This is a genomic window from Streptomyces sp. NPDC020490, from assembly GCF_044335305.1.
Classification (GTDB): domain Bacteria; phylum Actinomycetota; class Actinomycetes; order Streptomycetales; family Streptomycetaceae; genus Streptomyces.
Genome location: NZ_JBIRUY010000017.1, coordinates 113,587 through 162,655 on the forward strand (window position 1 = coordinate 113,587; position 49,069 = coordinate 162,655).

Genomic DNA, 49,069 nt, shown 5'->3' on the forward strand with positions numbered 1-49,069 from the left:
TCGAGCACCGCGAGGCCCTCGGCGGTCGCCACCACCTGGGTCTCCACGGGTACCGGCCGGCCCGGCGCGGTGGGCGCCACCCGGCCGGCGGTGACGAGGAACGGCCGTACGGCGGGGGCGGGGCCGACCGGCTCCGGGCCCGGGTGCGGGGAGCCGTCCGCCATGGATTGTCTTCCTCCTCGGCCGGGCCCGGCCCGGTCAGCGCATCGACGCGGAGCCGACGCTGTTCTTCAGCTCGAGCACCAGCTGGGGGCTGAGCGCGCTGCCCGCCCGGTTGGCGAAGAGCGTCATCTCGTAGGCGATGTTGCCCAGCTTGGCCTCCTTGTCGGTGACCACGCCGAGGACGGCGCCGCCGCCGATCGCGGAGACCAGCACATGGCCGTCCTCGAGGTCGATGATGACCTTGTTGAGGCCGCCCAGGCCGTAGTTGCCGGAGGCGCCGGCGGCCAGGCTGGTGATGCCGGAGACGATCGCCGCCAGCCGCTCGGAGTCGGCGTGCTCGCGCAGCGCCGACACGGCGATGAGCAGCCCGTCGGAGGACACCGCGATGGCGTCGACGACGCCCGCGGTCTCGGTGGCGAACCGGTTGAGCAGCCACGTGAAGTCGGCTGCGGCGGCCTGCAGGTCGGTCGGCGTGGTGCCTCCCGCCGGGGTGTCACCTGACGGTGTGCTCACTGCTCAGCTCCTTCCGGGAGGTCCTTCTGGTGGTGCCGGCCAGAGGTGGTCGGGTCGGTGGCGCTGTCGCGGTTCGCGCGTTCCACGGCCGCCTCGAACTCGTCGAGCGCGGCGCGGACCGCTTCCGGGTCGGCGGGCCGGGGGGCCTGCCGTGCCGCCTGCCGGTCGGCGTCGGCGGTGGTCCGGAGGGTGGCACCGCGCACGCGGCGGCGCAGGGGACGGGCGGTGCCGTCGCCGGACGGAGCGGGGGACCGCGTCGTCTCCGGGGAAGTCGTCCCGGTACGGGCCCTGGGGATGAACCGAACCCCACCCGACGGGGTTCCGGCGGCTCCGGCGGCTCCGGTCGCGTCGACAGCGTCGCCCGGTCCTGCCGTCCCGGCCGGTGCCGCCGTCCCGGCCGCGTCGGCCGGCTCGCGCCGGGGCAGGCGGCGTGGGAGCGGTTCGGGTTGCCCGGCGTCCGCGGTGTCCGCCGCCGCGGCGGCCGGCCGGACGCTCTCGACGGCGGCGGGCCGGGGCTCGGACGCCTCCGCCGACGGGGTGTGTCGCGTGCCGGAGGTTTCCGCCGACGGGGTGTGTCGCGTGCCGGAGGTTTCCCCCGACGGGGCGTGCCGCGGCCCGGACGTCTCCGCCGACGGGGCGGGCCGTGTCCCGGTCGGCGGCAGTGCCGGTCCGGTGCGGTCGCCGGAGGCGCCCGCCGCCGGCGGGCTCATCGTCAGCAGCAGCGACGAGGGGACCGTGACCTCGGCCGTGACGCCGCCGCCCGGCGTGCGGGACAACAGCACCCCGACGCCCCAGCGGCGGGCCAGCGTGCCGACCACGAACAGGCCGAGCACCTTCGTCGGCATCACGTCCAGGCGTTCGCGGCGGACGAGCCGGGCGTTCTCCTCGGCGAGCCGCTCGGTGCTCATGCCGAGGCCGTGGTCGGAGATCACGATCGACGCGCCGGCCGGGTCCTCGCCGGAGGAATCCCGCACGAACACCTCCACCGGGCTGCCGGCGGGCGAGAACGACACGGCGTTCTCAAGGAGTTCGGCCAGCATCAGCGTCAGGTCGCCGACGAGGTCGGGCTCCACCATGGCCTCGGTCCGGGCCCGCAGCCGCACCCGCTGGAAGCCCTCGATCTGGCCGAGCGAGGCCCGCACCAAGTTGGTGAGTTCGGTGGGCCCGGAGTCCAGGACCGTCTCGCGGATGCCGGCGAGCAGCATCAGACTGTCGGCGTTGCGGCGCAGACGCACGGCGATGTGGTCGATGGAATAGAGGCGTTCGAGCAGGGCGGGGTCGGTCTCGCCGCGCTCCACCGCGTCGATCAAAGCCAGCTGACGGGTAGTCAGGTTGCTCACCCGGCGCCCGACGTTGCCGAACATCTCGGCGACGTTGCGGCGGCTGAGCACCTGACGCTCCAGCAGCGCGACGGCGGTGGTCTGCACGCGGTTGAACACCTCGGCCAGCTCGCCGATCTCGTCGCGAGCGGTGACCGGCATCTCGCGCAGCTTCGGCGGGCCCGCGTCCTCGGCGTCGTCGTCGGCCACCCGGGCCAGTTCGCGCCCGGCCACGTCGGCGACCTCCCGGGCGGCGCCGGTCAGCGCCAGCACCGGCCGGACCACCGAGCGGCGCACCAGGACGGAGAAGGCGATCCAGACGGTGAAGCCGAGGAAACCGAGGTTCAGCAGCAGGCCCGCGCGCCACGAGGCGTCGTCGGAGGTGTCCTCCGCGCGGTCGGCGATCTGGTCGATCAGGGAGGCGGTGATCTTCAGCCGGGTCCGGGACTGCTCGTGGTAGACGGGGTAGTCGGCGAGCGCCGCGCTGAACGCCCGGCGTACCTGCGCGGGCGTCGTCGCCTGCAGGCCGCCCGGGTCCAGCTGCAGTTCCGCGTAGTGCTGGATGATCGACGCCTGGGCGGTGTTGTGCTCGACCCGGCCCAGCTCGTCGGCCTGCGCCTCGGTGGCGAACCGGGCGAAGCGGTCGGCCTGGGCGGTGTACAGGGCGTAGGAGGCGACCGCGCTGTTGTACTCGATGAGCGCGTTGGTGTCCCCGGTACGGGCGGAGAGCACGCTCGTCTCGAAGGCGCTGTGGGCGCCCGCGGCGCGCAGCAGCGAGTCGAGCAGGTTGCCGGTGAAGGTGGCCGCCAGCGCCTCGTTGCGGTCCAGCCCGAGGCCGTCGATCAGCCCCTTGGCGGCGTTGGTGTACGCCGGGTCGATGTTGTTGGCGGGCAGGTAGCCCTGCTCGACGGTGGTCCGCAGGCTGCCCAGGCCCAGGACCTCCCTCAGGACCTGCGCCTCGGTCTCCGGCAGCCGGTCGCCGAAGGTGGCGGACACCTTCTCGACCTGGGCGTCGACGGCCTTCTGCGCCGCGCGGTAGCCGGCCGTGGACGGCGTACGGCCCGCGCCGGTGGCCTCGAAGCGCACGGAGAGCAGGATGGCCTGCTGGTGCTCGGCCTCCACCCGGTCGACCAGCTCGGCCACCTGCGCGCTGTCCCGCACCAGCCGGGCGGCGTCCGCCGCGTCCTGCGACGTGTCCACCTGTTCGGCGAAGAGATGGGCGAGCAGCGCGGCGACCATGGCGAGCGGAATCCCGACCAAGAGGTTGAGCTTGCGCCGGAACGGCCACCGGTCGGCGAACCTCCGTGCGCCACCGGTGCGCGGTAACGGGGCGGGCCGGGCGGTCGCGTCCACCTCGTTCGTGGACACCGGGCCTCCTTCAGGGAAGAACTCACTCGCGCGACGACGGCGCATGACCGATTCTGATGGTGCGAATGGTGCGTGAAGGCACGGAAGCGGCCCACGTGAACCACCGTGACCGACGCCGACGGCGGTGAGACTACTCTCTTCGGACGATCACGGGCGTCGCACTACGTCAAAAATCAGTTACAACGCGCCTCCGCTTCCGCGCGAGCCCGTTCACCCGGCCTTCACAACCGCTCACTCATCGAAGCCCATTGGTGACCTTGCGGCACTTGACTGGGGGAGAACGGGCTGGATTGGATCAGCACCACAGCTCCTCTTTCCCACCCAACCCCCAAGTCCGGAACGGGAATCGTGACTTCCAACGCCCACCGCAGCAGGTCCTTCAGGATGCATCCCGCGACCGCCGTCGCACTCGCCGCCACCACGGTCCTGCTGGCTGGATGTTCCTCGTCCTCCGAAGACAAGTCCGACCCGCTGAAGGAAGGCGCCTCGGACGGCAAGACCGTCGTCGTCGGCTCCAACAACTTCGCCGAGAGCATCCTGATCGCCGACATCTACGGCGAAGCCCTGAAGGCCAAGGGCATCAAGGTCACCTACAAGGCCAACATCGGCAGCCGCGAGACGACGTACGGCCTGCTCAAGAACGGCTCCGTCACCGTGCTGCCGGAGTACAACGGCGCCCTGCTCGCCTACCTCGACCCCAAGGCCGCCCCGAAGACCGTCGAGGCCACCACCGCCGCCATCGAGGCCGAGCTCGACTCCAAGCTGACGCTGCTGGAGCCGGCGTCCGCCCAGGACAAGGACTCGGTCACCCTCAACAAGGCCACCGCGGACAAGTACAAGCTGACCTCCGAGTCCAGCATCGCGGACCTCAAGGACGTCGCGAAGGACCTGACCCTCGGCGGCTCGCCCGAGTTCCAGACCCGCCAGCAGGGCCTGGTCGGCCTGAAGTCGGTCTACGGCCTGGAGTTCAAGTCCTTCAAGGCGCTGGACGCGGGCGGCCCGCTGACGCAGGCGGCGCTGAAGAAGAACACCGTGCAGGCGGCGGACGTGTTCACCACGGACCCGACCATCCAGAAGGAGAAGTTCGTGGTCCTCCAGGACCCGGAGAACCTCTTCGGGTTCGAGAACGTGCAGCCGCTCGTCTACAAGAGCGGGCTCCCCCAGAAGGGCGTCGACGCGCTCAACGCGGTCTCGGCCAAGCTCGACACCAAGGCCCTGCTGGACCTCGACTCCCAGGTCCAGCTCGACAACAAGGACCCGCTGGACGTCGCCAAGGCCTGGCTGAAGTCGGCCGGCCTGGACTGACGCCGTTGGAGACGCCCCCCGACGGACCGACGCGGGTGCCCCCTCGCCAGGGCGGCACCCGCGTCGGCCTGGACGGCACCGCCCTCGACGTCGACGGGGTGGTCGCGCTCGCCGACGCTGCGGCCGTGCCCGTCGTGCCGCCCGAGGCGCTCCAGCGGGCCCGCCGCTCCTGGCACGCCGCCCAGCGCCTCGCCGCCGCCGGACTCCTCTACGGCCGCGGCACCGGCGTCGGCGCCCACCGCTCGGTGACCGTCGACACCGGCGACCAGGCCGGCCACGGGCTGCGCCTGCTGCGCAGTCACGCGGGCGGCGCCGGTGCGCCGCTGCCGGCCCGTCAGGTGCGCGCCATGCTCGCCGTGCGCACCAACCAGCTGCTCGCCGGCGGCTCCGGCATCCAGCCCGCCGTCGTCGACGCCCTCACCGAGGCCCTGCGGCTCGGCGTCCACCCCGCGGTCAGCGAGTACGGCGGTCTGGGCACCGGCGACCTGACCGCCCTGGCCCAGACCGGCCTCACCCTCATCGGCGAACGCCCCTGGCTGGGCGACCCCTCCCACGGCCTGCCGTCCCCCGTCGTCCTCCAGCCGGGCGACGCCCTCGCGCTGCTCAGCAGCAACGCCCTGGTCCTCGGCCAGGCCGCCCTGGCCTGCCACGACCTCGGCGTCCTGCTGCGCGCCACGCACGCCGTCGCCGCCCTGTCCCTCGCCGCCGTCTCCGGCTCCCCGGAGGCCTACGCGGCCGAGGTGCACGCGCGGCGCCCCTACCCGGGCGCCGCGCACGCGGCGGCGGAGACCCGCCGGCTGCTGGGCACCCCGCTCCGGCCGGGCCGTCGTATACAGGACCCCTACGGCTTCCGGGCCTTCCCGCAGGTGCACGGCTGCGCCCTGGACGCGGCCGGCGCGCTGCGGCGGATCCTGGACGTCGAGGTCAACTGCCCCTCCGAGAACCCGCTGATCTCCCCCGACGGCACCGCGGCCCACCACCACGGCGGCTTCTTCGCCGCCCCGCTGGGCCTCGCCCTGGACGGCCTGAACCTGGCCCTGCTGCAGACCGCCCAGCTCTCCGCGGCCCGCCTCACCGCCCTCGGCCGGACCGACCTGACCGGCCTGCCCGCCTACCTCGCCTCCGGCCCGGCCGGCAGCTCCGGCACGATGATCCTGGAGTACACCGCCAACTCGGCGCTGGCGGAGCTGCGTTCCTGCGCCATGCCCGCCTCGGCGGGGCACGCCGTGCTGTCGCACGGGCTGGAGGAGGCCGCGAGCTTCGCCTCCCAGGCCGCCCGCCAGGCGCTGCGCGCGGTGGACGCCTACGCCACCGTCCTGGCCTGCGAACTCGTCGTCGCCGTAAGGGCGTTGCGGATGCACCCCGCTCCGCCGCCGGCCGACGCCTTCACCGTGGCGGCCCGGGCCCTGCCGCCCGGCACCGACGATCGCCCCCTCACCGCGGACGTGACGACGGCGACGGCCCTCCTCCCGGCCCTCGCCCGCCTCTGAGTCCAGCGCACCGCGACCGCGCGGCGACCGCACCGCGACCGCACCGCGACCGCGCGGCGGACTCGTGCGGGCGTTCGGGCGTTCGGGCGGTGAGCCGGCCGCGCGGGTGACCGGCGCGCCCGCTGCCCGCTCCGGGCGGAACCGGCCGGGCTGCCGGGTCAGCCCACCGGGTGGGCGAGCCGTCCGTCGCCGTCCGGGCCGGCCGCCGCGGCGATCAGCTGGTCGAGCAGGGCGATCAGGACGTCCCGGCTCGACGCCCGGTCGCGGGCGTCGCACAGCACCACCTGGACGTGGCCCGGCAGCGCCAGGGCCTCGCGGATCTCCTCGGGCGGGTAGGGGTGGTCGCCGTAGAAGCCGTTGACGCCCACGACGAAGGGGATGCCCCGGCGTTCGAAGAAGTCCAGCGCGGCGAAGCTCGTCTCCGGGCGGCGCACGTCGATCAGGACGACGCCGCCGAGGGCGCCCACGGCGAGGTCGTTCCACATGAACCAGAACCGCTGCTGGCCGGGCGTCCCGAACAGGTACAGCACGAGGTCGTCGCCGATGGTGATCCGGCCGAAGTCCAGGGCCACCGTGGTGGCCCGCTTCCGCTCGATGCCGTCGAGGTCGTCGACGCCCAGACCGGCCGCGGTCAGCGGTTCCTCGGTGCGCAGCGGGGCGATCTCGCTGACCGACCCGACCATGGTGGTCTTGCCGACGCCGAAGCCCCCGGCGATGAGGATCTTGACCGTGTCGGGTGCCGCCCGGGTGACGGTGTCAGAGTCGGCCAAGGCCCTCCCTCACTTTCTGCAACAGGTCCAGGTCCGGTGGTGTACGGGTGACGGAACGCGGCGGGCGGACGGTGATCCAGCCCGCCTCCAGCAGATCGTCGAGCATGATGACGATCACGCTCACCGGGAGGTCCAGCAGGGCGGCGATCTCCGCTACGGCGACCGGCTCGGCGCACAGGCGCAGGATGCGCTGGTGCTCGGGCTGCGGCCGGGTGGCCCAGGTCGGCGGCGGGTCCACCGCGGTCACCGTCGTGATGAGCGTGAAGTCGGCGCGGCTGGGCCGGGTCCGTCCGCCCGTCAGGGCGAACGGCCGTACGAGCCGGCCCGCCGTATCGCCTCCGCCCACCTCACGCGCCGGAGCCGGCGGCGGGGCCGATACCGGCCCGCGGCGCGGCACTGAGGTGCTCGCCGATCTTCTTCACCAGCATGTTCATCTGGTACGCCACCACGCCGACGTCCGCGCCCGCGCTGGTGAGCACGACGAGGTGGGCGCCCGGCCCGGCGGAGGTCAGGATCAGGTAGCTGTTGGCCATCTCGATCAGCGCCTGGCGCACCGGTCCGCCGCGGAAGTCCATGCTGACGCCCTTGCTGAGGCTCATCAGACCGGACGCCGTCGCCGCCAGGCGTTCGGCGTCGTCCCGCAGGAACCCGGTCGACTTGCTGACGACCAGGCCGTCCTCGGAGAGCACGACGGCGTGGTTCACCTCGGCGACCCGGTCCACGAGTCCGGTCAGCAGCTGGTCGAGCTGGGTGTGGGTGGCGGGCGTGGGGCGTGTCATGGCGATGTCCTTCGTCAGCTGTCGGCGGGCGGGGTCGAGAGCTCGGGGGCGGCGGGGGAGCCGTCGGCGGCAGGGGAGGCGGTGCTCGGCTCCGGGTCGCTCGGCGGCTCGGCGCCGTCGTCGCGGGCCCGCAGCGTGCCGCGCTGGAACCCGGCGAGCGAGGAGGCGGCACGTTCCGCGGTGAACTCGTCCTCGTCGTCGTCGACCTCCGGGGAGGGCACGACGTCCTCGCGGAGCTCGGCGGCGAGGCTGGTCTGCGGAATGCGGCGGGGCAGCGGGGCCGGACGGCCGCGCCTGCGGTCACGTCCCGGACGGCCGGCGTCCCCCGGCTGCGGGTGTCCGGCGTCCGCGGGTTCGGTGTGACCGGCCCGGCCCCCGCGTTCGTTCTCCTTCGCGCGGGAGTGCTCGCCGTCGTCGGCGGAGTCCCGCGGCCGGGCCGCGAGCGCCGGCCGCGGCCGGGCCTCCACGGCCGCGGCCGCGTCCCGGTCGGCCGGGGCAGGTCCGGCGGGCCGCGCCGCCTCCTCCGGCCCGGCGGAACCCACGGCATCCGCGGAACCCACGGCATCCGCGGCATCCATGACACCCGTGGCATCCATGACACCCGTGGCATCCATGACACCCGCGGCAGCCGTGGCATCCGCCGACTCCGCGTCCCGAGTGGTCTCCCGTACGACGATGTCGTGCGGCAGCAGCACGATCGCCGTCGTCCCGCCGTACGGCGACGGGCGCAGCGTGACGGCGATGCCGTGCCGGGTGGCCAGCCGCGCGATCACGAACATGCCGAGTCTGAGGTCGTCGGCCAGCGCGACCACGTCGAACTGCGGCTCCACACCCAACTGGGCGTTGAGCGCGACGTATTCCTCCTGCGACATGCCGAGCCCGCGGTCCTCGATCTCCACGGCCAGACCCTTGGCCACCATCGCGGCCCGCACCCCGACCGGGCTCGGCGCGGGCGAGTAGAGGGTCGCGTTCTCGATCAGTTCCGCCAGCAGGTGGATCACGTCGGCCACCGCGGGCGGCGCCAGGTACACGTCCTCGTCGGTGTGCACCTCCACCCGCCGGTACTCGGCGACCTCGCCGACGGCGCTGCGCAGGATGTCGATCAGCGCGACCGGCTCCCGCCAGCTGCGGCGCGGCTGCTCGCCGCTGATGATGACCAGGTTCTCCTCGTACCGGCGCAACTGGCTGGCGGTGGAGTCGAGTTCGTACAGGCCCCTGAGGACGTCCGGGTCGGTGTGCTCGCGCTCCAGCGCGTCCAGCTTGGTGAGCTGCAGGTTGACCAGGTTCTGGCTCTGCCGGGCGATGCCCAGGATCACCTTCTGGAACCCGCGCCGGATGTCGGCGAGTTCCACGGCGGTGTGCACAGCCGTACGCTGCGCGGTGTTGAACGCCTTTGCCACCTGGCCGAGTTCGTCGCGGCCGTAGTCCAGCGGCGGGGCCGCGAGATCGACATCGACCTTCTCGCCCCGGTCGAGGCGGGCGACCACGTCCGGCAGCCGCTGTTCGGCGAGGCTCAGGGTGGCCTCCCGCAGGCCCCGCAGCCGCCGGGACAGGGAACGGGTGATCCGCCAGGACATGCCGACGCACAGCAGCAGGGCGAGCAGCCCGCCCGCGCTCAGCGAGGCGGCGGTCAGCAGCAGGCTGTGTGCCTTGTCGGTGCTGCGGTCGAGCAGGCCGGACGTCATGGACCGGATCATCCGCGCGTACGCGTCGCCCACCTTCGTCAGGGCGGTGGCCCACTGCCGTCGCGCGTCCGGCAGCGCGACCTTGCCGCCGTCGGCCTGGGGTCCGGCCGCGAGCACCTGGTCCTCGATGTCCTGGAGCGTCTGCCACTCGGGGCTCCGCAGGATCCGCTCGGTCTGGGTCTTCGCGCTGCCGCGCAGCTGGGGGACGATCTGGTCCTTCACGAGCCAGCGGCGTGTGCTGACCAGCTCGGAGAAGTCGCTCCAGGCCTTCTCGTCGAGGTACCCGGACGGCCAGGCCAGGGTGAGTTGGGCGTTCTCCCGCGAGACGAGTTCCGCCGCGTGTTCGAGGGCGACCAGCGGTCCGGCCTGGGAGGTGAGGTCGCCGTCGTCGACCTGGGAGAGCTCCTGGTAGGCGTGGATCTGGTCATCGATGATCGAGCCGTAGTGGTCCAGCGTCTGCTGGGCGGTGATGTCGGTCGGGTCGTCCACCTGGCCCCGGTAGTACTCGAGGCTGCCGACCGAGCCGACGATCGAGTACAGCCGGTCGGAGATGCGTGCGGGGGCCCGGTTGATGGCATCGGACTGGCGGACCAGCTTGGCGACCGCCCGGTCCGTCTCCGCGCGCTGCGCGTCCAGGGCGGCCCGCGAACCGTGCGGCGAGGCCAGCCACGCGGCGGACAGGGTGCGTTCCCGCTGCAGCGCGAGCGTCGCGTCGGTGCCCATGATGCCGGTCGAGCTGCTCAGCTCGGTCTGCCCGCGCAGCCGCAGCCCCTCGGCGAACATCCGCGTCGTCGTCACGCCCCACACGGCGGCGAGCGTGACGCTGGGCACCAGCGCCAACAGGATCAGCGAGAGGCGTATGGAGCCGAGACGGCGCCGGGCACCTGTCCGTGGAGACATCGTCGTCCTAGGCGATCAGCAGGAGGTGAGCGGGAGGGAAACGCGGACGGATCGGGGAGTGGAGGGGAGGCGGCGGGGAGGCAGCGGGGACGGATCGGATACGGAACGGGGAGGGGACGAGCGCGGGGTGGCCGCGTGTCCGGTACGGCACAAGGGGTGTGCAGGATGCTATCCGCACAATTGACCGGACGTGGCGCGCGTCACCGAAATCTTCGGCGGCATCCGGGCATCCGGGGACGAAGCGTCCGTCAGCGGGTCCCGCCCGCGGCGAACCTCGCGACGGAGGCCACGTTCGCCTTCGTCACGAACGCCGGCCCGGTGAGCACGGGGGCGACCCCGCCGCCGCTGACGTTGCCGTTGGTCCGGTACAGCCACAGCGCGTCCACGGCGAGGTAGCCCTGCAAGTAGGGCTGTTGGTCCACGGCGAACTGCACGTCACCGTCCTGGACGGCCTTCACCAGGTCCTTGTTCAGGTCGAAGGTGGCGACGCGGGCCCTGCTGCCCGCCTGCTCCACCGACTTGACCGCGGTCAGCGCGAACTGCGCGCCATTGGCCACCACTTCGTCGATGGTCGGGTCCTGCCGCAGCCGGGTCGTGATCGCGGCGGCGACCGCCTTGTGGTCGTCGCCCTCGACGTAGAGCATCTCGGTCTGCCCGCCGAAGGTCTTCTTCACCCCGGCGCAGCGCGCCTCGAGGGCCACGTTGCCCCGCTCGTGGATGACGCACAGGGCGTGCCGGGCCTTCAGGTCGTCCAGTTTGTCGCCGACGGCGCGGCCCGCCACGCTCTCGTCCTGCCCGAAGTACTCCAGCAACCCCTCCGACTGCCAGGCGTCGATGCCGGAGTTGAGGCCGACCACGGGGATGCCGGCGCTCCTGGCCCGGGCGACCGGGTCCTTCATCGCCTGCGGCCTGGCGAGGGTCACGGCGATGCCGTCGGCCTTGTCGCGGACGGCGTCCCGCACCAGTTCGGCCTGTCCCGCCGTGTCCGGGTCGTTGGCGTACGTCAGCTCGATGCCGTCCTTGGCGGCCGCCGCCTCGGCGCCCTTGCGCACCAGGTCCCAGAACGTGTCGCCGTCGGTCGCGTGCGTGATCAGGGTGACCTTGAGGCGGGTGCCGGCCCGGCCGGCCGCGTCCGTGCCGGAGTCCGACCGCCCGCCCGACGCGGAGCAGCCGGCCACCAGGAGGACGGCCGCGGCCAGGGCCACGACGCGGACGGTTCTGCGGGAGGCGGGCGGGGGAGCAGTGTTCATGAGGGTGCGGCACCTCGCTGTGCGGCCGAGCAAGAGGAACGGCGAGACGGCAGACCCCCCGGACGGCATGCGAACGCCGTACGCCGACCGGGTGATTCTCGCTGGCCCGGAGCCAATCGTGTGTGGCCGCCGGTAGTCAAGTGAACGGCCACGTGGAGTGAGTCGATGCTGCCGCATTGTGATCAACTCCCCGTGTGGCGGCCCACGACGGCCGCCCCACGGCCTCCGTCTCCGTCTCCGTCTCTGTCAGGGCTCTGCTACGGCCCCGGTACGGCGCACCGGCCGGCCCCCGGTACGGCGCACCGGCCGACCCCCGTCACGGGGACCGGCCGGTGCGCCGATGGGATGCCGCCGAGGGGTCACACCCGGACGGCCTTCGCGGCCCGGGCCTCCCTCCGGCGCTGCCGGCGGACGCGGCGCGGCTCCTGGTCAGGCAGCCAGCCGAAGGCCAGGCAACTGCCGACGAGCCCGAGCAGCAGGCCGATGAAGAAGCCGCCCAGGTTCGAGGTGACCCAGGTGCCCAGCGAGGAGAGGACACCGACGATCGAGTAGAACAGGCGCTGCGCGGGGCTGAAGAGGGTCAGCAGACCGCACAGCAGCATCACGGCCGGCAGCAGGTAGCCGGCCAGCCCCTGCATGCCGATGTGCATGACGACCTTCAGCGAGGCCTTCTCGGTGAGCAGGATCTCCGCCCCGCCCAGGGCGAGCAGCAGCCCGCCCCAGAACGGCCGGCCGGCCCGCCAGCGCCCGAAGGCAGCCCGCACGCCCGGCCGCGCCCCGGCGCCGGACACCGGTCCGGCGTCCTGCTCGCGCCGGACACCCGGTTCCGGTCCGGCGGCCGCCGATCCGGGATCCGCGGCCGGCTCGGGTCCGGCGGCCGGCTCCAGGCGCGCGGTCGGCTCCGGCCCGGCGGCCGACTCCGCTCGCGCGGCCGACTCCGGTCCGGTGTCCGGCTTCGCGGGGGCACGCCGCTCCGGGCCGAAGGCCGCCTCCAGGTCGGCGGCCGTCGTCCCCGGGCCGATGCCTTCGTCCGAGCCCGCCGACATCAGCAACCCGTGTCGCTGAAGCGCAGTTTCAGGCCCGGAAGCTTGAACACGCCTGCGGTGGTCGCGTAGTTGGTCTGCCGCAGGTTCGCGATGCGCACGGTGTCGGCCTGCTGGCTGAAGACGCCCTTCGGGCCCTTCACCCCGGCCTTGGTGAGCGTGCTGGCGTCGTTGCCGATCTCGATGTTGTTGAAGGCGGCGTCGCCGGACAGCTCGGTCGAGTCGGTGGTGAGGTCGCTCGCCTGCACCTTCGACGCCCCGCTGCCCGCGGTGATGAGGAGGTTGGTGCCGCCGAGATCGACGCTCTGGCACAGCTTCGTCAGCGTCGCGTTCTTGATCGCGGAGGTGACGACCAGCACCTGGCCGCCGGTGTCGCCCGCGTTGGGGCTGTCCTCGGCCATTTCGTCGAGCGCGCCGAACTGCTCGAAGCCGGTGCCGTCGAGCTCGGTGGCGGTGACCGTGAAGGGCATCCCGGAGATGGAGAACTGCACGCCGAGCGCTCCCTCGGCGGTGAGGATCGCCATTCCGGCGACGGCCGCGACGGCAGGCACCGCCATCACCGCGGCGCGGCGCAGGCGGACCCGCCCGCGTCTCGCGGAATCGGGCAGGGAACTCTCGGGGGTCCCTGGGGTGTGCTCGGCGGACGAGGTGACGTCCGAGGACGAGGCCATTTCTGCTCCCGTGTGCATAGTCAGTGCGAGTAGGGCATCAGCGGCGCGTTGTCCTGGCGCGGACAGCGGGCTGCGACGTACCGCTCCTCCACCTCCCGGCGGATGGAAGGGCTTTCACGTACTCCGCAGTAGCCTCCGAGGAAGTTACCCGCGGTTACATTCGAGGGTCAAGGGAGTTGTAAAAAAAGGGTGTCGGTTGTGTGTCACCTGGACGTTCCCCGCCCGCCGCGCCTGTCGGGCGACCCCTCGAAGACACCCTAAGAGAAGGTCAACTCCGGTTCCAGCTATTGACGTTGACTGAGCATCAGGTCTACAACTGCCCCTGGCTTCCCCTGGATCCGTGGCGCCGGATCCCGCCACGCGGCATCGTCCGCGTCTCCCGGACCCCACCCGTCCAGCACGGGCAGTCTCGTCCGATCCCCATCACGGTTCAGCACGGGCGCACTTTCCCCTGGTCCCGTGCCGGCCGGTTCTCCCGCCCGGCCCGTCCGGAGGCCCTTTCCAGGCCCCCGGCCGGTCACCGGCCGGTAGCCGTTCCCGGCCCGTCACGTACGGAGAAGGCGTCACGGGCCGGCAACGGCGGGCGCCGATCCGCGTCCCGCACCCTCTCGCGCATCACACCGGAAGCCTGCACCCCCAACTCGCAGCCCCCACCGGAAAGAGGTACTGACCCATGCGCACTCGCACCCTCCTCACCCTCGTCGGAGCCGTCGCGGCCCTCTCCCTCCCGGCGGCCGTGCCCGCCTCGGCGGCCGGCTCCGTCCTGACCACGGGCTCCGCCGGCGGCTCTGCCGCCGCGGTCGGCGACGTGCTGACGGCGCCGCTGGCGAGCGGCACCTCCGCCACGCTCTACTCCAGCGCCACCGGCACGAGCGGCGTGACCTGCACGACGTCGCAGTTCACCGCGACCGTGACCGACAACCCGGCCGCGCCGGGCACGGCCACCGAGAAGGTCACCGCGCACACCTTCGACAGCAGCAGCTGCACCAGCAACGTCACCGGTGTGGTCGGGGTCAGCAGCATCACGGTCGACAACCTGCCCTACAACGCCACCGTGACCTCCGCCGGAGTCGTCACGGTCAGCCCGGCGAGCGGCTCCACCATCCAGACCACGGTCAAGCTGCGGACCCTGCTGGGCACCATCACCTGCGTCTACCAGGCGCCGAGCCTCACCGGCACCGCGAGCAACACCGACAACAGCATCTCCTTCACCAACCAGCAGTTCACCAAGACGTCCGGCTCGTCGCTCTGCTTCAGCAGCGGCTACTTCACCGCCAAGTACGCCCCGGTGACGGACAACGGCGCGGCGGTCTTCGTCAACTAGTCCAGCCGGCTCAACCAGCTCAACCACCAGCTCAACCAGCCCAACCGGTCGACGGCGCACGGCACTTCAGCGTCGACGCAGACGCAGCGCCAGGGCGGCGCCGCCGGTGAGCACCAGCACCGCGGCGGCGCCGCCCGCCATCATCGGCGCGGACGGGCCCGAGCCGGCGGCGGTGGCGGTGGAGGCGACGGGAACGCTGTCGGGATCCGACGGCGTCACCGCCGCCTCCGCCGTCGTCCGTGCCGGTTCCGCCTGCGCGCGGCGCCCGTCCGCGGACGGCGTCGGCGTGCCGCTCGCGGCTGCCCGCCGCCTCGTCGCGGAGGGCGACGAGCCGCCGCCGGCCGTACCCGCCGCCCGGAACACCACGTCCGAGCACGAGTAGTACGTGTCCGCCGTGCTGCTGTTCTGCCAGATCGTGTACAGCACATGGCGCCCCGTCCGGTCGGACGGCAGCGTCGCGCCGATGCGGTACGCCCCGTTCGTCAGGGCCGGGTCCGTCACCTCGGCGAACGGCTTATCGGGCAGATCCGACCAGGTCAGCGGCTTGCTCGGGTCGTATCCAGGCTTGGTGAGGTACAGCTTGAAGGTGCCGGTGTGCGGGATCGTGGACGCGTACGTCATGGTCAGCCTCCCGCCGGGTGTCAGGCTCGTCGCCGGCCAGTCGGAGCGGGCCAGGTCGAGGCCCTTGTAGGCGGCCAGGCCGCCGCTGCACAGATGGCCGTCCGGGATGACCTGCCGGTCCCGGCCGCCGACCTCCGCCACGCGCAGGTTGTCCCAGAGGGTGAAAGGCGCGCCGTTCGCGGCGACGGCGGCCCGGCAGGCCGCCGAGCGGGAATCGGCGCCGCCGTCGGGGGAGCAGGCGTACGCCCGGCTGACCGGGTCGGTCGGCGCGCCGTGCGCCCGCGCGGGGCCGGCCGCCCACAGGGGCAGGGCGAACGGGAGCAGGAGGGCGGCTGCCAGGGCGGTGCGGTGGGCGGTCATCCGGGGCATCCGGAACGTCTCCTCGGCGGCGCGGGAACGGGCTGCTCCCGTCAGGTACGGGCAACCGGCCGGGCGCGTTCAACCCTCGACGGGCGTCCCGGCAGGCACGGGAGCGGTCGTACGCAGCGGTGGACCACCTGCGTCTCATTGAAAACCAACCGGTCGGCTCGTATTCTGGCGCTGCGGACGCCGGGCCCCGGCCGTCCGGCCTGTCATGCCTTGCGGAGAGCCGAGGGAGGGACATGCCCCACGTGCGGCAGCGCGCCGGCGACCCGAACCCGGCGAGCCTCCCGAAGTCCGGTGAACTCCTGGGTCAGGCAGGGTCGTTGACGACGACCGTGCCGTGCCGGCTGGTTCACCGCGCCGCCGTCGCGGAGACCCTGATCACCGGCTGGCGGCGCACCGGCGCCGACCGGTTCACCCTGTCCGCCCAGTGGCCCCGAATCCACCCGGTGTACGCCTCCCCCGACCGGACCGCGTACGAACCGCTGCTCGTCGCCGAGACCGTCCGCCAGTGCGGGGCGCTGCTCGCCCACGCCGAGTACGGCGTCCCGCTCGACGACCGCTTCGTGCTGCACGGCCTGAGGGTCGCCGTCCCCCGCCCCGACCGCCTGGCCGTCGAGGCGGCACCCGCCGCGCCCGCCGCACCCGTCGTCGGTGTCGCCGTCACCCCGCGCCGGCACCGCGGCGGCCGTCCCACCGCTCTCACCTGCGTCGCGGACGTGCGACTGGGCGACGAGCGCGTCGCGACCGTGCACCTGGACGTCAGCTGGACCCGCGAGTCCGTCTACCGCAGGCTGCGCGGCGGCCGTACCCCCGGCGCCGTGCCCGCGGCGTCCCTGCCGCCCGCCCTGCCGCCGGCCGCGGTGGGCCGCGCCCTGGCGGCGGACGTCGTCCTCGCCCCGCCCGGCCCCGCCCGGCGGCTGCGGCTCCGCGTAGATACCGCCCACCCTGTTTTTTTCGACCACCCCCTCGATCACATTCCCGGCATGCTGCTCCTGGAGGCCGCCGGCCAGGCCGCGCGGGTGGGCACCGCGGGCCGCCGGTCGCCCGTGTCGTTCCACGCCTTCTTCCGTCGCTACGCTGAACTGGACCGTCCCGTATGGGTGGAGGTGCGTGACGACGACCGGACGGTCCTTCAGGTCCGCGCGGTGCAGGGGGAGTCGACGGTCTTCGAGTGCGCCGTCGAACTCGCCGAACCGTGAGATATCGTGTACGGCGAGTAAGAAACAAACGGCACGACCCGTTCTTTCCCGTCCAGGAGTGTTCAGTTCCGTCCCAGGAGTGTTCAGTCGATGGCGAGGCAGTTACGCGCCGAGCAGACCCGCGCGACGATCATCACGGCCGCCGCCGACCTGTTCGACCGTCACGGTTACGAATCGACCAGTCTGAGCGAAATCGTCGAGCACGCCCAAGTCACCAAGGGGGCGCTGTACTTCCACTTCGCTGCGAAGGAAGACCTGGCCGACGCCATCATGGAGCTGCAGTCCAGGGCCTGGCGTGAGGTGGTCGCCGAGACGGACGGCCGTGGACACTCCTCGCTCGAGGCGCTGATCCGCATCACCTTCGGCATCGCGCGCCTGTCCGTCGAGGACCCGGTCCCGCGGGCGGGCCTCCGGCTCGCCGCCGGACAGGTCGAGGTGCGCCCTCCGCTGACCCATCCCTTCACCGAGTGGCGGGAGATCGCCACCCGCAAGCTCAACGGCGCCGCCAGGGAGGGCGATGTCCACCAGGACATCGACGTCGAGGCCGCCGCCCACGCGCTCGTCAGCTGGTTCGTCGGGGCGCGCGTGGTCGGCCGGTCCCTCGAACCGGTCGCCCGCCAGCCGCGCCGGGTGGCCGAGATGTGGCACGTCATGATCCGTGGCCTGGTCCCGGTGCCGCGGCGGCCCCGGTACCTCACCCTCGCCACCCGGCTGGAGCGGGAGATCAGGCCGGTGTGAGCGGCGCGGTACGGTGAGCCGCATGCCCGACACCCCGTCCGCGCCCGTGATCCTCGGCGACGAGCCGGGCTCGTTCCCGCACAGCGTGCTCGCCGAACGGCACCCCGCGATCATCCGGCAGGTACGGGACGCCTCTCCGTACGGCCCCGCGCAACTGCGCGCGCTCGACGCGCTCCTCGCGAGCTGCACCGAGGGCGTGCTCGAACCGCTCCCCGCCGACGCCCACGACCGGGACCTGTGGACGGCCTGGGGCGCGGACGAGTACACCGGCCGGTCCTGGTTCAAGATCCCCTGGCTCTGGTCGGAGAGCTACTTCTACCGTCAACTCCTCGAAGCCGTCGGCTACTTCGGCCCGGGTCCCGGGCAGGGCGTCGACCCCTTCGGGCCGCTGAAGCGGGCCGAGCTCGACTCCCCGCGCACCGACGAGGAACTGGCCGCCCTGGACGACCTGGCCGGCCGGTCCGCCGAGGAGCAGGAGGCGGCCCTGCTGCACGGCTCCCTCTGGGGCAACCGCGCCGACCTCGGCTTCCGCCTCTCCGCGCACGACGGCACCGCGGAGCCCGTGCCCGGTCTGGTCGCCGACGACAGCGAGTCGCTGCGGCCGCTGCTGCGCGGCACGCTGTGCCTGATCGCCGACAACGCCGGCCGCGAACTCGTCCCCGACCTGCTCCTGATCGCCCACCTCCTGCGGCAGGGGCGCATCGAGCGTGCCGTCCTGCACGTCAAGCCGTACCCGTACTACGTCTCCGACGCCACGGCCGCCGACGTGGTGGACGCCCTGCGCCGGCTGACCGCGGCGACCGGCCGGGCCGCCGCCTACGGGCGCACCCTGTGGTCGGCGATGGGAGACGGCCGCCTCACGGTCCGCGCGCACCCCTTCTCCGCCGCGCCCCTGCCCTTCGCCGACCTGCCCGCCGACCTGCGCGCGGAACTCGCCGGCGCCGACCTCACCGTCGTCAAGGGCGACCTCAACTACCGCCGCCTGGTGGGCGACCGCCGGTGGCCGCCGACCACGCCCTTCCGTGACGTCACCGCCGGGTTCCCGGGCCCGGTGGCCGCCCTGCGCACCCTGAAGTCCGACGTGATCACCGGCCTCGACGCCGCCACGGAGGCCGCGCTGGTGGAAGCCGAGGGACAACGCTGGCGCACCGGCGGCACGCACGCCCTCATCCAGGTACGCGCCTGACCCCGACCTCGTCCCCGACTCTGACCTCGACGCATCGCGTCCCCCGCGCAACCCCCCGCGTCGCCCGGGCGTCCGCGCGTTCCGCCGCGGTTCCGGCGCCGGTTCACGCGATGGTGTGGTCGTTCCCCCGCCCGCGGATGTTGCCGGAGGGCCACGGGTAGAGCCCCGGCCATGACGCAGCAGCCCTTCGAACTCCCGCACTTCTACATGCCGTATCCCGCGCGGCTGAACCCGCACGTCGACGAGGCCCGCGCCCACTCGACCGCGTGGGCGCGCGAGATGGGCATGCTGGAGGGTTCCGGGATCTGGGAGCAGTCCGACCTCGACGCCCACGACTACGGCCTGCTCTGCGCCTGCACCCACCCCGACTGCGACGGCCCCGCCCTGTCCCTGATCACCGACTGGTACGTGTGGGTCTTCTTCTTCGACGACCACTTCCTCGAGACCTTCAAACGCACCCAGGACCGCGCCGGCGGCAAGGCCTACCTGGACCGCCTGCCGCTGTTCATGCCGCTGGACCTGTCCGCCCCCGTTCCCGAACCGCTGAACCCGGTCGAGGCGGGCCTCGCCGACCTGTGGGCCCGTACCGTCCCGGCGATGTCCGAGAACTGGCGCCGGCGCTTCGCCCTCGCCACCGAACACCTCCTCAACGAGTCGCTGTGGGAGCTGTCCAACATCAACGAGGGGCGGATCGCCAACCCCGTCGAGTACATCGAGATGCGCCGCAAGGTCGGCGGCGCCCCCTGGTCGGCGGGGCTCGTGGAGTACGCGACCGCCGAGGTGCCCGCGTCGGCGGCCGGCACCCGGCCGCTGAGGGTGCTGATGGAGACGTTCGCCGACGCCGTGCACCTGCGCAACGACCTGTTCTCCTACCAGCGGGAGGTCGAGGACGAGGGCGAGAACAGCAACGGCGTGCTCGTCCTGGAGACCTTCTTCGGCTGCACCACCCAGCAGGCCGCCGACATCGTCAACGACATCCTCACCTCCCGCATGCAGCAGTTCGAGCACACGGCCCTGACCGAAGTGCCCGCGCTGGCCCTGGACCGGGGCCTGACCCCCGACGAGATCGCCGCCGTCGCCGCGTACACGCGCGGACTGCAGGACTGGCAGTCCGGCGGCCACGAATGGCACCTGCGCTCCAGCCGCTACATGAACGCCCGCGCGCGTGCCGCCCGCCCGTGGCAGACCCCCACCGGCCCCGGCACCTCCGCCGCCGATGTCCGCGGCCTGCTCGCGGCGGCCGGCGTCGAACGGCTGCGCGCCTGGACGTACGTGCCGTTCCAGAAGGTCGGCCCGTCCCTGCTGCCCGACTTCCCGATGCCCTTCCGGTGCGAGCTCAGCCCGCACCTGGCCGCCGCCCGCCCCCGCCTCACGGAGTGGACGCGCCGCATGGGCATTCTCCAGGAAGGCGTCTGGGACGAGGACAAGCTCGCCGCCTACGACCTGGCGCTGTGCTCGGCCGGCCTCGACCCGGACGCCACACCGCAGGCCCTCGACCTCAGCGCGCAGTGGCTCGCCTGGGGAACCTACGGCGACGACTACTACCCCCTCGTCTTCGGCCACCGCCGCGACCTGGCCGCCGCCCGGCTGACCACCCGGCGCCTGTCGGCGTGCATGCCCGTCGACGGCGAGGCGGCCGTCGTCCCCGTCAACGCCATGGAGCGCGGCCTCCTCGACCTGTGGGCCCGCACCACGGACCGGATGGACCCGGACGCACGGCGCTCCCTGAAGGACGCCATCGACACGATGACCGAGAGCTGGGTGTGGGAGCTGTCCAACCAGCTCCAGAACCGCATCCCCGACCCCGTCGACTACCTGGAGATGCGCCGCGCCACCTTCGGCGCCGACCTGACCCTCGGCCTGTGCCGGGCCGGGCACGGGCCCGCGGTGGCGCCGGAGGTCTACCGCAGCGGGCCGGTGCGCTCCCTGGAGAACGCCGCCGTCGACTACGCGTGCCTGCTCAACGACGTCTTCTCGTACCAGAAGGAGATCGAGTACGAGGGCGAGATCCACAACGCGATCCTCGTCGTGCAGAACTTCTTCGGCATCGACTACCCCACCGCGCTCGGCGTCGTGCACGACCTGATGACCCGGCGGATGCAGCAGTTCCAGCACGTCGTCGAGCACGAACTGCCGGTCGTCTACGACGACTTCGCGCTGTCGAAGGAGGGGCGCGAGGCGATCGAGGGCTATGTGGCCGATCTGCGGAACTGGATGGCGGGCATCCTCAACTGGCACCGCTCCGTCGACCGTTACAAGCCCGGCTTCCTGGCCCGCCGGGCCCACGCCTTCCTGCCGGACCGCCCGCCCGCGCCACCCGCCGTCCGAGGTCACCGGCCGGCCCCCGGCCATCAGCCCGGCGACCCGCTCCACCTGTCCGAAGCGGCCCGCTGACGACCCACGGCATCGGGCGGAGCCCCGAGCACGCGTACCGCCGCCCGACCCACCCCCACCGGCCCGGCGCCCCGACGATCCCACCGACGCCCGCCGGTCGGACGCGCCGGAGCGCCGGCCGCGGGCCTGCCGTCGGCCCGAGAGCCGGCCCGACAGCCCGCGCGAGAGTCGGCCCGACTGCGGGCCGCGCTCGGCGGTCCCCGCTTCGCTTCTCGACGTGCCATGGGGGCGCCGAGGTCCGTACCCTCACCGCGCCCGCCCCCCGACCCAGCACCCCGGACGGCACCCCGACGGCCCCACCGACGCCCGCGGGCCGGATGCGCCGGAGCGCCGTCCGCGGCCCTGCCGTCGGCCCGACAGCCCGCGCGAGAGTCGGCCCGACTGAGGGCCGCGCTCGGCGGTCCCCGCTTCGCCTCTCGACGCGCCATGGGGGCGCCGAGGTCCGTACCCTCATCGCGCCCGCCATGGCCGACCCGGCCGGCCACGGCCTGCCCCTGCCTGCCCCTGCCTGCCCTGCGTGCCCTGCCTGCCCCGGCCAGCGGCCATGGGCGTCCTCCGGCGCGGTCGCGGGTGCGCTCGCTCTCCCGTCCCGGGCCGTGGCGGGCGTGACGGTTCGTGCGGGACGGTCTTCCCGGTTCCGCACCCTGGGCAGTCTCACTCGTTCGTGGCTCGTCGCGCGAGGGTCCGCCGGGTAGGGCACCCGGCGCACCGATCCACGTCAGCCGGAGGCCTTCGATGGAACAGACCGCGTTGCGTCCCAAGCCGCTGCCCGGCCGGCCGCCCGGCGACGGCTCGGCGGCCGTGCCGGCCCCCGCCCGGCGTCCGCACGCCACCCGGCGGCGGCTCCGGCGGCTCAGGGCCGTGCTCTCCGGGCTGATCGCCGGGACGGTCCTGCTGCTGTCCGGGGTCGGCCTCGGCACCCTCGGCGCCACGGCGATCGGCATGGACGGCATGGACGGACTCGCCCGCCCGGGACGCCACGCGGCACCGGCGGTCCCGTCCCCCGCCCGCCCGAAGCCGACCGCCCCGACCGCCCCGACCGCCCCGCCTGCGCCGGCCGCCGTGCCGGTCGCCGCGCCCGCGACCCTCGGTGTCGAAGCCGTGGACGCCGTGTACGCCTTGGACGCCGTAGACGGCATGGACGCGACGGACGCGACGGACGGCAGGGACGACGACAAGAAGACCGGCGCGCTGGTGGTCGCCGTCCATGTCCCCGGTCCGGCCGCCTCGGCGGGTCTCGTCCGGGGCGACGTGCTCCTCGCGTTCGGCCGTACCCCCGTCGGCTCGGCCGCCGATCTCGCCGCCGCCGTCGCCCGAACCCGCCCCGGCTCCCGGGTGACGCTGACGGTGCGCCACCGGAACGGTGCCCAGCAGCAGCTGACGGTCGTGCCCGGCGTCGTGACCTGACCCGCCCCGCGGGACGGGAAACACCCGCGAAACCGGGCAACCGGCTCGCGCCGTTCCCCCCCGTACGGGCAGGATGCTGAGCGTGGCACAGTGATCCCTTCACCCGCTCGAGGAGGCCCGGATGACCGGCAGCACGACCTCGCCCTTCACCGCCGACGACTACCGGGCCCGCATGGAGCGCGCCGCGGCCGCGGCCGCCGACGCCGGGCTCGCCGGTCTCCTGGTGGCGCCGGGCCCGGACATGGTGTGGCTCACGGGATACGCGCCCCCCGCGGTCACCGAACGGCTCACCCTGCTCGTCCTGGCCCCCGGACGCACCCCCGTCCTCGTCGTGCCCACCCTGGAGGCCCCGGACGCCGCCAAGGCCCCCGGCGCGTCGGCCATGAGCCTGCGCGACTGGACCGACGGCAAGGACCCGTACGCCGCCACCGCCGCCCTCCTCGACGTCGACGGACGCTTCGGCATCAGCGACAACGCCTGGGCTATGCACCTGCTCGGCCTGCAGAAGGCGCTGCCCGGCACCTCCTACGCCTCCCTCACCGACGCCCTGCCGATGCTGCGCGGGGTCAAGGACGCGGCGGAACTGCGGCTGCTGGCCGCCGCCGGCGCGGCCGCGGACCGCACGTTCGAGGAGATCCGCGAGGTCCGCTTCGGCGGCCGCCGGGAGTCCGAGGTCGCCGCCGACCTCGCCGGCCTGCTGCGGCGCCACGGCCATGAGCAGGTCGACTTCACCATCGTCGCCTCCGGCCCGAACGGCGCCGACCCCCACCACGAGGCGGGCGACCGCGTCATCCAGCGCGGCGACATGGTCGTCCTCGACTTCGGCGGCCTCAAGGACGGCTACGGCTCCGACACCTCCCGCACCGTCCACGTCGGCGAACCCACCGACGAGGAACGCCGGGTGCACGACCTCGTACGCGAGGCCCAGGAGGCGGGCTTCCGCGCGGTCCGCCCCGGCGTGCCCTGCCAGGACGTCGACCGGGCCGCCCGCGCGGTCATCGCCGACGCCGGATACGGCGAGTACTTCATCCACCGCACCGGCCACGGCATCGGCGTCACCACGCACGAGCCGCCGTACATGATCGAGGGCGAACGGCAGCCCCTCGTGCCCGGCATGTGCTTCTCCGTGGAGCCCGGCGTCTACCTGCCCGGCCGGTTCGGCGTGCGCATCGAGGACATCGTCACGGTCACCGAGGACGGCGGCCGCCGCCTGAACACCACCACCCGGGGGATGGTCATAGTGGAGTGAACCACCCCGCAAGACCCGGCACATCCCCGAGGACGACGGCGCGACCATGACCCAGGCACCGACACCCACCGCGGACACCGTCCGCCGGCTGGTCCGCACCCTGCTCAAGGAGGGCGCGGACAGCACGGGCACCGCGGGACCCGAGGTACGGCCCGTCACCGAGGGCGGCGGGCACTCGACCTGGTGGGTCGGCGGCAGGCACGTGCTGCGTCTCGCCCTCGACCGTGAGGCCGTCGTCCGCCAGCGCCGCGAGCTGCGGCTGCGCGAGCTGGTCCGGCCCCACCTGCCGGTCACGGTGCCGGCGAGCGTGGCGCGCGGCGAGTGGGCGCCCGGACTGACGTACACGCTGGACGCGAAGCTGCCCGGCGGCACGGCGGAGGAGCACGACGTGTCGGCCGTCGGCGAGGCCGACCTCGCCGGGCTGCTCGGCGGGCTGCGCGAGGTGCCGGTCCGGCAGGCCGAGACGCTCGGCGTCCCGCGCACCGCTCCGCGCTCCCTGGAGGCGCTGCGCCGGATGGCCGTGCACGCGGCCGAACGACTCCGCGCCGCCGACGAGTTCGACTCCGGCCGGATGGCCCAGCTGACCGGTCCGGCCGCGGCGCAGCTCGCCGCCCAGCCCGGCACGGCGGTCCTCGTCCACCACGACCTCAGGGGCGAGCACCTGGTGACCACCGCCGACGGCCGGGTGCGCGGAGTCCTCGACTGGTCCGGCGCGGCCGTCGGCGACCCCGCCGAGGACATCGCCGGCCTCGCTCTCGCCGTCGGCTCCCCGGCAGCCGTGCGCGCCGCCACCCTGGCCGGCTACGGCGCCCGGCCCTGTCTGCGCGGCCTGTGGCTCGCCCGCTGCGACACGGTGATCCGGCTGGCCGCACGCCTCGGCGGCCAGGACGTGGGCCCGCTGCCGCTGCTGCGGACCCAGCTGCGGCGGGCCTGGGAGGCCATCCTCCTGGAGCGGGTGACGGAACTCCGCGAGGACGGCTCGGACGACGGATTCTGAGAACGCCCTCCGACCTCGCCGACGGGATCGGCGTCTCCCGGATACGGTTGTCGGGCCACCCGGCCCGCCTGCGTGACCGCGGCCCCGAGGAGAGGCGATCGGCGTCGGCGTAGTGACGTACCGACGGGGTCACACGACCAGAAGCACGTCCCGGCACACATACCTGGCCGTCGGCGAATACACCTCCAGTGTCCACCGTCCGCGCTCTGCGTGTGTTTCGGCGAGGAAGGCCCCGTCGCCGCACGGCCGCATCTCCTCGTCCCACACGCATCTGCCGTTCTCGGCGAGGCGCCGCACCCGCAGACGCAGCGCGGGCTCGGCGTTCGTCGCCCAGATCTCGAACTGCTCGCCGGCGACGGCGACATCGGGCAGCTCCACACCGACCGGGTACTCGGAACTCAGCGCTTGGGCGAGCGGTACGTCGTCACAGATGCGCTTGAGCTGCTCGATGGCCTTGTCCGCGTTCATGAGATCCGCGTGCCTGTTGTCCAGCCACAGCAGCTGGCCCGTGCTCGACCACTCGGGCGGGGACTGGGCGAGGTGCGACACCGTCCCGTCACCACGTGGAGGCGGCAGGTGCCGGTCCTGGAGATCGGTGGACTTCGAGAAGTCGGAGTGGAACCTCGGCCGGCTCCCCATGGGGAAGGAGACCGCCTGATCGGTGCGGTGTTTGTCGCCCCCGAACGCGAACAGGGCGTAGCGATGACGCCCGTACAGTGCGTCGTTCTTCTGCATGGCGTTGTCGATGTCGGTGAAGAACCGTCCCGATTCCTCGATCATCCACGGGTCCACTCCCTCCAGCGGGGTGCGGCTGTCCAGCGCGACCCTGCCATGCTCCTCGTCGAGCACGATCCGGTAGGTGGGAATCAGCTGCCCGAGCGAGGGATACGTCGAGCAGATCTCGCGGATCTGCTCGTTGAGAGGTCCGGGCACCCACCGCGCCTGCCCCGTCAGGAACCGCAGTGCCTTGACGCTGCCCGAGAAGGGCGTGCCCAGCGTCGTGACCGACCGGGTCTTCTCCCATCCGCCGAGGACCTCGGTGTAGTACCGCACGACAAGGCCGCCCATGGAACGGCACAGGAAGACCACCTTGGCGTCCCTGGCTCCCGGATGCAGTGCCGGATCGGCTGTCTCCTGCCAGTGCGCCAACCGCTCCTCGACGAATCGGCCCAGTCTCCGGGCCGAGTTGCGGTTGGACAGCCGCCAGTCGTAGGGGAAGACCAGGAACCTGTCCTCCGCCACACCCAGCTTCCTGCGGAGGCCGGCGTATCCGGTGTCGGAGATCAGGCCGGGCAGCAGGCGCGGTCCGAGGACGGCACCACCCACGTCCAGGGCGTGCGGCGGCTCCGGATCACCGTCCCCGATGTCCTTCTGCAGCTTGAGCATCTCTCTGGTCCGCGTCGACCCGAGAACGCCGCCGATCGCCCGCAGGCTCAGGTCCCAGACATCGTGTCCGTCGCGGGTCAGGGCCGTGCCCATGATTCCCGGGACCACGACGACGAGATCGTCTCTCACCGAATGCTCTCTCTGTTCTCGTGGGCGCTCTGCGCCCCTGGTCGCCGGACGATCCGTGGCGTCGGACCGCCCTCGTCGGCCGGCCAGGGCAGGACCACCTGGTCGCAGCGCAGGCTCTTCTGCGCGATGCCCTGGATCATGAGGGTGATGTCGTGTCCGTCGTAGGCGGAGTCCACACTCGTCACCTCGTAACCGCGGGACTCCATCGGCTCCAGCCTCCGCTCCTGCCTGACGTCCCAGAACCGCAGGCTCCCGGACTCCCGGCTCCAGCCGACGAGCAGGGGCCGCTCCGGCGGCCCGGCCAGGGTGAGCCCGTCGAGCGGCGCACCGGGCTGCTCCGGGAGGTCGATCGGCCTGCCGATGCGGCCGTCGCACTCGCGGAAGCGCACTGCGTACGGCGTCGCGTAGGCGACCAGGGGAACAGGCCGGACCGCCCGTCTCAGCAGACCGGCCGCGACCGCCCTCGCGCCGGGGCAGTCAACCGGCTCCGGCCGGGCACCGGGCTCGGCGAGGTTCCAGACCCGGACCGCGTCGCCGCCCCAGAGCGACAGCCAGGACGGGCCGCCGGGCACGCCCGACACGTCCAGCTGCTGCACGGAGCCCGAGGCGGTCAGTACGAAGGTGCGTCCCTCCCGCCAGGGGCCGGCGCGCTCCCACTTCTCGCGTTCCCACGTGATGACGTTCTGCCCGGACGGCCACATCATGCGCATCCGGCCCGCGCCGGTGACGGACAGGCCGAGCGTGGGGGTCCGCAGATCGGACGCGCCAGGCAGGTCGAACTCCTCGGTCCCGAGCAGCTCCAGTCGCGGGCCGAGCTTCCACAGCACCACGTGCCGGCGGCCGACCGCCGCGGTCGCCCATCCCTCACCGGCCCTGGTGGCGGCGACCGCGGTCACCTGATGCGAGTGGGGGAGCCGTGGTCCCTCGACGACGCGGCCGGACCCGGTGTGCAGGCTGAGCAGCACGTCGAAGCCCTGCGAGCGGGCGAGGAGCATGGTCCCGTCGGAGTCCCGCACCAGCCGCAGTTGCGGGCTCTCGGCGACGCGCCCGCGCAGGGGCGCCCGGGCGGCGCCTCCTGCCTCGAAGGGAGCGTGCGGCTCCCAGATGTGGAGCCGGGTGTCGTCGGCGACCGCCAGCCGGCCGGTTCCCGAGGGGTCGAAGGCCAGGGAGTCGTGCCCGTGGTCGCAGGGCAAGGGGGCGTACTCCCTGCCGGACTCGTCCCACACATGGAGTTCGGCGTTCTCCTGCACGGCGGTCAGCACGCCGTGGGGGCCGCGCCCGAGGACCACGGCCCCTCCCGCGCTGCGGGCACGGAACCGGGGTTCCGCCTCGCCGTGGAAGAGGTCCTCCACCTGCCAGACGTGGAGCGTGTGGCCGTCCAGGGCTGCGATCAAGGCCCCGGGGCCGTCCCCGGGAACCAGTACCGACACCGCCTTGACCACCTCGGCGCCGTCGGTCAGGGAACGCGTGCGCACGAGCCGGTTCTGTCCGGTCCGCGGCCCCTGCACCTCCCATACGGTCACCCCTCCAGGGCCGCCGGTGACCACTCCCACCCGCCCGCCGGAGACGGCCAGAGCCACACAGCGCGCCTGCGCGGAGACGTGGAACGGCCGTCTCAACCGCCCTCGGGCGTACTTCGAGGAGGAGTCCCACCGCCACACCCATGTGCCGGTGCGGTCGACCGCGGCGAGGAAGACGTCCCGGCCCAGCCGCACGGAGGCGAGGGCGTTCGGTGTTCCTCCCCAGTACAGCTCCTCGACCGGGTGCCTGCGGTGGCCGTGCCAGATCCGCACGCACTGGCTGTCGTGCGCGGCGATCACCCGGCTCTCACCCCGTCCGGACGCCGTCACCCCCCGTTGCACGGGCGGCGAGGTCCACGTGGCCGGGCCCGTGGTCCTGGTCCGCGTCTCGCGTCCGTCCTCGGTCCACGAGGTGATCTCGCCGGCGCCGGCGACGTGGATGATCCCGTCGCCGTCGGTCTCCCAGTGCACCGCCAGCGCCCCGCCCGAGGGAGCGGGCCGGCTCCGTCGCAGCGGAAGCCGCTCCGCGCTGCTCCACACGTCGTCCCAGAACACGGAGGAGGGCTTCGGCACGGCGCACAGGAACTCCGGGGAGAACATGGCCAGGGCAGTGGCCCGCAACATCGCCCAGCGCGCCGGCGGCGACGGATGTCTGCGGAAGTGGTCGGCGACGCGCAGGTACAACGCGCTCTGCCTGCCGGTCGCCAGCCGACCGGCGACCAGCGGCTCCAGGACGTCGGGCGAGGTCGCCACCAGGAAGTGGTGGTCGGCCACCAGCTCCTCCAGGGCGTCGTCACCGGCCAGCGCGGCGTGCGCGGCCAGGTAGTGGGCGACGTAGGGTTCGACGTCCTGCCAGCCCGCGCCTTCGCGAGGGGTGAGGGCGCGCACCACCGCACGGTGCTGCTGCCGCTGCTCCGCCTCGCCGTACAGCAGGTGGGCGCCGAAACTGGGATGGTGGAGGCGGTAGACCTCCTGGCCGAACTCCTCGTCCTTGGCGATCGTCACGCCCGTGGCCGCGCGGATCACGGTGCTCAGATCCGCGCTGCCGTATTCCCTGCTGACGGCGTCGTCCCGTACCGCGTTGGTCATGGCGAGCCACACTGCCGGCTGGGGCAAGCCGATTCCCTGAGCGAGAGCGAGGCTCCGCATGAAGTCCCGGACGCGGGCCGGGTCCTGCGGGTCGAGCCGGTCCAACTCCTCTGTCAGCAGGGAGTCGAGGACGGCCGTGCCGCTCCGGAGTTCCTGGTCGAGCCGGTGCTCGTCGACCGGAGTGGGCATCCGGGCGAGACGACGTGCCCACAGGGTGGCCACGAGGAAGAGACCGCTGCTGCGGCTCGCGATGTACTGTGCGACCGCGCCGCGCGTCTGCGCCGCGTCTCGCAGCCGGTTGTACGGCGAGTTCTCCTCTCCGAGGAGACGCTCCACATGGCGAGCGATGTCCTGCTCGACCTCGGCGGACCGGTCCAGCTCCATCGGCTGCGCGCAGTGCAGGACTTCCAGCAGGGTTTCGGCGGGCGGATCGCCCGGCAGATTGCGGCGCGGGTTGGCCCGGGTGGCGACCACCACGCGCACCCGCGGCTGCGCCGCGAGCGGGTTGAGCAGGGCTCGCGCGATGTCGAAGGAGTGACCGGCCGCGGCCTCGTCCAGTCCGTCGAACATCAGGGTCAGGCTGCCCTTCCGGCCGGCCAGGTCCCTGACCCTCTCCACACAGCCGGACGGGGATAATCGGGCCCCGTCGGGCGTCGCCGGCCCCAGGGGCCGCAGACGCTCCGTCAACTCCTCGCACAACCCGGCGAGCGTCTTGCCCCGGCAGTGGAGAGCAGCGTTCACCGAACGGAGTTCGGGCAGGTTCCGCGGTCGGCGATCGGCGGGCAGTGAGGCGACGAAGCTCTCTGTCGTCAGATGCGCCACGTAGGCCAGCAGGGTCGACTTGCCCGCACCGGACGCTCCGGTGACGGCGAACATCCCCGATTCCTGGATGCGCAGCCAGTCGACCACTTCGGCGACCACCCGGTGTCGCGAGGCGAAGTCACGCAGGTGCCAGCGCTCGCCGGAGTCGGAGAAGACGGGCAGTTCCCCGCGCCGGAACTCCCTGCCGATCCAGGACTCGTCGTCCTCCGGGCGCAGCGCGGCGTTGACCCGCGGGGACCAGTGGGGATTGGTGAGGAACTCGGGGCTCAGGGTGTGCACCTCGCGCCAGACCGGTGCCTGCCCCCGCATCAGGGTCTGCACGCCGAGCATGAGGTGCTGGAAGACGAGGGTGTCCTTGTCCCGGCTGAAGATCCTCTCGCTCTCGCCCACCACGAAAGCGGGGTTCGACAGCACCTCTTCGAGACGCTCGACGAAATGGCCTTCGACCGCTTCCTGCCGGGACTCGGCGGTGGCGACGTAGGCGAATCCGGTGAGGGAGCCGGACCGCCGCATCAGATCGCGCGCGTTCTCGACCTGGGCGCTCAGCCCCCGTACCGCCTCCCCCGCGAAACAGGCGTCCAGGATGAGCAGGGTGTCTGTGGCGTCCTGAGCGAGCCACTCGACCAGTTCCGCGGCCGCCACGGCCCGGCCGGGGTCGAACCGGCCTGTCTCATAGCTGTCCTCACAGGCCAGGTAGAAGGTGTCGCCGACGACTTCGCCGTGCCCCGTCCAGTAGAGGATCCGCCGCCGCACCGCCTGCTGGTGCAGCCGTCGCACGAACGCGCGGATGCCCTCGCGCCCCGCGGCCGGGGGCGCCGCGGCCGTGACGTCCGCACTGGTCAGGCTCAGCGCAGGGGCGCTGAACCCGAGGCGTCGGGTCTGCTCGACGAAGCGCGCGGCAGTCGTCCTCAGGCGAGTGCGGTCCCTGGTACCTCGGGCGTCCCCCCGGTACCGGTCGACGACGACGGTGGCGACCACGCCGTCCCGCCCGTGCGCAGGCTCCATTCCCGGGACTCCCCCCTCGGATCCCGTCCCCACCTACCCGCCCGTGGACAGAATGCCTGTGGAGACCTGACATCTCACGCCGAGAAATGTGTGCTGTCTCACATTACTGGACGGCAGGGCGGGTAAGGAGGCCGAATGAATCAGCGCGACGCGTTCGTCATCGGGGACAGGGAGACGGACTGTCACATCTTCGAGGGAGACGGCACACGCCCGATCCGCGAGGAGAACGTCACGATCATCTATGAGCCGGGCCTTCGCCGGGTGGACCTGCCGGTGCGGGTCCAGCAGTGGCGCCAGGAGATCGAGGCCGAGCAGAAGCGCAGGCAGGCGGCGGGCGAGCGGTTCGCCTGGAACAACCCGCGGTTCGCCGTCGAGAGCGTCATCCTCTCCCGGACCGACGAGGACGAGGAGCCCCAGGTCCGGATCAGCCTGTGCGACGCGGACTACTACGACTTCCTCGCCACCTCCGTCAACCTGGACAGGCCGTTGGAGGAGCAGGACGCCTCCGCCACCCTGCGCTCGCAGTACCTGACCAACTCCGACCCGGTGGAGGCGCCGTCCTTCCTCTCCTGCAGCTTCGGCGTCAACGTCGCCGTGGAGACCGGACGCGACCGGATGATGGTCTTCGCACGCCGAAGCGTGCACGTCGAGGGCCACAACAAGCAGCGCTGGAACTCCTCGGTCAACGAGGGACTCGCCGCGATCCACGACGTCCCCAAGGACGGCAGGCCCATCAGCCTCAGCGCCGTGGCGCACCGCGCCCTCCGTGAGGAACTCGCCGTCCAGGACGGGGACGACGTCCAGCTGGAACTGCTCGCCTTCGCGCTCGATCTGCGCAACCACCAGTGGGCCGCCTTCTACCGCGCCGTCCTCACCGACCTCAGCGCCAAGGACCTCACCGCCCGCCGCAGCCGGGGCGTGGAGGACAAGTGGGAGCACGACCAGTTCAGGTTCGTTCCGGCCGATCCCGACAGCGTGCTCGACTTCCTGCTGGAGAAGGACCCGGACAAGATCTGGACGCCCTGCGCGCCTGCCCTGTTCTACCTGGCTCTGGTCCGGGCCGCCGTCATCGCCCGGGGCGGCAACCCGTCGGGCCGGCTGGACGTGGAGGCCGCCGAGCGCCGCGCGCTGCAACGGATCGAGGAATCCGGGTGACGTCACCGCGTCGTCGCCTCGGCGGCCCCACCCGCGATCAGAAGATGTTCCGTACCCGGTGCTGCTGGCGCAGCTTGAGGAACCTGGCCCGGACCTGATCGGCCGGCATCCCGGCCTCGGCCTGGATCAGGAGGTCCGCCAGGGCGTCTCGTGACTCCATGAAGCCGTGCCACTTCTGCTGGGGCTTCAGCCAGGTGTCCACCGCGGTCATCACCGCGACGATCAGCGCCAGCGCCGGGACCCACTTGATCAGCCAACTCCCGTGGCCGCCGCCCAGATTCTGGTCGGCGGCCACGACAGCACTGGCGAGAATGAGCAGGATCCGGCTCAGGTAGTACGTCAGTCCGTAGTTGAAGGTCCCGACTCGCCAGCGACGCATCTCACGGTCCATCTCCCTGCTGAGGACCTCCGGCAGTCCGGCCGGTCCCCCGCTCTCCGCCGTAGTCTCCACCAGGTCCTCGGCCATGCGTCCCCCTGCGACTCGTACCACGAATGGACGCCCCATTCTCCCAGCCCGGGGACGGCGCTCCGGTCCGTCCGGAAGCCACCGCCGGCCTGCGCGCGTGGGGGTCCGCCAAGGCTCCGGCGGAGGGTGTTCACGGGCCGGCGCGGACGACCCGGGGTCAGCCCTGCAGCAGCACCACGCTCGACTGGGGCGGCACGTGCAGGACCCCGTCCGCGCCGGGCGGCTCGACGGGCTCCCACGCGGCCAGCACGCGCGCCTCGCGGGGGCCCAGGGGGATCGCGGCCGGCTTCTCGGCGAGGTTGACGGCCACCCGGACGTCGCCGCGGCGGAAGGCGAGCCAGCGCTCCTCGGTGTCGTAGGCCACCTTGATGTCGGCGAGGTCGGGGTCGGTGAGGTCGGGCTGTTCGTGCCGCAGCGCGATCAGCCGCCGGTACCAGGCCAGCACGCGCGCGTGGGGCTCCCGCTCGGGTTCGCTCCAGTCGAGGCAGGAGCGGTCCCGGGTCGCCGGGTCCTGCGGGTCGGGCACGTCCTCCTCGGCCCAGCCGTGTGCCGCGAACTCCCGCCGCCTGCCGCGCCGTACGGCCTCGGCGAGCTCGGCGTCGGTGTGGTCGGTGAAGAACTGCCAGGGGGTGCCGGCCGCCCACTCCTCGCCCATGAACAGCATCGGCGTGAACGGCGCCGTCAGCGTGAGGGCGGCCGCGCAGCCGATCAGGCCGGGGGAGAGGGCGGCGGCGAGCCGGTCGCCCTGGGCGCGGTTGCCGACCTGGTCGTGGGTCTGGCTGTAGCCGAGGAGCCGGTGACCGGCCACCCGTGTGCGGTCCAGGGGGCGCCCGTGGTGCCGGCCGCGGAAGCTGGAGTACGTGCCGTCGTGGAAGTAGCCGTTCGTCAGGGTCCGGGCGAGCGCCCCGAGCCCGGCGTGCGCGAAGTCGGCGTAGTAGCCCTGCGACTCGCCGGTCAGCGCGGTGTGCAGGGCGTGGTGGAAGTCGTCGTTCCACTGCGCGTGCAGCCCGAGGCCGCCCTCCGCGCGGGCGGTGATGAGCCTCGGGTCGTTCAGGTCGGACTCGGCGATCAGGAACAGCGGGCGGCCCGTCTCCGCCGCGAGGCCGTCGACGGCCGTGGACAGTTCCTCCAGGAAGTGGCACGCGCGCGTGTCCTTCAGCGCGTGCACCGCGTCCAGGCGCAGCCCGTCGAGCCGGTAGTCGCGCAGCCAGGCCAGAGCGCTGCCCAGCAGGTAGGCACGCACCTCGTCCGACCCGGGGGCGTCCAGGTTCACGGCCACGCCCCAGGGGGTGTGGTGGGTGTCGGTGAAGTACGGGCCGAACTCCGGCAGGTAGTTGCCCGACGGCCCCAGGTGGTTGTGCACCACGTCCAGGACCACGCCGAGGCCGAGTTCGTGGGCCCGGTCGACGAACCGTTTCAGCGCCTCGGGCCCGCCGTAGGGCTCGTGCACGGCCCACAGCGACACGCCCTCGTACCCCCAGCCGTGCCGGCCGGGGAAGGGGCACAGGGGCATCAACTCGACGTGCGTGACGCCCAGGTCGACGAGGTGCCGGAGCCGTTCGGCGGCCGCGTCCAGGGTGCCCTCGCGGGTGTACGTGCCGACGTGCAGCTCGTACAGGACCGCGCCGGGCAGCGGGCGCCCGGCCCACTCCGTGCGCCAGGCGTAGCGGCCCTGGTCGACGACCGCGCTCAGGCCGTCCGGCCCGTCCGGCTGCCGGCGGGAGCGCGGGTCGGGCAGCACCGGGCCGTCGTCGAGGGCGAACCCGTACCGCGAGCCGTCCTGTGCCTCGGCCTCGCCGAGCCACCACCCCTCCCGCTCGGGATCACGCTCCAACGCGCGCGTGGCGCCGTCGCAATGGAGCGTCACACGGCCGGCCTTCGGTGCCCACACCTCGAACTGCACGGACGGTTCCCCTTCGTCTGCTCACCGTGATGTAGCCCGTCCATGGTGCTTCAAACGAGATCGATCCGCCCTCGCATCCCGCCTTTCGCGGCGAGTGTCGTCGCCGCGCGTGCGCGTGCGGGCCGTCCTCCCGACTTTCTCGTCTTCTGGACACCCGCTGGTCCGCTGACCGACAATCACCGACGTGACGTCGTCCTTCGAGTTCCCCACCTACCCCGCGCGGCTCTCCGACGCGGAGCGCGACAAGGCGCTGCAGGTGCTGCGCGACGGCGTCGCCATGGGACGGCTGTCGCACGACACGTTCGTCCGCCGCATGGAGCTGGCCCTCGCCGCCCGCCGCGCCGACGAGCTCGCCGCGCTCACCGCCGACCTGCCGCGGGAGAGCCGCTTCTCGCGCGTGGTCTTCGGCACGGTCGAGGCGGTCTCCGGTTTCACCGTACGGCTGCGCAGGGCCTGGCAGATCGAGCGCCTGCCCAAGCTGCTGCTGCCCCATCCGGGCGACGGTCACCCGCTGCGCATAGGCCGCGACCCGGTCAACGGGCTGCGCCTGACCCACGAGACGGTCTCGCGGGTGCACGCGGAACTCAGCCGGCACGGCGGCACGTGGGTGCTGCGCGACCTCGGCTCGACCAACGGCACGACCGTGAACGGCCGGCGCGTCATCGGCGCGGCCGTGGTGCGCGAGGGCGACCAGGTCGGCTTCGGCAAGATGTCGTTCCGGCTCGCGGCCAACTGAGCGGACCGGCGGGCCCGGCCCGGGCCCCCGCACCAGCGTTGGCCTGAGCATGACGCGGCGCTTGCCTGCGGTGATGGGCTCAAATCGGTTTCCTTTCCGTGGTGTTGACGTACCCCCCAACTCGTGACTGACTGTGCGTACGCCATGTACCCCTGGTGAGACCGCCGGCGCCGCATAGTGGAGGTGTGCCTTGACGCCCCTCCTGCGCTACCCGACCGTCGACGAGCTGGGAGCCCGCGCCGCGGCGCTGGTGGCGCGCCGTCCCGGGGACGCGCGGCTGCGCCGCGTCGGCACCTCGCGGGCCGGCACCCCCATGTGGCTGCTGTCCGTCGGGCACGGCAGCCGTCAGGCCCTCGTCGTCGCCGGGCCGCACGCCAACGAGCCGGTCGGCGGCGCGACCGCGCTGCGGCTGGCCGAACGGGCACTGGCCGACCCGCTGCTCACCGAGGGCGCGGACGCCACCTGGAACCTGCTGCTCTGCCTCGACCCCGACGGCCTGCGCCGCAACGAGGGATGGCTGAAGGGCCCGTACACGCTCGGCCGGTACTTCCGGAACTTCTTCCGGCCGGGCTTCCTGGAACAGCCCGAATGGCTGCCCGCCGGCCCGGCGGCCGCCGCCCTGCCGGAGACCCGCACCCTGCTCGCCGTCCAGGACGAACTGCGTCCCTTCCTGCAGTGCTCCCTGCACGGCGTCGATGTCGGCGGCGGCTTCGTCGAGCTCACCGACGACCTGCCCGGACTCGCCCCGCGCGTCGCGCACGCCGCCGCCCGCCTGGGCGTCCCGCGCGAGCTCGGCCCGTACGACACCCTGTACTGGCCGATGCTGGGTCCCGCCGTCCACCGCATACCGCCGCCGCAGCCCGGCGACCTGGTCGCCGCGATCACCGAGGCGGCCGTCGAGTCGACCTGGTACCACCCGCACCGGTACGGCACCGTGACGGCGGTCGTGGAGGCGCCCATGTGGGGGGTGGCCGCCGTGGAGGACGGCTCCCCGCCCGCCGACGCGGCGGCCGTGCTGCGCACCGCCGGCCGCACGCTGCGGCGCGACACCCGGCTGCTGGGGCGGCTGCTCGCGCGCGTCCGGCCGTACCTCGCGGACGTGCCCGACGCGGCCCGCCTGCTCGCCCCGGTGGACGACTACCTGCTGGTCTCCCCCCGCCTCGCGGACACCTGGGACCCCGACGTCGCGGACGTCGCGCGGCCGCTGCCGCCGCTGAGCACCGCCCACCTGGCCGCCCTGCGCATCGCCGGACGGCGCGTCGCCCTGCGGACGGCCGGACTGCTGCACCAGCTCCTGACGGGCGCCGGGCGCGACCCGGCCGGGGCGCTGCCGGAGCTGGACCGGCTCATCGACGAGTGGTGCGCCGACTACCGCGACGGCTGCTCGGCACGCTGGATACCGGTCGCGCGCCAGGTCGAATACCAGACGCGGGTGGTGCACGCGGCGTTCGAACTGGCCGCACGGCACGCGCCCGCCGCCTCCCGTTCGGGTGAGCCGGGCTGGGGTGCGCAGGCCGCCGTGCCGATGCATGGGGAATGACGACCAGCCTCAAGACGAAAGCGGTACGGGACGTTCTCCTGGCCGCCGCCCTCCTCCTCGCCGGCGCCGCCCCCGCACAGGCGGCCGCCCGGCACCATGCCCCGGACGAATGGCTCTACCTCACCGTCGCCCGCGGCGACGCCTCCGCCGGCGCCGGACGCGACGCCCTGCTGCTGTGCGACCCGCCCCAGGGCCACGCCCGCGCCGCCGAGGCGTGCGCGGACCTGGCCGCCGTCGACGGCGACATCGGCGCCCTCCCGGCGCGGAACGCCCCGTGCCCGATGGTCTACGCCCCGGTGACCGTCCGGGCGAGCGGAGAGTGGCGCGGCCGCCGGATCGACTACGCCCACACCTACGCCAACTCCTGCGTCCTGCAAGCCCGCACGGGGACGGTGTTCGCCCTCGACGACGACTGAACGGCCACGCATACGGCGCGTAACCGCGCGCCCGGCGGAGGCCCGGCCCGGCGTACCGGCGTAGAGCCCGGCGGTACTGCCCGGCCTTCTGCCCGGCGCCTCGGCGGTCCCGCACGACCGCCTCCGCGCGTATGCCGGGCCGCGGCACGCGCGCGGAGGGGGCTGCGGCCCGGCATACGCGGAGACGGTCGCGGCCCCCGCGGTGCCGTGCCCGCGGGTGCCGTGGTCGTGACCGCGATGTGCCGTGGCCGTGGCCGTGACCGTGACCGGGGCAGTGCGAGGCCGGGGCAGTGCGAGGCCGGCTCATGCGGCCGTTCAGTCGGCCGTGTCAACCCGTTCCAGCAGCGCCACCGGCAGTCCCTCGAAAAGCTCCGCCACGCGCACGTGCCCCGCGAACCGGCGCTCCGGGGACAGTACGTCGGACCAGCGGCCCGGCGGCAGCGACAGCCCGGTGTCGCCCCAGCCGCCCGCGCGGGCCAGGCCCAGCGACAGCCGGGTCACGGCCGTGACGACCTCGCCGGAGCGCGCGAACGCCACGCAGTGCGCCGCCGCCGCGCCCTCGGCGGCCAGCGGCTCGTACCCGGCCGTGGACCCGAAGGCGCCGGGCCGCCGGGCACGCAGCCGCAGCGCCGCCGCCGTCACCGCGCCCTTGTCGCCCGGGTCCTCGGGAGGGAACCGCACCGCCCGCCGGTTGTCCGGGTCCACCAGCGCCCGGTACTCGGCCTCCGTGCCCTGGTAGACGTCCGGCACGCCCGGCATCGTCAGGTGCACCAGGGCGGTGCCCAGGACGTTCGCCCGGATGTGGGGTTCCAGGGCCTGGCGGAGGGCGGCGACGTGCGCACCCGGCGCGCCGCACGGCCCCGCCGCGACGAACGCCGCCACCGCCTCCTCGTAGGCCGCCTGCTGCTCCGTCCAGCTCGTGTACAGCCCGGCCTCGCGCACGTGCTTCAGCAGCGCGCCCCGCACCCGTTCCCCGTCCGCCGGACCCAGTCCGAACACCGTCTGCCAGGCCGCCCACGCCAGCTGTGCGTCCGGCGCCGACGCGCCGCCGTGCGTCACTCGCGTCAGCACGTCCGCCCAGCGCTGCGGGCACTCGGTGAGCACCGCCAGCGCCGCCCGCACGTCGGCGCTGCGCTTGGTGTCGTGCGTGGACACCACCGTCCCGGTCGCCGGCCAGTCCCGCTGCAGGCGCGCGCAGTAGGCGTGGAAGTCCTCCGGGGACACCGCGGGACGGCCCGGCTCGCCGCCCACCTCGGTCGCCGACAGCAGCGGCACATAGCGGTAGAACGCCGTGTCCTCCACGGACTTCGCGCGCAGCGCCGACGCGGTCTGCGCGAACCGGGCCCGGAACTCCACGTGCTCGGGCCCGTCGCCGTACCGCCCGAGCACCAGGCCGCGTACGACGTCCACCGCCTCCGCCTCCTCCGGCACCACGAAGGCGAGCCGCGCCTCGGCCGCGGCCTGCTCGGTGACGACCGAGGCGGCGTCGGTGGAGGTGTAGGGCCGGTAGACCTCCAGGCGCACCAGGAGTTCCTCCAGCGCGGTGCGCAGCGCCCACGGCGCCCGGTCGCGCAGGGCCGGGTCGGGCGACGTCGAGCACACCCGGCTCGCCACCCGGGTCAGCCGGTCGGTCTCGGTGGCCAGCTCGTGCGTGAGCACCTTGTACGCCGCCCGCCGCACCGTCGCCGCCCAGTCCCCGCCGCGGTCCGGCTGCGGCGCCGCGAAGCGCCGGTACTGGCCCAGCAGCTCCTCGGACCCGGCCGGATCGGTGAACAGGCCGTCCACGTGCCGCAGGGCGTCGTAGCCGGTGGTGCCCGCCACGGGCCAGGAGGCCGGCAGCCGCTCCCCGTCGGCCAGGATCTTCTCCACGACCGTCCAACGGCCGCCGGTCGCCTCGTGCAGCCGCCGCAGATAGCCGTCGGGGTCGGCCAGCCCGTCCGGGTGGTCCACCCGCAGCCCGTCGATCACGCCCTCGTGCAGCAGCCGCAGGACGGTCGCGTGCGTGGCCTCGAACACCTCCGGGTCCTCCACCCGCACCCCGATCAGCTCCGAGATGCTGAAGAAGCGCCGGTAGTTGAGCTCGGTGCGGGCCAGCCGCCACCACGCCGGCCGGTACCACTGGGCGTCCAGCAGCTGCGGCAGCGGCAGCTCACCGGTGCCCTCCCGCAGCGGGAAGACGTGGTCGTAGTAGCGCAGGACGTCCCCGTCGGCGCGCAGCTGCCCGATCTCCTCGCCGAGGGGACCGCCGAGCACCGGCAGCAGCACCTGCCCGCCCTGCGCCTCCCAGTCGATGTCGAACCAGCGCGCGTACGACGACTTCGGGCCCTCCCGCAGCACCTCCCACAGGGCGTGGTTGTGGAGCGGGGACATCGCCATGTGGTTCGGCACGATGTCCACCACCAGGCCGAGCCCGTGCTCCCGGGCGGTGCGCGCCAGCGCGCGCAGGCCCTCCTCGCCGCCCAGCTCCTCGCGCACGCGCGCGTGGTCGACGACGTCGTAGCCGTGCAGCGAGCCCGGCACCGCCTCCAGCACGGGGGACAGGTGCAGGTGCGAGACGCCGAGCGAGGCCAGGTACGGCACGGCGGCCGCCGCGGCCGCGAAGGGGAAGCCGGGCTGCAACTGCAGCCGGTAGGTCGCCGTGGGCACCGTGAGGTCGGGTCGCTCAGATGTCATGGAAAGCTACGTACCCGCCCAGCCGCCCTTCGTGTCACCGTCCGCTCCACCGGCGGCGGGACCGGTCCGCTCCACGGGCGGCGGGACCAGTCCGCTCCACGGGCGGCGGGGCGGCCCGCACGCGCGTGCGTGCGGGCCGCCCCGCCATCGTCCTGCCATCGTCCTGCCATCGTCCTGCCATCGTCCTGCCATCGTCCTGCCGCCGTCCTGCCGCGGTCCTGTCACGGCCCCTTACACCGGCCGGTGCAGCACCGTCAGGCTCCGGTCGACCAGCGTCAGCCGGTCGCCGGCCTGCACCTTCTGCCCGGTGCCCGGCGGCACCCCGTCCGTGCGGGCGGTGTCGACCACCACCTGCCACTGCCGGCCGTGGTCCACCGGCACCACGAAGTCCAGCGCCTTCGGCGAGGCGTTGAACATCAGCAGGAAGGAGTCGTCGGTGATGCGCTCCCCGCGCGGACCCGGCTCGGAGATCGCGTTGCCGTTGAGGAACACCGTCAGCGCGGACGCCTGCGCCGAGTCCCAGTCCCGCTGGGTCATCTCCCTGCCCTCGGGAGTGAACCAGGCGATGTCGGACAGGTCGTCGTGGGTGCCCTCCACGGGCCGTCCGTGGAAGAAGCGGCGCCTGCGCAGGACAGGATGGTCCTTGCGCAGCCAGACCATCGCCCGCGCGAAGTCCAGCAGCCCGGCATCCGGCGTCCCGCCGTCCTGGGACCCGCCGTCCTGGGACGCGCCGCCCCGAGACCCGCCGCCCTGCTTCGCGCCGTCCGGCCACCGCAGCCAGGCGATCTCGTTGTCCTGGCAGTAGGCGTTGTTGTTGCCGCCCTGCGTCCGCGCGAACTCGTCGCCGTGGCTGATCATCGGCACGCCCTGGGACAGCATCAGCGTGGCGATGAAGTTGCGCATCTGCCGGGCCCGCAGCTCCAGGATCCCCGGATCGTCGGTCTCGCCCTCGGCCCCGCAGTTCCAGGACCGGTTGTGGCTCTCGCCGTCCCGGTTGTCCTCGCCGTTGGCCTCGTTGTGCTTGTCGTTGTACGCCACCAGGTCGTGCAGGGTGAAGCCGTCGTGGCAGGTCACGAAGTTGATCGAGGCCAGCGGACGGCGGCCGTCGGACTGGTAGAGGTCCGAGGACCCGGTCAGCCGGGAGGCGAACTCCGCCAGCGCCCGCGGCTCGCCGCGCCACAGGTCCCGCACCGTGTCGCGGTACTTGCCGTTCCACTCCGTCCACAGCGGCGGGAAGTTGCCCACCTGGTAGCCGCCCTCGCCGACGTCCCACGGCTCGGCGATCAGCTTCACCTGGGAGACCACGGGATCCTGCTGCACCAGGTCGAAGAACGACGACAGCCGGTCCACCTCGTGGAACTGCCGCGCGAGCGTGGCGGCGAGGTCGAAGCGGAAGCCGTCGACGTGCATCTCGGTGACCCAGTACCGCAGCGAGTCCATGATCAGTTGCAGCACGTGCGGGGACCGCATGAGCAGGGAGTTCCCGGTGCCGGTGGTGTCCATGTAGTACCGGGGGTCGTCCGTCAGCCGGTAGTACTGCGGGTTGTCGATGCCCTTGAACGACAGCGTCGGCCCCAGGTGGTTGCCCTCGGCGGTGTGGTTGTAGACCACGTCGAGGATGACCTCGATGCCGGCCTCGTGCAGCGCCCGCACCGCCGACTTGAACTCCAGGACCTGCTGGCCGCGGTCGCCCCAGGAGGCGTACGCGTTGTGCGGGGCGAAGAACCCGATCGTGTTGTAGCCCCAGTAGTTGTTCAGGCCCATGTCGACCAGCCGGTGGTCGTTGACGAACTGGTGGACCGGCATCAGCTCCAGTGCCGTCACCCCCAGCTCCACCAGGTGCTCGATGATCACCGGGTGCGCGAGCCCCGCGTACGTCCCGCGCAGCTCCTCCGGCAGCCCCGGGTGCTGCATGGTGAGGCCCTTGACGTGGGCCTCGTAGATCACCGTCTCGTGGTAGCCGCGCCTCGGCGGCCGGTCGTCGCCCCAGTCGAAGTACGGGTTGACCACGACCGACGTCATGGTGTGCGGCGCCGAGTCGAGGTCGTTGCGCCGGTCGGGCGCGTCGAAGTGGTAGCCGTACACCTCCTCACCCCAGCGCACCTTGCCGCTGATCGCACGCGCGTACGGGTCGAGCAGCAGTTTCGCGGAGTTGCAGCGCAGCCCGCGCTCGGGGGCGTACGGGCCGTGCACACGGAAGCCGTAGCGCTGCCCGGGCATGATCCCGGGCACGTACGCGTGCCGTACGAACGCGTCGCTCTCGCGCAGTTCCACCGCCGTTTCCGAGCCGTCGTCGTGCAGCAGACACAGCTCTACTCGGTCCGCGGCCTCCGTGAAGACCGCGAAGTTGGTGCCGGCGCCGTCGTACGTGGCACCGAGCGGATACGCCTCGCCAGGCCAGACCTGCATGGATACGACTCTTTCAGGTGGAGCGCGCCCTCGGTGGCGCCTTCACTTCGAGTCTCCCGGAAAGTGAGGGAACCACCTATGACTTACGTCCCTCTTACCGGTCGACCAGTGCATACGCGGTATGCCGAATCAATGGGGCAGACAGATACTCCCGTGACCAGGGGGAGCAGGGGGAAATGTGCGCAGATTAGTGCACCGTCATCTGGGCAAGGTGGTGGCCGGTGCGGCCGTCGCGGTGGCGGGGACCGCCGCGATGGTCGCCGTCACCCTGCCGGGTACGGCGGGGGCCGACGAGGGCGGGGGAACCGGGTCGGGCAGCCGGCCGGCGCGGCAGGCCGGACAGCAGGCGGGACAGCAGGCCGGTGACGGCGCGGTCCGGCCCGGCGTCGTCGAGCAGGCGCCCGCCGAGGGGGACCGGGGCAGGGGCGGCGACCCGCTGACCGACGACGAGGTCGCGCGGGCCGAGCGGCTCGCCGCCGGCCGGCAGCCGCTGCGCGGCGCCGAGAACGTCGAGGGCGAGCGCGGCGCGCAGCGCCTGACCGTGGACCTCGCGGACCCCGAGAACGCGGACGACGTCGACGACGGGGCGGCCGCGCCGCGCCGCGCCGACGTGACGTTCTACGACTACAAGAACGACACCCTCGTCACCAGGACCGTCGACCTCGACACCGGGAAAGTGGTGCGGACCGGTGTCCAGCACGGCGTGCAGCCGCCGCTGAGCCGGGCCGAGAACGCCGAGGCGGCCCGGCTGCTGATCGCCGACCCGCTCGGCGCCGGCCTGCGGGCGGACTACAAGGACGCCACCGGCAAGGAGCTGACCTCGCCGGACCAGCTGCTGTTCAACGGCGCGGTGTACCGGGCGGTACCCGGCGCCCAGCCCGCCGTGCTCGACCGGTGCGGCGAGCACCGCTGCGTGCGGCTGTTCCCGAAGGTCAAGAACGGCCCGTGGATCGACGCCCGCTCGATCGTGATCGACCTGAGCGCCCGCAAGGTCGCCGAGCTCGACCGCCGCTGAGCCGCGGCCCGCCCACTTTTCCGACTCGCATCTCCTGCAGGGGAGTCACTTCTTCATGCGCACGAAGAGTTCGATCAGCGGCGTCCGGCCGCGGGGAACCGGCCGGGTCCGCACACGTGCGGCCGTGGGCCTGTCGGTGGCCGCGCTGGCCGCCGGCGCGACGACCGGCGCGGGACCGGCGGCCGCCCAGCCGAAGACCGCCGCTGCCGCCCAGCCGAGGACCGCCGCTGCCGCCCAGCCGAGAGCCGCCGCCGCTGCCGCCGCCGACTGCAGCGCCGCCTACAAGATCGAGCAGAAGCTCGCCGGCGGCACCACCTGGCGGATGTGCTGGCGCTACGACAGCAAGGCCGGCCTCGTCCTGAACGACGTCTCCTACCAGCCCAAGGGCGAGAGCGCCCCGATCAAGGTGCTCAACAGCGCCCGGCTGGCCCAGATCGACGTCCCCTACGACGACGGCAGCGTCGAGTACGACGACCTGACCGGCTTCGGCTTCGCCCAGGGCCTGGTCAACCTGGCGCCGGGCGAGTGCCCCGGCGGCACCATCAAGACCGTCAAGGTGCCGGACGCCTGGGACCCGCAGCACCCGAACGTCAACGGCCTGTGCACCACGACCCGTTCCCGCGGCCACGCCTACCGCATGCAGGGCGACAGCGCCAACAAGGTCTACCAGGCCCAGGGCACGGACCTCCTCGTCTACACGGTCAACCAGGTCGGCTGGTACGAGTACATGACCGAGTGGCGCTTCCAGGACGACGGCACGGTCGACATGAACGTCGGCGCCACCGGCAGCCTCTCCTACGACGACTACGACGCCGGCGACGGCCGCGGCTGGCCCATCGGCAAGGGCGCCAAGGCCTACGCCACCAGTCACAGCCACAACGTCTTCTGGCGGCTCGACTTCGGCCTCGACGGCTCCTCCAAGACCAAGGTCGAGCAGTACGACTCGAAGGTCACCGCGCCCGCCCGCGGCCAGCAGGCCCCGACCAACAAGACCACCCGCACCAAGGTCACCAAGGAACTCGCGGGCGACGCCAAGACCTACCGCTGGTGGCGCGTGGTGAGCGCGACCGGCAAGAACAAGGACGGGCACCCGCGCTCGTACGAGATCGTGCCGGGAGCCACCACGCGGTACCCGGGGCGCGGCTTCACCAAGCACGACGTGTACTTCACCCAGTACAACAAGTGCGAGCAGTTCGCCAGCAACAACACCGGCGGCTGCCCCGCCGGTTCGGGCAAGTCCGTCGACACGTGGGTCAATGGACAGACGCTCACTCACCCGATCGTGTGGATGAATGTGGGCTTCCATCACATAGCCCGGGACGAGGACCAGCAGCCCATGCCGATCCACTGGCAGGGGTTCGCCATCGCACCCAGGGACGTCACGGCTATGAATCCGCTCACGCCGGACGAGCTCGCGTGGCAGAACGGCCACTGGCGGCCGCGTAGTTGAGAACGACCCTGTCCATCCGGCTGCACCGCCGACCGCTCCCGGAGTAGGCTTCCTTGATCGTTGGGACGGGAAGTGCCCGGGGGAGCGGAAGGCGGTGCGCGGGTGGGCTCGGGAGGGCTGGAGCTGCCCCCTGGTGACGAGGGTCACGAGGGGAACTCCACGGACACCCCGCCCGGCACGGTGTCGCTGGCCCGGCCGATGGAGACCACGTCCATCGGGCCGGAGCTGGACTGGGACGCCGACGCCTGGCGTGAGGTACGGACACGCGCCCAGCGGGCCGGCCGCGCGTACATCTGGCTGAACCTCGTCGAACAGCGGATGCGCGCGGTCGTGGCCGCGGTGCTGCGGCCCATCTACGAACCCGTCCACGGCGACGACTGGGTCGTCGCCGCGGCCGGGCCGGCCGGCCAGGAATGGGTGCAGCGGGCGGTCGCCGTGCGCGAAGTCAGCCGCCGCAAGGGCTACTTGCTCGACCCGGCCGACGACAACACACTGAGCTTCCTCACCCTGCCCCAGCTGCGCGAGCTGATGGTGCAGCACTGGCCGTGCTTCCAGCCGTACGTCGACGACCGCCGGGACGTCGAACTGGCCCTGGACGAGCTGGAGGTCACCCGCAACGTCGTCTCCCGCAACCGAGCCCTGTCCGAGGCCGTCCTCAACCAGGCCGAGCGGGCCTCGGCCAGGCTGCTGGAGACACTGGGCACGGGCGGCGACGTGCCGTCCGCGCGCCGGCTGCCCGTGGACGCGGTGGAGGACCTGGTCGGCGACCGGTACGCGGACGTCGTCGCCGTGCACTCGGACCGGGTGCGGCTGATGCGCCAGTTCCCCGCCGAGGACATCTTCGGCGGCGCCCGCCGCATCGACGCCGTCGGCATCGGCCTGAACCTGCTCGTGCAGAACTTCTCCGGCCGCCGCCTGGTGCGCCTGGCCGACGCCGGCTGCCGGGTGCGGCTGCTGTTCCTGAACCCGGCATCCAGCGCAGTCAAGCGCCGCGAGCGGGAACTGGGCATGAAACGCGGCGAGTTGAGTCGCGCGGTGGAGATGAACATCCTGCACATGCGGCGGGTGCGCTCCCGGCTGCGCGACCCGGGCGCCTTCGAGATCCAGGTGTACGACGAGACGCCGCGCTTCACGGCCTACCTCGTCGACGGGGACGGCCCGGACGGCGTCGCCGTCGTGCAGTCCTACCTGCGGCGCTCGCGCGGCATGGAGGCGCCGGTACTGGTGCTGCGCAACGGCAGCCGGGTGGTCAAGCCGGACGAGCGGGACGAAGGGGTCGAATCCGGCCTTTTCCCTACTTATCGCGAGGAGTTCGAGCTGGCCTGGCTGGACTCGCGGCCGGTGTCCTGAACCGCCCCGCACACCGGGCGGAAAGCGGTGCGGGCGGAACGCGGTCCGCCGATTGTCAGTGGCCCGTGCGATGGTGGAGGCCACTGGGGGAGAGCACCACGAGAAGGGGGGCCGCCGATGGGCTGGCACCGGGAGCTGCTGGTCGGCTTCGACCTGGAGACGACGGGGACGGACCCGCACGAGGCGCGCATCGTCACGGGGGCCGTGATCGAGGTCAGGGACGGGCAGCCGCTGGGCCGCCGGGAGTGGCTGGCGGACCCGGGCGTGGAGATCCCGCCCGACGCGGTGGCCGTCCACGGGATCAGCAACGCGCGGGCGGCCGCCGAGGGCCGGCCGGCCGACCAGGTCGCGGACGCCATGGCGGACGTCCTCGTGGGGTACTGGGACGTGGGCGTGCCGGTCGTCGCCTACAACGCGGCCTTTTATCCGCGCACTGCGGGTGCGTCTCAGGTGTCTCAGGGTGCCCTGGTGGGTGGGGCCCTGTGATGAGCTGGATCAGCGAGCCGTTGGTGGCCTTCGACCTGGAGACCACAGGGACCGACATCGAGACCGACCGGATCGTCACCGCGGCGGTCGTGGCTGTGGACGCGGATGGACGACCGCTGGAGGCCCGGACATGGCTGCTCGACCCGGGGGTGACCATCCCGCGACAGGCTTCGGCCATCCACGGCATCTCCACGGAACACGCCCGCAGGCATGGGGTTGCGGCAGCTCCCGCGATCGAGCAAATCACCTCGGCTGTCGCCGAAGTGCTGAACTCGGGGACTCCGCTGGTGGTGATGAACGCGCGGTATGACCTCTCGCTGCTTGACCGTGAGTGCCGGCGGTATGGGATAGAGCCGTTGGCCAAGCGGTTGCCTGGAGGGGCCTCGCTGTCGCCCGTCATTGACCCGTTGGTCCTGGACAAGCACGTGGACCGATACAGGAAGGGGTCACGGAATCTCCAGGCGCTCTGCGAGCACTACGGCGTGCCGCTCAATGACGCGCACAACGCTGTTGCGGACGCGGTGGCCGCAGCGCGTGCGGCGCGATGCATGGGCATCAAACATTCGGTCATAGGAACGCTGGGGCCTGCGGAGCTGCACGATCTCCAGGTTCGTGCGGCGGCCGAGCAGGCGGCTTCGTTGCAGAGGTACCTCCGCCGGACCTCGAACCCCGAGGCGACGATCGAGTCCGCCTGGCCAGTTGTGCCGTATGCGGAGGTATCTCCGAGGTGAGCCCGGAAAGGGCCCGGGGAGGGCGAGGCAGAGGCGCGCGACACTGATCCGCGGAACCAGCGAGAGCCGTGGCCGAGCCAACCGCCCACCGCGACGACGGCTCCGCTCACGGGGTGCTTCGACCCCTGGCGCACAGTGCGTGGTCGATCAGGGCGCTGGCCGCGTTCTCCTGCTCCATTATGTGCTGCAGGGTGTCGCCGCGTGCCTCGGACATGGAGACCACGGCGCTTCGCCTGCCGTCGTCGGTGACTCCGTTGAGGGTGATGTAGCCGCCGTCCCCTCCCTCGTGGCTCCATTAGGTTCCTCCGCAGTTCAGAGGGCGTTCGACCAGCCCGAGCCCGTATCGGCCGCCGGGCCACAGCTTTTGGACATCCGCGCTCACGGGGACGGTCTGCTTCATCTTGGCCAGCTGCCGTCCCGGTAGCAGGCGACCGTCGAGCAGCGCGCGGAGGAAGCGGTTCTCGTCCCGCGTGGTCGTGACCCACGAAAGGTTGTCGTAGTCCACCGGTATCTGGTCGGTGACGTCTACCCGGGAACCGGGGCCGAAGAGTTGATAGGCCTGGGCGTGCGGCCGGGGCAGGGTGGGGGAGGTGCCCATCCACCGGGTCTGGTCGAGGCCGAGCGGGCGCAGGATGCGGTCTTCGATCTTCTGGTGGGCGGGGTGCCCAGTGGCCTTCTGGATGATCATGCCAAGCAGGACATAGCCGGTGTTGGAGTACGCCCAGCCCTCGCCGGGCGGGAAGTCCGGCGCGTGGGCCATGGCGCGGGCAACCAGTTGCTCGGGGCTGTAGACGTCGTGGCGCTGCTGATAGTACTCCTCCGGCGTGGTGTATCCGGGCAGGTCGTCGTGGATGCCGCTGGTGTGCTGGAGCAGTTGGCGGAGGGTGATCAGGCTGCCGTCGTTGCCGTTGCCCTGCACCACTGCGGGCAGCCAGTGGTCGACCGTGTCGTCCAGGGACAGCCTGCCCTCGGCCTCCAGTTGGAGGACCACGGTGGCGACCAGCGTCTTGGATGTGCTGGCCATGCGGAAGTAGCCGCCGGAAGGGACCGGGCGGCCGGTGTTCACGTCGGCGGAGCCGCTGGTGGCGACCGACTGCCGACCGTCAGGCGCGATCACGCGGGCCTGCACACCGCTGACACCAAGGGCGTGGATCGCCTCCGTGTCCCGACGTAACTGCTCCACGAGGGAGGGGTAGGCGGGCTGGGCGACGACGGTGGTCACCTCGGTAGCGAGGAGCGTAGCGACACCGAGTGACACGGCGAGGTGCTTTCGCAGAGTCCAAGTCATGGCTGAACGCTAGATTCGCCCCCCAACGGGACGCGATCCGGCACACCCCATGATCGGAAGGGGGATGTCCCCTCAGTGCGGGTCGTCACCATTCTGGTGTCGAACTGCCGGGCATCATCGAAGGCCAGGCTTCCGCCTGCGAGCGCGGGCGACCGGGCGGGCGACAAGAGGCCGTCGACGACATGGCCGTCTACGCCCGCAGCCTCCGTCCGGCCCGCATTCTCCTGCCCACGACATTTGGTCTGTCGTTCGTCAACGGTGCCTGTCGATGCGAGTGACACGGTCGCGTGGGTCGTTTGCCTGGAGAAGACGCTGATTCTCCAGGGTGAGTGAGCTGTCCCGAGTTTCGTAGAGTCCGTGGATCTTGTTTCAGGCGGACTGCGGGGTGGCTTCCTGTTGTCGCCACCAGTCGCGTTCGTACTCGGCGGGTGGTACGTAGTCGAGGGCGGAGTGGAGCCGTTCCTCGTTGTACCAGGTCACCCACTGGAAGATCGCCCGCTCGACCTGGTCAACGTCCCGCCACGGTCCTTGCATCTCGATCAGCTCGGCCTTGAAGGTGCCGTTCAGCGCCTCTGCCATCGCGTTGTCGTAGCTGTCCGCGACCGAGCCGACCGACGCGGAGACGCCGATCTCGGCGAGCCGGTCGGTATACCGAATTGACACGTATTGGGCGAGTTCAACCGGTCGTTGCAACACCGGGCTGCTGTAGTGAGCGTAGCTGCTCCTCGAAGACCTCGGCCGGGGTCTTCCAGCCGAGGATCTTG

Annotated in this window: 37 protein-coding genes and 1 pseudogene (1 of these 38 cut by a window edge); 19 read left to right on the forward strand and 19 right to left on the reverse strand. The window is 72.7% G+C overall.

Going from position 1 to position 49,069, the window contains the following annotated elements; translation table 11 throughout:
* The 3 genes in view from ACH4ZX_RS19590 to ACH4ZX_RS19600 are tightly spaced (at most 34 nt apart) and all read right to left on the reverse strand, a layout consistent with a single transcriptional unit that may run on beyond the window.
* Positions 1-164, reverse strand: partial view of a DUF742 domain-containing protein gene (locus ACH4ZX_RS19590; protein WP_398273920.1) — the beginning only. It extends 253 nt beyond the left edge of the window; the window shows 164 of its 417 coding nt (coding positions 1-164); its start codon is at positions 162-164; the stop codon falls past the left edge of the window.
* 34 nt (positions 165-198) lie between these two features.
* Positions 199-675, reverse strand: a complete 477-nt coding sequence (locus tag ACH4ZX_RS19595; protein ID WP_398273923.1) for a roadblock/LC7 domain-containing protein — start codon at positions 673-675, stop codon at positions 199-201.
* Positions 672-3,362, reverse strand: a complete 2,691-nt coding sequence (locus ACH4ZX_RS19600; RefSeq protein ID WP_398273926.1) for an ATP-binding protein — start codon at positions 3,360-3,362, stop codon at positions 672-674. Before ACH4ZX_RS19600 ends, ACH4ZX_RS19595 begins: the two co-directional genes overlap by 4 nt.
* 348 nt (positions 3,363-3,710) lie before the next feature.
* On the opposite strand from ACH4ZX_RS19600, the gene ACH4ZX_RS19605 reads away from it, so the two are divergent.
* Positions 3,711-4,667 (forward strand): ABC transporter substrate-binding protein, encoded by a 957-nt coding sequence (locus ACH4ZX_RS19605; protein ID WP_398273928.1) that lies wholly within the window; start codon positions 3,711-3,713, stop codon positions 4,665-4,667.
* Positions 4,668-4,702: 35 nt separating this feature from the next.
* Entirely contained in the window at positions 4,703-6,157 is a 1,455-nt protein-coding gene (locus tag ACH4ZX_RS19610; protein WP_398273931.1) for an aromatic amino acid ammonia-lyase, read from the forward strand.
* Positions 6,158-6,315: 158 nt separating this feature from the next.
* Here ACH4ZX_RS19610 and ACH4ZX_RS19615 read toward each other — a convergent pair whose 3' ends face one another.
* The 7 genes from ACH4ZX_RS19615 to ACH4ZX_RS19645 form a co-directional block, all read right to left on the reverse strand.
* The gene (locus tag ACH4ZX_RS19615) at positions 6,316-6,927 is read right to left on the reverse strand and encodes a GTP-binding protein (protein WP_398273933.1); all 612 of its coding nucleotides are present in this window, start codon (positions 6,925-6,927) and stop codon (positions 6,316-6,318) included.
* Positions 6,914-7,273, reverse strand: coding sequence for a DUF742 domain-containing protein (locus tag ACH4ZX_RS19620; protein WP_360759731.1), 360 nt, complete (start codon positions 7,271-7,273; stop codon positions 6,914-6,916). Before ACH4ZX_RS19620 ends, ACH4ZX_RS19615 begins: the two co-directional genes overlap by 14 nt.
* 1 nt (position 7,274) lies before the next feature.
* Positions 7,275-7,706, reverse strand: a complete 432-nt coding sequence (locus tag ACH4ZX_RS19625; protein ID WP_360759728.1) for a roadblock/LC7 domain-containing protein — start codon at positions 7,704-7,706, stop codon at positions 7,275-7,277.
* 14 nt (positions 7,707-7,720) lie between these two features.
* The gene (locus ACH4ZX_RS19630) at positions 7,721-10,291 is read right to left on the reverse strand and encodes a nitrate- and nitrite sensing domain-containing protein (protein ID WP_398273937.1); all 2,571 of its coding nucleotides are present in this window, start codon (positions 10,289-10,291) and stop codon (positions 7,721-7,723) included.
* Between the two features lie 248 nt (positions 10,292-10,539).
* The gene (locus ACH4ZX_RS19635; protein WP_398273939.1) at positions 10,540-11,541 is read right to left on the reverse strand and encodes a substrate-binding domain-containing protein; all 1,002 of its coding nucleotides are present in this window, start codon (positions 11,539-11,541) and stop codon (positions 10,540-10,542) included.
* 359 nt (positions 11,542-11,900) lie between these two features.
* The gene (locus tag ACH4ZX_RS19640) at positions 11,901-12,332 is read right to left on the reverse strand and encodes a DUF6114 domain-containing protein (RefSeq protein WP_398274028.1); all 432 of its coding nucleotides are present in this window, start codon (positions 12,330-12,332) and stop codon (positions 11,901-11,903) included.
* Between the two features lie 254 nt (positions 12,333-12,586).
* The gene (locus tag ACH4ZX_RS19645; RefSeq protein ID WP_398273942.1) at positions 12,587-13,255 is read right to left on the reverse strand and encodes a DUF6230 family protein; all 669 of its coding nucleotides are present in this window, start codon (positions 13,253-13,255) and stop codon (positions 12,587-12,589) included.
* A gap of 673 nt (positions 13,256-13,928) precedes the next feature.
* On the opposite strand from ACH4ZX_RS19645, the gene ACH4ZX_RS19650 reads away from it, so the two are divergent.
* Positions 13,929-14,579, forward strand: coding sequence for a Tat pathway signal sequence domain protein (locus tag ACH4ZX_RS19650; protein WP_398273945.1), 651 nt, complete (start codon positions 13,929-13,931; stop codon positions 14,577-14,579).
* A gap of 66 nt (positions 14,580-14,645) precedes the next feature.
* Here ACH4ZX_RS19650 and ACH4ZX_RS19655 read toward each other — a convergent pair whose 3' ends face one another.
* Complete coding sequence (locus ACH4ZX_RS19655; RefSeq protein WP_398273948.1) at positions 14,646-15,569, reverse strand: lytic polysaccharide monooxygenase; 924 nt, start codon at positions 15,567-15,569, stop codon at positions 14,646-14,648.
* 233 nt (positions 15,570-15,802) lie between these two features.
* On the opposite strand from ACH4ZX_RS19655, the gene ACH4ZX_RS19660 reads away from it, so the two are divergent.
* The 7 genes from ACH4ZX_RS19660 to ACH4ZX_RS19690 all read left to right on the forward strand — a co-directional run bounded on the left by ACH4ZX_RS19660 (position 15,803) and on the right by ACH4ZX_RS19690 (position 24,736).
* On the forward strand, positions 15,803-16,765 hold the full coding sequence (locus ACH4ZX_RS19660) for a ScbA/BarX family gamma-butyrolactone biosynthesis protein (protein WP_398273951.1): 963 nt from the start codon (positions 15,803-15,805) through the stop codon (positions 16,763-16,765).
* A gap of 90 nt (positions 16,766-16,855) precedes the next feature.
* Positions 16,856-17,503, forward strand: a complete 648-nt coding sequence (locus tag ACH4ZX_RS19665) for a ScbR family autoregulator-binding transcription factor (protein ID WP_398273954.1) — start codon at positions 16,856-16,858, stop codon at positions 17,501-17,503.
* A 22-nt stretch (positions 17,504-17,525) separates the two neighbouring features.
* The gene (locus tag ACH4ZX_RS19670; protein ID WP_398273957.1) at positions 17,526-18,689 is read left to right on the forward strand and encodes a damage-control phosphatase ARMT1 family protein; all 1,164 of its coding nucleotides are present in this window, start codon (positions 17,526-17,528) and stop codon (positions 18,687-18,689) included.
* Between the two features lie 171 nt (positions 18,690-18,860).
* Positions 18,861-21,083 (forward strand): germacradienol/geosmin synthase Cyc2, encoded by a 2,223-nt coding sequence (cyc2, locus tag ACH4ZX_RS19675; RefSeq protein WP_398273960.1) that lies wholly within the window; start codon positions 18,861-18,863, stop codon positions 21,081-21,083.
* 735 nt (positions 21,084-21,818) lie between these two features.
* Entirely contained in the window at positions 21,819-22,490 is a 672-nt protein-coding gene (locus ACH4ZX_RS19680) for a PDZ domain-containing protein (protein WP_398273963.1), read from the forward strand.
* Positions 22,491-22,611: 121 nt separating this feature from the next.
* Positions 22,612-23,739 (forward strand): M24 family metallopeptidase, encoded by a 1,128-nt coding sequence (locus ACH4ZX_RS19685; RefSeq protein ID WP_398273966.1) that lies wholly within the window; start codon positions 22,612-22,614, stop codon positions 23,737-23,739.
* Between the two features lie 46 nt (positions 23,740-23,785).
* A complete protein-coding gene (locus ACH4ZX_RS19690; RefSeq protein ID WP_398273969.1) occupies positions 23,786-24,736 on the forward strand; it encodes a phosphotransferase family protein in 951 nt (316 codons plus the stop codon).
* Positions 24,737-24,865: 129 nt separating this feature from the next.
* Here ACH4ZX_RS19690 and ACH4ZX_RS19695 read toward each other — a convergent pair whose 3' ends face one another.
* Both ACH4ZX_RS19695 and ACH4ZX_RS19700 read right to left on the reverse strand, forming a co-directional pair.
* Positions 24,866-26,251: an esterase/lipase family protein gene (locus ACH4ZX_RS19695; RefSeq protein WP_398273971.1), complete on the reverse strand. Its 1,386-nt coding sequence runs from the start codon at positions 26,249-26,251 to the stop codon at positions 24,866-24,868.
* Complete coding sequence (locus ACH4ZX_RS19700) at positions 26,248-30,687, reverse strand: hypothetical protein (RefSeq protein WP_398273974.1); 4,440 nt, start codon at positions 30,685-30,687, stop codon at positions 26,248-26,250. The genes ACH4ZX_RS19695 and ACH4ZX_RS19700 overlap by 4 nt, the downstream gene beginning before the upstream one ends.
* 135 nt (positions 30,688-30,822) lie before the next feature.
* Here ACH4ZX_RS19700 and ACH4ZX_RS19705 point away from each other — a divergent pair, with 135 nt between their 5' ends.
* On the forward strand, positions 30,823-31,842 hold the full coding sequence (locus ACH4ZX_RS19705; RefSeq protein WP_398273977.1) for a translation initiation factor 2: 1,020 nt from the start codon (positions 30,823-30,825) through the stop codon (positions 31,840-31,842).
* Positions 31,843-31,879: 37 nt separating this feature from the next.
* On the opposite strand, the gene ACH4ZX_RS19710 is transcribed toward ACH4ZX_RS19705, so the two are convergent.
* Positions 31,880-32,308 (reverse strand): hypothetical protein, encoded by a 429-nt coding sequence (locus ACH4ZX_RS19710; RefSeq protein WP_398273980.1) that lies wholly within the window; start codon positions 32,306-32,308, stop codon positions 31,880-31,882.
* A 157-nt stretch (positions 32,309-32,465) separates the two neighbouring features.
* Positions 32,466-34,211, reverse strand: coding sequence for a malto-oligosyltrehalose trehalohydrolase (treZ, locus tag ACH4ZX_RS19715; RefSeq protein WP_398273983.1), 1,746 nt, complete (start codon positions 34,209-34,211; stop codon positions 32,466-32,468).
* A 184-nt stretch (positions 34,212-34,395) separates the two neighbouring features.
* Here treZ and ACH4ZX_RS19720 point away from each other — a divergent pair, with 184 nt between their 5' ends.
* The 3 genes from ACH4ZX_RS19720 (at position 34,396) to ACH4ZX_RS19730 (ending at position 36,903) form a co-directional block, all read left to right on the forward strand.
* Positions 34,396-34,947 carry a DUF1707 and FHA domain-containing protein gene (locus ACH4ZX_RS19720; RefSeq protein ID WP_360742413.1) on the forward strand — a complete coding sequence of 184 codons (552 nt, stop codon included), beginning with the start codon at positions 34,396-34,398 and terminating at the stop codon, positions 34,945-34,947.
* A gap of 190 nt (positions 34,948-35,137) precedes the next feature.
* Positions 35,138-36,487, forward strand: coding sequence for a M14 family zinc carboxypeptidase (locus tag ACH4ZX_RS19725; RefSeq protein ID WP_398273987.1), 1,350 nt, complete (start codon positions 35,138-35,140; stop codon positions 36,485-36,487).
* A complete protein-coding gene (locus tag ACH4ZX_RS19730; RefSeq protein ID WP_398273990.1) occupies positions 36,484-36,903 on the forward strand; it encodes an SSI family serine proteinase inhibitor in 420 nt (139 codons plus the stop codon). The genes ACH4ZX_RS19725 and ACH4ZX_RS19730 overlap by 4 nt, the downstream gene beginning before the upstream one ends.
* A 315-nt stretch (positions 36,904-37,218) precedes the next feature.
* Here the strand turns inward: ACH4ZX_RS19730 and treY are convergent, their stop codons facing one another.
* The gene (gene treY, locus ACH4ZX_RS19735; protein ID WP_398273993.1) at positions 37,219-39,576 is read right to left on the reverse strand and encodes a malto-oligosyltrehalose synthase; all 2,358 of its coding nucleotides are present in this window, start codon (positions 39,574-39,576) and stop codon (positions 37,219-37,221) included.
* A gap of 231 nt (positions 39,577-39,807) precedes the next feature.
* Positions 39,808-41,985: a glycogen debranching protein GlgX gene (glgX, locus tag ACH4ZX_RS19740; RefSeq protein ID WP_398273996.1), complete on the reverse strand. Its 2,178-nt coding sequence runs from the start codon at positions 41,983-41,985 to the stop codon at positions 39,808-39,810.
* Between the two features lie 178 nt (positions 41,986-42,163).
* Here glgX and ACH4ZX_RS19745 point away from each other — a divergent pair, with 178 nt between their 5' ends.
* The 5 genes and pseudogenes from ACH4ZX_RS19745 (at position 42,164) to ACH4ZX_RS19765 (ending at position 47,017) form a co-directional block, all read left to right on the forward strand.
* Positions 42,164-43,000: a Tat pathway signal sequence domain protein gene (locus ACH4ZX_RS19745; RefSeq protein ID WP_398273998.1), complete on the forward strand. Its 837-nt coding sequence runs from the start codon at positions 42,164-42,166 to the stop codon at positions 42,998-43,000.
* 55 nt (positions 43,001-43,055) lie between these two features.
* A complete protein-coding gene (locus ACH4ZX_RS19750; protein WP_398274000.1) occupies positions 43,056-44,450 on the forward strand; it encodes a copper amine oxidase in 1,395 nt (464 codons plus the stop codon).
* Positions 44,451-44,552: 102 nt separating this feature from the next.
* Positions 44,553-45,800, forward strand: coding sequence for an SAV2148 family HEPN domain-containing protein (locus tag ACH4ZX_RS19755; protein ID WP_398274003.1), 1,248 nt, complete (start codon positions 44,553-44,555; stop codon positions 45,798-45,800).
* A gap of 117 nt (positions 45,801-45,917) precedes the next feature.
* Positions 45,918-46,223, forward strand: a pseudogene (locus ACH4ZX_RS19760) (exonuclease domain-containing protein); the annotation flags it as partial.
* 62 nt (positions 46,224-46,285) lie between these two features.
* Complete coding sequence (locus ACH4ZX_RS19765) at positions 46,286-47,017, forward strand: exonuclease domain-containing protein (RefSeq protein WP_398274006.1); 732 nt, start codon at positions 46,286-46,288, stop codon at positions 47,015-47,017.
* A 295-nt stretch (positions 47,018-47,312) separates the two neighbouring features.
* Here ACH4ZX_RS19765 and ACH4ZX_RS19770 read toward each other — a convergent pair whose 3' ends face one another.
* Entirely contained in the window at positions 47,313-48,305 is a 993-nt protein-coding gene (locus ACH4ZX_RS19770) for a serine hydrolase domain-containing protein (protein WP_398274009.1), read from the reverse strand.
* A gap of 369 nt (positions 48,306-48,674) precedes the next feature.
* Entirely contained in the window at positions 48,675-48,968 is a 294-nt protein-coding gene (locus ACH4ZX_RS19775; RefSeq protein ID WP_398274012.1) for a transposase, read from the reverse strand.
* Positions 48,969-49,069 lie beyond the last annotated feature (101 nt).

What these genes read in the sequence shown, in the direction of transcription:
- ACH4ZX_RS19625 (WP_360759728.1), bottom strand. Translation starts at nt 7,706, where the DNA reads ATGACACGCCCCACGCCCGCCACCCACACCCAGCTCGACCAGCTGCTG.
- ACH4ZX_RS19650 (WP_398273945.1), top strand. Translation starts at nt 13,929, where the DNA reads ATGCGCACTCGCACCCTCCTCACCCTCGTCGGAGCCGTCGCGGCCCTC.
- ACH4ZX_RS19630 (WP_398273937.1), bottom strand. Translation starts at nt 10,291, where the DNA reads ATGTCTCCACGGACAGGTGCCCGGCGCCGTCTCGGCTCCATACGCCTC.
- ACH4ZX_RS19680 (WP_398273963.1), top strand. Translation starts at nt 21,819, where the DNA reads ATGGAACAGACCGCGTTGCGTCCCAAGCCGCTGCCCGGCCGGCCGCCC.
- ACH4ZX_RS19660 (WP_398273951.1), top strand. Translation starts at nt 15,803, where the DNA reads ATGCCCCACGTGCGGCAGCGCGCCGGCGACCCGAACCCGGCGAGCCTC.
- ACH4ZX_RS19765 (WP_398274006.1), top strand. Translation starts at nt 46,286, where the DNA reads ATGAGCTGGATCAGCGAGCCGTTGGTGGCCTTCGACCTGGAGACCACA.
- cyc2 (WP_398273960.1), top strand. Translation starts at nt 18,861, where the DNA reads ATGACGCAGCAGCCCTTCGAACTCCCGCACTTCTACATGCCGTATCCC.
- ACH4ZX_RS19665 (WP_398273954.1), top strand. Translation starts at nt 16,856, where the DNA reads ATGGCGAGGCAGTTACGCGCCGAGCAGACCCGCGCGACGATCATCACG.
- glgX (WP_398273996.1), bottom strand. Translation starts at nt 41,985, where the DNA reads ATGCAGGTCTGGCCTGGCGAGGCGTATCCGCTCGGTGCCACGTACGAC.
- ACH4ZX_RS19690 (WP_398273969.1), top strand. Translation starts at nt 23,786, where the DNA reads ATGACCCAGGCACCGACACCCACCGCGGACACCGTCCGCCGGCTGGTC.
- ACH4ZX_RS19670 (WP_398273957.1), top strand. Translation starts at nt 17,526, where the DNA reads ATGCCCGACACCCCGTCCGCGCCCGTGATCCTCGGCGACGAGCCGGGC.
- ACH4ZX_RS19750 (WP_398274000.1), top strand. Translation starts at nt 43,056, where the DNA reads ATGCGCACGAAGAGTTCGATCAGCGGCGTCCGGCCGCGGGGAACCGGC.
- ACH4ZX_RS19730 (WP_398273990.1), top strand. Translation starts at nt 36,484, where the DNA reads ATGACGACCAGCCTCAAGACGAAAGCGGTACGGGACGTTCTCCTGGCC.
- ACH4ZX_RS19635 (WP_398273939.1), bottom strand. Translation starts at nt 11,541, where the DNA reads ATGAACACTGCTCCCCCGCCCGCCTCCCGCAGAACCGTCCGCGTCGTG.
- ACH4ZX_RS19655 (WP_398273948.1), bottom strand. Translation starts at nt 15,569, where the DNA reads ATGCCCCGGATGACCGCCCACCGCACCGCCCTGGCAGCCGCCCTCCTG.
- ACH4ZX_RS19705 (WP_398273977.1), top strand. Translation starts at nt 30,823, where the DNA reads ATGAATCAGCGCGACGCGTTCGTCATCGGGGACAGGGAGACGGACTGT.
- ACH4ZX_RS19770 (WP_398274009.1), bottom strand. Translation starts at nt 48,305, where the DNA reads ATGACTTGGACTCTGCGAAAGCACCTCGCCGTGTCACTCGGTGTCGCT.
- ACH4ZX_RS19700 (WP_398273974.1), bottom strand. Translation starts at nt 30,687, where the DNA reads ATGGAGCCTGCGCACGGGCGGGACGGCGTGGTCGCCACCGTCGTCGTC.
- ACH4ZX_RS19710 (WP_398273980.1), bottom strand. Translation starts at nt 32,308, where the DNA reads ATGGCCGAGGACCTGGTGGAGACTACGGCGGAGAGCGGGGGACCGGCC.
- ACH4ZX_RS19645 (WP_398273942.1), bottom strand. Translation starts at nt 13,255, where the DNA reads ATGGCCTCGTCCTCGGACGTCACCTCGTCCGCCGAGCACACCCCAGGG.
- ACH4ZX_RS19685 (WP_398273966.1), top strand. Translation starts at nt 22,612, where the DNA reads ATGACCGGCAGCACGACCTCGCCCTTCACCGCCGACGACTACCGGGCC.
- treY (WP_398273993.1), bottom strand. Translation starts at nt 39,576, where the DNA reads ATGACATCTGAGCGACCCGACCTCACGGTGCCCACGGCGACCTACCGG.